The following is a 55,606-nucleotide window of genomic DNA, read 5'->3' on the forward strand; positions in this document are numbered from 1 at the left end:
GCCCTGGAAATTGTCGGTGGTTCGAACTACTGTTCGATATGCAGGCACCGAACACCAGTTCGAGGGGAAGCTCATGACGATCGCACCGTTCCGCCCCGGCGTCGGGGCACCGCCGGTCCAGACCTTGCCGCCAGGGCGCTGGCACGGGCGGATCTGGGTGTCGGAGGAACCGCTCACGCGCCCGCAGCGGTACCTGAGCTGCGTCGCGGAGTTCGAGCGCTCGGGATTGTGGCCCGTGCTCATCCCGCCCGACCAGCGCTTCACCGCCCGCGGCGAAGACTGGCTGGACGACCGCGGCCGGCTAGCTCCCGCAGGCCACCGCGTCGCCAACGCCGACCCCGCCGAAGTACTGTCCCGCTGGTGGGACGGTTCCTGCTGCGACGGAGCCTGCCTGCGCCCGTTCGGCACCCGCTTCCCCGGATTGGCGAAACGCTCGCACCGCCGCTCGGATCCGCTGGCCGAAGCAGGCAACACCGGCTCGATCCTTGCCGCCCGAACCCCACACCGGCTGGGCCTGGTCCAAGCCGACCGTCCGGCTGACGTCCCGGCTCTCATCGGCTGGACGGGAATGATCAAGTCGACAGACCAGGTCGCGGAGCTGTCAGCAGTCCTGCGCAGCTGGGAAGACCGCTTCGGCGCGACCCTGGTGACGCTGGGCTTCGACTCGCTGGAGCTCTCGGTTTCCGCCCCACCCCGCACCCACGCCAGGGCGCTCACGGTGGCAGCCGAGCACCGGGCTTTCAGCCTCCCCACGTACCTCACGCAGCCAGGGAACTTGCGGGAGTACGCGACGTCCTTGGTGCAGTCACGCCGATGGAGGTTCTCGTGGGCCTGAGGAAGTGAGCGATGCGCGGACGGCCGGACAGGCCCGTCGCACGAGGGTGGCCCGCAGGAACCTCAGGTCCGGCGAGCCTGCCAGATGCGGGGATGCGCGGGAAGCAGGCAAGCTCAGCCCGTTCGGCGGGCCAGCAAGGCGGCACGGCTGGCCCGCCGAGCGAGGTGACCACCGCTCGCCGCGCTCCGGCCACCTCGCGCTGCTCCGGCATCGCCACTCGCCTCGGCATCACCGCCCGCTCCCGCATCACCGCACACTCCGGCGTCGCGCCCGCCTCAGCACCACCGCCCGCTCCCGCATCGCCACCCGCCTCAGCACCGCCACCCGCTCCCGCACCACCGCACACTCCGGCATCGCCAGCACCGCCACCCGCTGCCGCACCACCGCACACTCCGGCGTCGCCCCCCGCCTCAGCACCACCGCCCGCTCCCGCATCGCCACCCGCCTCGGCACCACCGCCCGCCTCAGCACTACCGCCCGCTCCCGCACCACCGCCCGCCTCAGCACCGCTGTCGCCATTGGTGCCACCCGTCTCTGTGCCACCGCCAACGACACCGGCACCACCGCACGCGTCGGTGTCAGTGTTGTTGGCGGTGGCAACAACGTCGGCTCTGGTGCCACCTCCCGCTCCGGTGCCGCAATCCCCTCTGCGCGACTGTCGGCGTTGGCGCCGCCGTGCTCCCTCGGTACGACCCTCGACTTCGCTGCCGCCGCACACTCCGGCACCGCTGCCCGCTTCGACACGCCCTCCCCATCGGCGGTGGTGCCACCGCCCACATCAGTGCCCCTGCGTGCTCCGGCACCTCTGCCCGTCCTCGGTGCCGCCGGCGGCATTGGTGCCACCGCCCGCTCCGCCGACCCAGGTCACTCCGCCACCACTGCTCGCGTCGGGACTCCGACTACTCCGACGCCGCCGTTCCCCTCGGTGCCGTCGTCGATATGGCTGCCACCGGCCGCGTCGGTCCCATTCCGTGTCCTCCCCTTCGCCTCTCACCGTCCCCTCCGCGCCCCGTCCCGACGAGCAGGCAACGGAGTCCGCGCCATGAGACCTGCGTCCTTCCGTCCAGGACAGCTGTCCCGATCCTTAGCCCGGCTGTCCCAAAAACAGCCGCGCGGACGCGTTTACCGCAACCGTCCCGGAGGGAATCCTCGGCGGCGAAAGGCGGTGAGCGAGATCGGCCAGATCCGAGTGGGCACGTCCGGCTGGCGTTACCCGCCGTGGCGTGGCGCGTTCTATCCGCCCGGCCTGCCGCAGCGGCGCGAACTCGAGTACCTCTCCCGCCAGATGAATGCCGTCGAAATCAACGGGTCCTTCTACTCGCTGCAACGCCCGGAGCGATACCTCGGCTGGCACGCCGAAACTCCCGCCGGATTCCTGTTCGCGGTCAAGGGCGGCCGGTTCATCACGCACCTCAAACAGCTCCGCGACGTCGAAACCGCGCTTGCCAACTTCTACGCGTCCGGCGTCCTCGCACTCGCCGACAAGCTGGGGCCGTTTCTCTGGCAGCTCCCGCCGCGCCTGGTCTTCGACCCCGATCGAGTCTCGACGTTCCTGGGCCAACTCCCCCGCACCACCGGCGAGGCAGCCAAGCTCGCGAAGAAGCACGACGACAAACTCAAGTCCTCGCCGTTCCTGAAGCCGGGACCCGACCGGCCAGTGCGGCACGCGCTCGAAGTGCGCCACCCGAGCTTCACCACGCCCGAAGCGCTGGAGTTGCTCAAGAAACACCGGGTAGCGCTGGTGACCTCCGACGCCGCCGCGCCGTGGCCGTATCAGGAGGACCAGACCACTGACTTCAGTTACGTCCGGTTGCACGGTTCGGAAGAGCTCTACACCAGCGATTACTCCGATTCAGCCCTGCGCGCCTGGGCCGCGAAGATCACCGAATGGCACGACGGCGGCCGCCGCGACGTGCATGTCTACTTCGACAACGACAGCAAAGTCGCGGCCCCGCGCAACGCTGTCACGCTCACCCGGCTGCTCGGCCTCCCCGCCGAAACCGACCCGGCACAGTGAGCGGACAGTGAGCGCACTTCGGTTGGGTGGTGATACGGGCCGCCGGTGGTCTACGTGCTGCCGCTGGGGGTCGGCACGCGGACCACCGCGCCCGGCTGCCCTCAGGCGACCAGCCGCGAGCGTTCCGCCGAACGGCCGGATCGGCCACGCGCCAGCCAACCGCGCCTCGCCCGGAGTGGTCCAACCAATCTCGTGCCGCACGCAGGACAACCGGACCTCGTCCGTTGCAAGCCAACCGACTGCGCTCGCATCCGGCCCCATCAGAGCACTACACGTCGAACCGTGCGGCCCCGCACCCCCACGCCACGGCAACCAGCCAACCCCACCCGATCACGCCGCGGGGCGATGCGGCCGAACTGGCCCTCGCACCGATCCCCATCGCGGACACGCCTGGTCCGAACCGGGATGGTCCAGCCGCGTCAGCAACCGAACCACGCGCAACCAGCCATCCATCGCGGCATCGCGGCATCGCGGCATCGCGGCATCGCGGCATCGCGGCATCGCGGCATCGCGGCATCGCGGCATCGCGGCATCGCGGCGAAAAGCTACCCCCGCACCAACCCAGCCAACTGCGCCCGCACCCGGTCCGCGTCCGGGTGGTCCAATCGGGTCAGCAACCGGACCGCGCGGAGCCAGCAGTCCCGGGCCGCGGCGGTGCGGCCGTAGCGCAGGTGTGCGGCGCCCAGTTCCGACAGCACGTCCGCGGCCTCATACTCCTCGTCCATCGCGAAGAACATGTCGACTGCCTCGGACAGGCACTCGATTCCTTCCACATGCCGTCCCAAGCCGAGCAGGGCGCGGGCCCTCGCGGCCAACGAAAAACGGCCCTGCGGCAAATCGTCCGGCGGGACCAGGGCCAGTGCCTCGTCCGCGAGCGACAGGGCCTGCGGGTAGTCGCCCATCATCGCGCACAGGTCGCCGAGAGCGCGCAACACGTTCGCCTCCACCGAGGTGAATCCCAGTTCCCGCGTGATCTCCAGTGACCGCAGGCCGTGCCGGTAAGCCTCCGGGAAATCCTCGACGCCCTGCGCGGTCATCGCGAGGTTGTAGCGCGCCCGCGCCTCACCCGGCAGCGAGCCCAGTTCCAGTTGCACGGCTAGAGCTTGCTCCAGATATTCGCGCGCCAGCACGTAATTCCGGGCTACTCCTTCGATCACCCCGAGTCCATTGAGGATCGCCGCTTCGCCGTGTCGCTCGCCGGAATTGCGTGCCGCTCGCAGGCCGATCTCGAAGACGTACCGCCATTCGTCGACGCGGGCGCGGCCGGCGAAGTAGGTGAACAGCGACCACGCCAAACGCCAGCATTGCGCGTATCGCCCGATCCGGAAAGACCATTGGATCACCGAGAGCAGGTTCCCGTGTTCCTCGATGAACCACGCCAGCGCTCGATGGTAGTCGGAAAACTCGAGCTCTCCGGCAGGCGGGATCGGGCCGATCTCGTCCATCAGCTGGTGCGGGCGCATCGCCAAACCCGCGTTCCTCGCCGACGCGATGCACCAGTCGAGCAGGCGCGCGCTGGCCGCGGTGCGCTCGGCGGCGTCGTCTTCCTGCTCCGACAGCTCAGTCGCGTAGGCGCGAATCAGGTCGTGGAACTGGTACCGGCCCGGTTTCGGCTGGGTGAGCAAGTGCGTCGAAACGAGCGTGTCGAGAGCGCTACGAGTCTCCTTTTCGGACCGTCCGTTGAGCGCGACTGCCATGCCCAGCGATAAATCAGGACCGACCGACAGCGCCAGCAACCGCAGCAACCGCGCCGCTGCTGGGCACAAAACCCGGTAGGAATAGGAGAAAACTGTGCGGATATTGGTTTCGTCACCGTCGCCGAGGTCGAAGGTGCTCAACCGGCCGGCGTCCGAGGGAAGTGCTGCCACGAACTCGTCCAGCGGCAGTCGCGGGAACTGCGCGGCGCGTACCGCGAGGATTCGGATCGCCAGCGGGAGTCCGCCGCAGTACTGCACGAACTTGCCAGCCGCGATGGGGTCCTCGTGCACTCGTTCGACGCCGATGGCTGACGCCAGCAGTTCCACCGCCTCTTCACTGTCCAGTTCGGACAAAGCGATTCGCCGGGCGCCATGCGTCGCGACGAGTCCGCGCAGCTGCCAGCGGCTCGTCACCACGACCAGACACCCAGGCCCTGGCAACAGATAACGCACTTGTTCGGTGCTATTTGCGTTGTCCAGCACGATAAGCAGCCGCCGACCGGTGGTGTACGTGCGCCAGGTAGCCGCGCGTTCGTCCAAACCGGACGGGATGCGGTCGGCGGGCACGCCCAGCGCGAGGAGCATTGTCTCCAGCGCGGCGATCGGCGACACCGGTGCGCCTGGACCGTAGCCACGGAGGTCCAGGAATACTTGCCCGCCGGTGAAACGGTCGGCGATCTGGTGTGCGAAGTGGACGGACAGGGTCGTTTTTCCTTGTCCGCCCATGCCTTCCACCGAGGCGATCGGCGTGGAGGTGCCGTCGTCGAGAGCCTCCGGCAGTAATGCGCGCAAGGCTTTCAGGTCCGCGGCTCGACCGGCGAAGGCACCCAGATCGGCCGGAAGCTGGTGCGGTATATGGGGTTCCAGCGGAGTCCGGAAGCGCGCGCCTTCGTCGCCGCCCAATACGAGCCGGTGTGCGCGCTGCAGTCCGGCACCAGGGTCCAATCCCAGTTCCTCGGCGAGCAGTCCGCTGATCCGCCGGTGCACCTCCAGCGCCTCGGCCTGCCGTCCGGAGCGGAGCAGCGCGTACATCAGCTGCTCGTGCGGTCGTTCCCGCAGCGGATGTTCACGCGTCAGCCGCTCCAGTTCGGGCACGACAGTGTCGTACTCGCCGACCGTCAGCAGCGTCTCGGCCCACTGCTCGCGGACCCGCGTGCGCTCCTCGGCGAGCTGCCCGACCTCGTCCCGGTGCAGCGCGTCCGACTCCACGTTCTGCAGCGCCGAACCGCGCCATTGCCCGAGCGCGTCCTCGAAATAGCCCGCCGCCCGGCGGTGTTCGCCTCGTTCCGCCGCGCTGCGGCCCCGTGCCGCGAACTGGCGGAATCGACCCAGGTCCACCGCGTTCTCGTCGACTTCCAACCGATAGCCGCCGCGTTCGGTTCGGATCGCCGCGCCGTCGCCGAGCGCCCGGCGCAGCCGCAGCACATACGTCTGCAGCGCACCCTTGGACCGGCGCTGGTCGTCGCCCCACAGCCAGTGGCCGAGCACGTCGACCGAAACGAGCCGGTTGGCCCGCAGCAGCAGTCCGGCGAGCACGATCAGCGGGCGGCTGCCGCCCAGCGGCACCACCTGGTCCCCGGCCAGCACCTCGGCCGGGCCGAGCACCCGGAAGTCGAGGCCGTCCACACGTTCCATTGTGGCGTTCAGACGGCCTCCGCGGCACCTCGGTTCCCGTCGCCGCGGCGATGGCATGATCGGCAGTCATGCAGGTTTACGCGCTCCCGCTGCACACCCGGTTCCGGGATATCACCGTCCGTGAAGGACTGTTGCTCCGCGGCGCCGCCGGCTGGGGCGAGTTCTGCCCGTTCGCGGATTATTCGGACACCGAGAGCGTTCCGTGGCTCGCCGCCGCGCTCGAAGCGAGCGAAGAAGGCTGGCCGGAGCCGGTCCGCGACCGGATTGAGGTGAACACGACAGTCCCCATCGTGTCGCCCGAACGTGCACACGAACTGGTCCGCGCGTCCGGCTGCCGCACGGCGAAGGTCAAGGTCGCCGACAAACGCGCGACGCTGGCCGAGGACTGCGCGCGCATCGAAGCGGTCCGCGACGCGCTGGGCCCGTCCGGTGCGATCCGGGTCGACGCCAACACGGCGTGGGACGTCGACACCGCCGTGCACGCGCTCAGCGAACTCGACCGCGCGGCCGGTGGACTGGAGTATGCCGAGCAACCGTGCCCCACGATCGACGACCTGGCCGCCGTTCGCCGTCGGGTGTCGGTGCGGATCGCGGCCGACGAATCGATCCGCCGCGCGGAAGATCCGCTGAAGGTCGCCGTCGCCGGAGCTGCCGACATCGCCGTGCTCAAGGTCGCCCCGCTCGGCGGAGTGCGGCGTGCGCTGGAGGTCGCGGAGGCGTGCGGGCTGCCGTGTGTGGTCTCGTCAGCCGTGGAGACGAGTGTCGGGCTGGCCGCCGGTCTCGCGCTCGCCGGCGCGTTGCCGGAGCTGGACTTCGCCTGCGGGCTCGGCACGATGTCGTTGCTGCGCGGGGATGTCTGCACCACCACGCTGTCCCCTGTGGACGGTTATCTGCCGGTGCCGCGGCAGGCCCCGGAACCCGACGCCTATGCCGAATTCGCCGCGTCGCCCGAGGTGGCAGCGGCGTGGCTGGACCGGTTCGAGCGGGTCCGGAAGATCAGCGGGTAAGGGAGACTTCAGGGTCGCGGCCCCGGGGCTTTCTCCGGGGCGATCCCGGATGTGCGGCGCACGCCGGTCGCGGAGTATTGCTGGCATGACGGACAACGTGCAGGCCGCACCGGCCAAGAAGATCTTCCGCAGCCGCTCCGACCGCATGCTCACCGGCGTGTGCGGCGGATGGGCCAACTACCTCAACGTCGACCCGTCGATGGTGCGCATCGCCGCGGTCGCCGGCGCCGTGCTCTCGGCCGGGGTGATCCTCCCGGTCTACGCCGCCGCTGCCGTCCTGACTCCCGAAGACTGAGCCAGGAACGGGCGAAGCCCGGCCCACCGCGAGGGTGAACCGGGCTTCGCCGGAAAAGCAGCCGAACTCAGAAGTCCATGCCACCCATGCCGCCGGACGGGTCGGCCGGAGCGGCAGCAGCCTTCTCCGGCTTGTCCGCGACGACAGCCTCGGTGGTCAGGAACAGCGCCGCGATGGAAGCGGCGTTCTGCAGCGCGGAGCGGGTGACCTTCGTCGGGTCCGGAACACCGGCCGCGAGCAGGTCCTCGTACTCGCCGGTGGCGGCGTTCAGGCCGTGGCCCTGCGGCAGGCCCTTGACCTTCTCCGCCACGACGCCGCCCTCGAGACCGGCGTTGATCGCGATCTGCTTGAGCGGAGCCTCGACGGCGACCTTGACGATGTTCGCGCCAGTGGCCTCGTCACCGGTCAGCTTCAGGCCCGCGAAAGCGGCCTCGGCAGCCTGGATCAGGGCCACGCCACCGCCGGCGACGATGCCCTCTTCCACGGCGGCCTTGGCGTTGCGCACCGCGTCCTCGATGCGGTGCTTGCGCTCCTTCAGCTCGACCTCGGTCGCGGCGCCGGCCTTGATGACGGCAACGCCGCCGGCCAGCTTCGCGAGCCGCTCCTGCAGCTTCTCGCGGTCGTAGTCCGAGTCGGAGTTCTCGATCTCCGCACGGATCTGGTTGACGCGACCCTGGATCTGGTCCGCGTCGCCGGCACCCTCGACGATGGTGGTCTCGTCCCGGGTGATGACGGCCTTGCGGGCGCGGCCCAGCAGCGACAGGTCCGCGTTCTCCAGCTTGAGGCCGACGTCCTCGGAGATGACCTGGCCGCCGGTCAGGATCGCGATGTCCTGCAGGATCGCCTTGCGGCGGTCGCCGAAGCCCGGGGCCTTGACGGCGACGGACTTGAAGGTGCCGCGGATCTTGTTGACGACCAGGGTCGCCAGGGCTTCGCCCTCGACGTCCTCGGCGATGATCAGGAGCGGCTTGCCGGACTGGATGACCTTCTCCAGCAGCGGCAGGACGTCCTTGACGTTGGAGATCTTGGAACCGAAGAGCAGGACGTACGGGTCCTCCAGCTCGGCTTCCTGGCGCTCCGGGTCGGTCACGAAGTAACCGGACACGTAGCCCTTGTCGAAGCGCATGCCCTCGGTGAGCTCCAGCTCGAGCCCGAAGGTGTTGCTCTCCTCGACGGTGACGACGCCTTCCTTGCCGACCTTGTCCAGCGCCTCGGCGATCAGCTCGCCGATGGTGCGGTCAGCGGCCGAGATCGAGGCGGTAGCAGCGATCTGCTCCTTGGTCTCGATCTGGACGGCGGCCTTGTGCAGCTGCTCGGTGATGGCCTCGACGGCCGCCTCGATGCCCCGCTTGAGCGAGATCGGGTCGGCGCCGGCCGCGACGTTGCGCAGGCCCTCGCGCACGAGCGCCTGGGCGAGCACGGTGGCGGTGGTGGTGCCGTCGCCCGCGACGTCGTCGGTCTTCTTGGCAACTTCCTTGACGAGCTCGGCCCCGATCTTCTCCCACGGGTCCTCGAGCTCGATCTCCTTGGCGATGGAGACACCGTCGTTGGTGATCGTCGGCGCGCCCCACTTCTTTTCGAGCACGACGTTCCGGCCCCGCGGGCCGAGGGTCACCTTGACGGCTTCGGCGAGGGTGTTCAAGCCGCGCTCAAGACCGCGGCGGGCGTCCTCGTCGAACGCGATCAGTTTGGCCATTGCGGTGTGGTCCTCCGGTATTGGGCGCCACCGCCGCGCTGTCTCCAGCGGCGGCAGCAGGACACGTCCTCGGCCAGGCTCGGTGCCCGCGACGGACGACTGACCGGTGGGTCAGCCTCACCGTCCCGACCTTCAGGCAGGCGGTCGGTGACCGCTCGCCTAGCACTCGACGGCGTCGAGTGCCAATGCCGTGTTTAGCACTCTCCGGGGTCGAGTGCAAGGAGCGCAGGTCAGCGTCGGTGCGCTTCCGCAGCAGGTCGGCCGGGTCAGTGGCTCGGCTGGATGTGGATCGACGACGGCGGCGGGCGCAGCGACGACGGACCGGCCGACTTCGAGCCGCCGGGACCGACCGGGATGTTGGGAGCCGAGGACGCCGGAGCGGTCCCGCCGCTGCCGTTGTCGTCCCCGCCGAAGAGGAAGATCGCGCCGACGACGATCCCGGCCGCGACCAGTACGCCCAGCGCGATCCACAGCCACTTCAGGCCGCCGCTCTTGGGCTGCTTTTCGAACGCGCCCGCGCCGCCCGCCGGGGACGGCGGACGCAGCCGCATCGGGTCGCCGAAGGCCTGGTTCGGATGGCCCTGCTGGTTGGGCTGGGCGGGGTAGCCGGGCTGGTTCGGGTAGCCGCCGTAGCCGGGTGGAGGGCCCTGTTGTGCTTGCTGGCCCAGGCCGGGCTGGCCCGGGTAGCCGTAGCCGGGCGGCGGGCCTGCCGGGGCTTGGCCGGGGTAAGCCTGCTGGCCGGGCTGCGGCTGGCCGGGCTGCGGCTGGCCGGGCTGCGGCTGGCCGGGCTGCGGCTGGCCGGGCTGCGGCTGGCCGGGCTGCGGCTGGCCGGGCTGCGGCTGGCCGGGCTGGCCGGGCTGTGCTGGATAACCGGGCTGGTTGCCGTAACCGGCGGGGCCGCCGTAGCCGCCTTGGGCGGGGTATCCGCCTTGGCCGGGCTGCGGAGCACCCCAGGCGCCGGGGACGCCCTGGCCGCCCGGCGCGCCAACGCCGGGAGCGCCCTGACCCGCGGCTCCGGGACTTCCCGGCTGCGCGCCCGGTCCACCGGGACCAGCGCCAGGGCCAGCGGGTCCACCGGCACCGGGTCCGCCAGCAGCGGGACCAGGACCACCGGGACCACCGGCTCCAGGTCCGCCAGGCCCAGGTGCGCCCGCGCCGCCAGGTCCTTGCTGCATGCCCGCCTCCGGAAGTCCGTTCGGCCGGGCGGGGCCCGGCGGGGTGTCCGACGTCGCGAGCGGGCCGAGCGCGACCCTGGCCGCGGCGATCATCGCGACGCAGTTCGGGTAGCGGTCGTTGGGGTTTTTCGCCATGCCCTTGCGGATGACGTCGTCGACGGCGGCCGGGAGCGCGACCACGCTCGCCACCGACGGCGGTTCCCCGCCGAGGTGGCCCTTGATGACGGTCGGGACGTCGCCGCGGAAGGGCGGGTTGCCGGTCAGGCAGGCGAACAGGACGCAGGTGAGGGCGTACTGGTCGGTGCGGCCGTCGAGCGGTTCGCCGCGCAGGTGTTCCGGGGCGGCGTAGGTGGGCGAGCCGAGGAAGTCGCCGCCGCGGGTGCGGTGGCCGGTGGCTCCGCGGCGGGTGAGGCCGAAGTCGGCGACGTAGACGTGCTCGCGGGAGGTCTCGCGGCTGGTGACGAGGACGTTGGCCGGTTTGACGTCGAGGTGGACGAGGCCGTGGTTGTGCAGCGTGTCGAGGGCGTCGGCGACCTGGTCGAGCAGGCTGAGCGCGCGGGACGGGCTGATCGGGCCCGCGGACATCAGGCCGGCGAGGTCGCCGCCGTCGACCATCCGCATGGCGATGTAGAGCATGCCGTCGAGTTCGCCGAAGTCGTACAGCGGGACGACGTTGGCGTGGTCGATCGCGGAGGTGTTGCGGGCCTCGTCGACGAACCGTTCGCGGAACTCGGCGTCGGCTCCCAGGTGGTCGCCGATGACCTTCAGCGCCACCTTGCGGCCGAGCCGCGTGTCCGTGGCCTGGTAGGTCACGCTCATGCCGCCCTTGCCGAGCACCGAGTCGATGCGGTAGTGGCCCAGCTGGCGACCGGTGAGGTCCCCCGACACGTCGCCTGTCACGCAGCGCAGCTTAACGCGCCGGTATCCGCTGCCACTGGCGGTTCGCCCAACCGGTCAGCGGACCTGCCTCGCTAGACCTTGCGGACGTCCGCGGCCTGGCTTCGGCCGTCGCGGCCGGACTGGACTTCGAACTCCACCCGGTCGCCCTCGTCGAGGGTGCGGAATCCGTCGGCCTGGATGGCCGAATAGTGAACGAAGACGTCCGGACCTTCGGGGGATTCGATGAACCCGTAGCCCTTTTCCGAGTTGAACCACTTGACGGTGCCGACTGCCACGGCGCCCTCCCTCGGGACCAAAATCCGCTGTCCATCAGCGTGCGAAGTGGAGTTCACGCTACCGGAATCAGCGCTCCCGGCAATGGGGTAATCGGCAGAATCCCCTTACGCCTGCGATACTCGCCGGTTGCGCGATTGGACGAGCACGGTTCCCGGTCCGGCGAAATCGAGGACGAGTCCTTCGCCGGTGCGCAGTGATTGCGGGCCGCTCGGGTCGAGTGCGCGCAACCGGCATTGCACCGTGTCGGGATAGGCGAGGAGGTAGTCCGGGCGCACGGTGACGATCTCGCCGCGGCCGAGGTCGAACGAGTCCACCGGGCCGGGTGCGGTGAGCAGCAGCGGACCGCGGCCGCTGTAGTGCTCGAGAAATCCGGAATCGGCGCCGAACAACTGCTGCAGCGGGGCCCAGTTCTGGTCGACGCGGACCGTGCTCGGCCGGGCCAGCACGCCCTCGCGGTGCACCGACCAGCCGGTGGAACCGGTCAATTCGAGCGGATAGACGTCGCCGGGACCGAGCGGGGCCAGGTCGACCCAGCCGCCTTCCTGCGGCGCGGTGAACACCGAACGGCCGCCCTTGCGCCCTCGGTTCTGGTTCGTCTCGGCGACGTTGAAGCTGCTGGCCAGCAACGATTCCGCGGCGGCCTGCACGGCTTCGCCGGGGGCGAGCAGCACGCGGGCGACGCCGAACCCCGGCGTGTGCCTGGTGTGGACGCGCATGTCAGCGGGGCGTCGCGAGCGCGGCGCGCCCGTGCTGGTTGCGGACCCGAAACTGCATCAGAACTCTCCCCGTACTCCCCGGCTTGTGCCGGGAGAGTGTTGCACGACGGGCAGCAAGAGGGAGGATGGTCCGCGTGATCTCCGTCGACGCCTACCGCGAGACCGTGACCGAACTGCTCGGCCGCGCGCCCGTTCGTACTGTTCCCGTCGCCGATGCGGCCGGGCTCGTCCTCGCCCGCGACGTGCTCGCCGGGGTGGCGCTGCCGCCGTTCGACAACTCGGCGATGGACGGGTATGCCGTGCGCGCCGCGGACGTCGCCGAGGTGCCGGTGACGCTCCCCGTGGCCGACGACATCCCGGCCGGCCGGGTCGACGTCAAACCGCTCGAATCGGGTACCGCTCAGCGGATCATGACCGGCGCGCCGCTGCCGCCGAGCGCGGACGCGATCGTGATGGTCGAGGACACCGACCGCGGCACGTCGGAAGTCCGGATCTCCCGCGCGGCTTCTGTCGGCAACCACATCCGCCGGATCGGCGAGGACGTCACCGAGGGGACGATCGCGCTGCACGCGGGCACCGTGCTGAGCCACGCGCACCTCGGCCTCGCCGCGGCGGTCGGCTTGGCGGAACTGGAGGTGTTCCGGCCGCTGTCGGTGCTGGTGGTGTCGACCGGAACGGAGCTGGTGGAGGCCCCGAACCCGTTGCAGCACGGGCAAATCTACGAGTCGAACAGCGTGATGCTGGCGGCGGCGCTGCGGGAGCTCGGCTGCCAGGTCGAGGTCGTGCGCAGCGTGGTGGACGACGTGGAGGAATTCCGCAAGATCATCGAACCGCGCCTGGAGTCGGCGGACCTGCTGATCACGTCCGGTGGGGTGTCGGCGGGCGCCTACGAGGTCGTGAAGGACGCACTGACCGGACAGGGCGTGGAATTCCAGAAAATCGCGATGCAACCGGGCGGACCGCAGGGATGCGGCCGGTGGAACGGCGTGCCGGTGGTGACGCTGCCGGGAAATCCGGTGAGTGTGCTGGTGTCCTTCGAAGCGTTTCTCCGTCCGGCGGTGCTGTCGGCGATGGGCCATTCGGACGTGGACCGCCGGCGGGTGCGGGCTCGGCTGACCGAGGACATGCCTTCCCCGGCTGGTCGGAGGCAGTATCGGCGGGGGTTCTTCACGCCGGTGCTCGGCGAGGTGACCGGGGTGGTCGGGCCGCGCGGCGGGCCGGGATCGCATTTGCTGGCGGCGTTTACCCAGGCGAACTGCTTGATCGTGCTGCCGGAGGAGGTTTCGGCGGCTTCGGAGGGGGATGAGGTTGAGGTGCTGCTGCTTTAGCTCTGGCTGAGCGGGTTGGTGGGCTGCGGGCGGCAGCCCTTTGCCGTTCCTGCGTCAACCGGCCGACCGTCGTCACGCTCGTGACTCGGTGCCGCTTCTCGCCGCGCAGCAGCCGGATTCCGCACGCCAGACGTTCTTCGCCGACGCAGCCCCCGCCGACGCAGCCCCCGCCGACGCAGCCCCCGCCGACGCAGCCCCCGCCGACGCAGCCCCCGCCGACGCAGCCCCCGCCGACGCAGCCCCCGCCGACGCAGCCCCCGCCGACGCAGCCCCCGCCCTCTCCGGGGGACGGCCCTTGTCCAGTCTATCCGCCCCCACCGACAACCCCAGCCCCTTCAGCCGGGTTGTCCACAGCAAGCGCGACTTGGGGAAAGTCCCGCTCCCGCCGCAACGGCCCCATCAGCAGCACCCCCAGCGACACCAGCTGAACACCCACCATCGCGAACATCGCCACCCGCACCCCGGCCGCCTGTCCGAGCGCTCCGCCCGCCAGGGCGCCCAGCGGGATCGTGCCGTAGTTGACCATCGACGAGCTCGCGCTGATCCGGCCGTAGAGATGGCGCGGGCAATACCGCTGCCGAAACGTCGCGCCCAGCACGTTCGACCCCACCACGCCCGCCGCGATGCCCGCTCCCGCAAGGACGAACAGCGTCAAACCCCACCCGGGCCGGGTCAACGGGCCGAGCAGCATCGCGGGGACAACCAGCACCTCGCACCACAGGAAACCCCAAGCCGTACCGGTCCGTCGGGCGAACCGGCTCACCAGCGTCGCGCCTAGCACCCCGCCTGCCTCCGCCAAGGCGAGCACAAGTCCGACGCCACCCGGGCCCTGACCCAAATCGTCGACCAGGAAGACCACTGCCACCGCGTAAAAGCCGTTCAGTGCCAGGTTCGCGACCGCGCCGGAGAGGACCATGACGCGCAGGTAAGGGTCCCGCGCCACGATCCGCATTCCCTCGGCGATTTCGGCGCGCAAGCGTGTTCGCGGGCGCGGGGGTGGCTCGTCGGCGCGCAGGAAACCCAGGCACAGTGCGGAAAACCCGAAGCTCAACGCATCCACGAGCACACCGCTGACCGGTCCGAACGCCGAAGCCAGCAGTCCGGCCAAACCAGGGCCGCCCACTTGCGCGGCGGATTCCGCGCCCTGGAGCCGGACGTTGGCTCCCAACAAGTCAGCATCGTCCACAACGGACGGGAGGAAAGCCCGATAGGCGAGGGAAAAGAAAACCTGGGCGAAGCCGCCAATCAAAGCCGCGGCCAAGAGCATCGCGAAAGAAAGAGAACCCAAAGCCCACGAAATGGGCACCGCGAGGAACGCAGTCATCTGGACAACGTCACAGACCAGCATCACCCGCCGCTTAGGCCACCGGTCGACCCAAGCACCGGCAGGCAGACCCACCACGAGCCAGGGAATCCAAGCGGCCGCGGTCAGCGACGCGACTTCGAAGGTCGAAGCGTGCAGCACCAGCAACGCCACCAACGGAACTGACGCACTCGCGACCGCACTGCCGACCGTGCTGACCGTCTGTCCAGTCCACAAGAGACGGAACGCGGCGCTTCTCACGGCTGCGCTCTGAAACCGCGCCCGAACACGAAAACCGGCTCCCGTTCCGTCGACGGATCCGCCGCCGCCTTGGCGCCGAATTCCTCGAACAGCGCGGAAACCCGATCGTTCAGCTCCGCCAATTCCGCGGGCGTCAACCGCATCCACGCATCGGAAGAGAACCACGCGTCGCGCCACTGCTCCGGGGCCGTTTCCATTTCCGAGAGCCAGCCCCGCGACAACGTCATCTGCCGATCGAGGCTCACCGTCTCCGCGACCTCCGCCACCGGATCCCCCGCGAAGTCCGAAGTGGCCCACGACAACGTGCCGGAAGGACGCCGCCACCACCGCTCCCGCCGGTCTCGCGCCAGCTCCGGCGCCTCGACCACCAACCCGGCCCCGGAGAGCACCTTCAGGTGGTGGCTCACATTGCCCACCGCCTGGCCGGTTTTCTCCGCGAGCACCGACGCGGTGGCCGGACCGTCGAGTTTCAGCATGTCCAGCAGGCGGCGGCGCAGCGGATGCGACATCGCGGCCAGCACCTGGGAATCACGGACCTCCATGATGCACAAGAGTAGTTGTACAAGAACTCTTGTGCAATAGCCCGCAGGTATCCTCGCGGACATGGGCATCATCCTGTGGATCGTCTTCGGCGCGCTGGTCGGCTGGATCGCGAACCTCGTGGTCGGCGGCCGGGAACGGCAGCGGCAGGGCTGTCTCGTGAGCGTGCTCGTCGGCGTGGTCGGGGCGGCCCTCGGCGGCTTCATCTACCGGCTCGCGACCGGTGAGCAGCAACAGTTCGAATTCGATTTCCCGAGCTTCGGCGTCGCCATCCTCGGCGCGATCGTGCTGCTGCTCGTGTTGCGGCTGGTCAGCGCCGCGACCTCGAACCGGCGCGATAGTGACCGTTGGTAACGGTTTCCCGACGATCTGTCAGAACACCTGGGCCGCGGGCTAAACTGATCCGTTCCGCGCCCGGGTGCGTGCTTCGTCGGGGGACGCATGCACCCGGGCCGCGTTCCGCACGAGCCGAGCGGCGTGAACAGGGTCGACAAGCTGGGGAACGGGCACCGAAAGGACATCCCGGCGCCAGTCGCGCAAGAGCCGCGCGAGCAGATCGGGTACCGCCATCGTCTCCCTCGCCAGGTCGGCCCGGGCACCGGTCCCGAGCGGCGTCAACTACCCGGTGTTATCGGATTGTTCGACGCGTCGTTACCGGTTTGTGGTCGCGCCCACCCGCGGCGGGGCAACCCTTACGACCAGGGGCCGCCGGGTCCGCCGCAGGCGGGCGGTAGCGTGGGGAAGCCCAAATCGGACCCTTACACCGACCGAGACGAACAGCGGGGAACTCGACCCATGAGCGGCCAGCCCACCGGTAACCCCCTCGCGCACGCTGTCCAGCTGGCCCGCGAGACGTTCCCGCCGATGCACCCGGCAGGACGGCCGTTCCTTCTCGGCGGCCTCGCCGCGACATTCGTGCTGCGCCGGTTCTCCAGGCCCCTCGGCGTGGTCGGCGCGCTGGCCACCGCGGGCATGACGGCGTTCTTCCGCGAGCCGAAGCGCGTGCCCCCGGTGCGGGACAACGTCGCGATCTCGGCCGCCGACGGCACCGTCTCGCTCATCGAGGAAGCGGTCCCGCCCGCCGAGCTCGGCCTTCCCGCCGAACCGCGGATGCGGGTGAGCGTGTTCCTGTCGGTCTACGACGTGCACGTCCAGCGCACGCCGGCGGCGGGCGTGATCTCGAAGGTGGCGTACAAGCCGGGCAAGTTCCTTTCCGCGGACCTCGACAAGGCGAGCGAGGTCAACGAGCGCAATTCGCTGGTGCTGCACACCGTCGACGGCCACGAGCTCGTCGTCGTGCAGATCGCCGGGCTGGTCGCGCGCCGCATCCGGTGCGACGTCCGCGAGGGCGACAAGGTGTCCGCTGGCGAGACCTACGGCATCATCCGCTTCGGCTCGCGCGTCGACACTTACCTGCCGCCGGGCAGCCGGGTCGTGGTGGCCAAGGGCCAGCGGACCGTCGGCGGCGAAACCGTGCTCGCCGAACTTCCTGCGCAGGGAGAAAGCTGACCATGGTCCGCGTGACCACCCCGGGCGTCCGGCTGCTGCCGAACGCGATCACCGTGCTCGCGCTCTGCGCCGGACTTTCCTCGGTGCAGTTCGCCCTCACCGGCAACTACGCGATGGCGATCGGCTCGATCGGCATCGCCGCCGTCCTCGACAGCCTCGACGGCCGCATCGCCCGCCTGCTCGACGCGACGTCCAAGATGGGCGCCGAACTCGACTCGCTGTCCGACGGCATCTCGTTCGGCGTCGCGCCCGCGCTGGTGCTCTACGTCTGGCAGGCGCACGGCGACCGCATCGGCTGGGTCGCGTCGCTGATCTTCGCGGTCTGCATGATCCTGCGGCTCGCCCGCTTCAACACGCTGCTCGACGACACCGACCAGCCGCCGTACGCCGCCGAATTCTTCGTCGGCGTGCCCGCGCCCGCCGGCGGCCTGGTCGCGATGCTGCCGCTGATCGCCACGCTGCAGTGGGGCGAGGGCTGGTGGTCCGAGCAGTACGTGGTGCTCGTCTGGACCATCGCGGTCGCCGCGCTGCTGATCAGCCGCATCCCGACGCTGTCGCTGAAGACCGTCAAAGCCCCGGCGAAGGCGATCGCGCCGCTGCTGGTGGGAGTCGGCCTGCTGGCCGCCGCGATCATCGTGTTCCCGCTGGCGGCGCTGGCGGTCGCGCTGGTGCTGTACCTGCTGCACATCCCGTACTCGGTCTACCGGCACCGCTGGCTCGCCGCGCACCCGGAAGCCTGGGAAGTTCCGCCGCGCGAACGCCGTGCGATCCGCCGGGCCCGCAGCCACCGACGGTTGCGGTTGCGTCCGGCCTCGGGCCGCGTCGCCGGTGCGGCGATGCGCGCGGTGCGGCGGACGAACTCGGACCTCGTGCGGAGCCGGAATCTGCGCGAACGGGACCACAGCTCGGCCACGTCCGGCCCCACCCAGCGGCGGCGCAGCTGGCGTCGGATCGGCATCCGGCGCCGATAGTCCGGCCTCGTCAAGCGCCAAACACGGCACGAACCACAGATTCGGCACCGTCGATCTCGATCATCCCGAGCGCACGCGCGTCGTCGAGCGCGAGAGCGCCCGCGGCAAGACCGAGGACGCAGGCCGGATCAGCGCGGACGGTGGCGTCGAAATCAAGGCCGTCCTGCGGGCCGACCTCGAAGCCCGACCGCGTGGCGCGGAGCTGGAAAGGCGCACCGCCTACCTCCAGGCCGACCGTCGCCGCGGCCTGGATCTTGACCCGGGCGTCGAGCAGTGCGGGAAGGGCGAGCGCGAGCCATTCGGGACGGAAGGAATCGCCCTGCGGGCCGCGGGTCATCAACGGCGCGGACCAGCGGATCAGGCTCTCGATCGGCTCGCGCAGCTGGGCACCCCACGGCGTGAGTGCGTACTCGACCGCGCTGCCCTTGCCTGCCAGCTGCCGCTCGAGCACGCCCGCGGCCTCAAGATCGCGGAGCCGGTCAGCGAGCAGGTTGGTCGCGATGCCCGGGAGTCCGCCGATCAGGTCCCGGTAGCGCGCCGGGCCGATCAAGAGCTGGCGGACGATGAGCAGATTCCACCGGTCGCCGACGATTTCGAGGGACCGGGCGAGCCCGCAGTACTGGGCGTAACCGCGCATCATGTCCTCTGCTTGACAATCTCAAGTACGCTTGTCTTTCTCAAGCATAGCGTCGAGGGGGCCGAGATGGCTGAGCGCGCACGTCCCGCCTGGGTGGACGACGAGCTGTTCCCGTTCAAGAGCCGCTTCGCCGACATCGACGGGCACACCGTGCATTACGTCGACGAGGGATCCGGTCCGACCCTCCTGCTCCTGCACGGCAATCCGACCTGGTCGTTCCTCTGGCGCGACGTGATCCGCGCCCTGCGCGACGACTTCCGGTGCGTCGCTCTCGACTACCCGGGCTTCGGGCTGTCGACGGCGCGGCCCGGTTACCGCTATCTGCCCGAGGAGCACGCCGACGTGGTCACCGGGTTCGTGGACGCGCTCGGGCTCAGCGCCCTCACCCTGGTCGGGCAAGACTGGGGCGGGCCGATCGGCCTCGCCGCCGCACAGCGTCGTCCCGGTGTCTTCGAGCGACTGGTTCTCGTCAACGCCTGGGCCTGGCCGGTCAACGGCGACCCGTACTTCGAGGCGTTCGGCCGCATCGCAGGCGGACCTCCGATCCGCTTCCTGGCCCGGCAGTTCAACCTTGTCGCCAAGGCGTTCCTCCCGATGGGCCACCGAAAGCGGAAACTGACCGCGGCGGAGACAGCCCACTACCTCCGCGCGATGGACACGCCCGAGCGACGCCAGGCCTCCGGCGTGCTCCCCAGTCGAATCCTCGCCAGCCGGGCGTTTTTCGCCGAGGTGGAGGCGGGCCTTCCCGACCTCGCCAAGCTGCCGACTCTGATCGTGTGGGGCAACGCGCAAATCGGCTTCCGGCCCCGGGAACGCGAACGACTGGAAGCGTCCTTCCCCGACCACAAGACGGTGGCTCTCGACGGCGTCGGGCTTTACGTGGAGTCCGACGCGCCCGAGGAGTTCGTCGCCGCGATCCGCGGCTGGTCCGCGACGCAGTAGGCGCGGTCCTCTCGTTCGCGCATAACCGCCCATCGGTTCATTAGGGTGAGCAGCGTGAGCGATCCGCAGATCACCCTGACCGTCCGGCACACGCCGTCCGCGCTCGACGCGCGGCGGGGGGTTGTCCGGCTGCACCCGGAAGTGCTCGACGCGCTCGGCCTGCGGGCCTGGGACGCCGTGCACCTCACCGGCGCGCGGCGCAGTGCCGCGTTGGCCGCGCCTGCCGAGGAGGAGGCGACGCCGGGGGTCGTGTTGACCGACGACGTCACCATGTCGAACCTCGGCGTCGCGGAGGGCGGCGAGGTCGTGGTCTCGCCGGCGGAGGTGACCGCTGCCCGGACGGTCACCGTGTCCGGGTCCCGGCTGGCGTCGGTTTCGGTGTCGCCGCAGACGTTGCGGCTCGCGCTCACCGGCAAGGTTCTGACCCGCGGCGACGCGGTTTCCCTGTTGCCGCAAGACCTCGCGCCCGCGCCGGGCTCGGACGTCGCCGCCGTGCGCGGGCAGTTGTCCCGCGTGATCGGGGCGACTTGGACGAACGAACTGCTGACCGTCACGGCGACGGAACCGGCTGGTGTCGTCGTGGTTGGACCGTCCACTGTGGTCAGCTGGCGGGACGGGGCCCGCACTGGCACGCCGACCAGCGAACCGCCGGCGCGCTCCGCGACCGCGCTCGTCCGCACCACTGCGGTCACCGCCGCCGAGGATTACCTCGAAGCGGAGATCGTCGAAGAGGTCGTCACCGAGGCCCGCGAGGAAGAGCTGGACGAGCCGGTGCCGGTCGCCGATCTGGTCGGGGCCGAAGGCGCGGCACGCAAACTGGCCGAGTGGTTCGATCTGGCGTTCCACCGGCCGGAACTGCTGGCGAAGCTGGGCACTTCGGCGCATCTGGGCGTGCTGCTGTCGGGCCCGGAGGGCGTCGGCAAGGCGACGCTGGTGCGGTCGGTCGCCGCGGCGGAGAAGGTGCGCGTGGTGTCGGTGACCGCGCCGAATATCTCGGTGCTGGAACCGAATGCGGCCCACCGATCGCTGCGCGAGGCCATCGACCGGGCCGCGGACGGCGACGGTCCCGGCGTGCTGCTGATCAACGACATCGACGCGCTGCTCCCGGCCACCCAGCCGCCGCCAGTGGCCACGGTGGTGCTGGAGGAACTGCGCGCCGCGCTGCGCCGGAACGGACTGGCTGTGGTGGCCACGACCGCGCGGGCCGAGTCGGTGGATCCGCGGCTGCGCGGGGCCGACCTGCTCGACCGCGAACTGGGCTTGCCGCTGCCGGAGGCGAAAACCCGCGTCGAACTGCTGCGGATCCTGCTCCGCGACGTGCCGGTCGAATCCGGTGCCGACCTGGGCGTACTCGCCGAACGCACGCCCGGTTTCGTCGCCGCCGACCTGCTCGCCCTGCGCCGGGACGCGGCGTTGCGGGCCGCGCTGCGGCAGCGGGACGTGGACGAACCCAAGATCTCCCAGCAGGACCTGCTCGACGCGCTGGCCACCGTCCGGCCGATCTCGCTGTCCACTTCGGACAACCTGGCGACCGGCGGCCTGACCCTGGACGACGTCGGCAACATGACGTCGGTCAAGGAAGCGCTCACCGAAACCGTGCTGTGGCCGCTGCGCTACCCGGACTCGTTCGCCCGGCTCGGCATCGAACCGCCGCGCGGCGTGCTGCTGTACGGCCCGCCTGGCGGCGGCAAGACGTTCCTGGTCCGGGCGCTCGCCGGCACCGGCGCGCTGAACGTGTTCGCGATCAAGGGCGCGGAACTGCTGGACAAATGGGTCGGCGAATCGGAACGCGCGGTCCGCGACCTCTTCCGCAGGGCCGCCGACGCCGCCCCATCGCTGATCTTCCTCGACGAGATCGACGCGCTCGCCCCGCGCCGCGGCCAGTCGTCCGACTCCGGCGTTGCCGACCGCGTGGTCGCCGCGCTGCTCACCGAACTGGACGGCGTAGAGCCGATGCGCGAGGTCGTCGTGCTGGGCGCGACGAACCGGCCCGAACTGGTCGACCCGGCCCTGCTGCGTCCCGGACGGCTGGAGCGGCGGATCTACGTCCCGCCGCCGGACGCCGAATCCCGCGCCGCGATCCTCGCCGCGACGGCGAAGCACACCCCGCTGGCGTCCGATGTGGACCTCGCGGCCACCGCGGAGGCACTTGAGGGCTACTCGGCCGCCGACTGCGCCGCACTGATCCGGGAGGCGGCGCTGACCGCGATGCGCGAGTCGTTGGAGGCACGCGAGGTGACCGCGGCGCATCTGGAGAAGGCGCGCGAGGCGGTGCGGCCTTCGCTGGACGCCGCGCAGCTGGCGACGCTGGAGGCTTACGCGCAGGCTCAGCAGGAACGCTGAGGACGCCTCGGCAACCGCCCCAATGTGGCATTGGGTGCATCAGACGCACCGAACGCCACATTGGGTGCGTCGCATGCACCCAATGTGGCATTGGGGCCAGGCGAGGTGCTCGCTACGTGGCGGCAGATGGTCGACGACGGCCGCGCAGGGCCGCAGCCGGGCACCGCAAACATGACAAAGCCCGCGCCGTAGCGCGGGCTGTCATCGGTATCGGAAAAGGTCAGCTGCCCTGGTGGCCGCCGGGCTGGTAGTCCTTCGTGATGATCACTATGACGCCAGGGCTCGAGTTCTGGATGCCGTCGAACCGGGGCTGGGCCTGGAAGCCGAACTCCTTGGCCAGCTGTTTCGCGGCGGCTTCCTCGTCGGTGCCCGGCCGGAAGTAGGCGGTGGTCGCCGGGATGTTGCCCTGCGAGTAGTTGCCGACCTCGGCGACGTTCCAGCCCGACCCGCGGAAGTCGGCGGCGGCCTGTTCGGCGAGGTGCTTGATCAGCGAGTTGTTGTAGACCCGCAGGGTCACCCACTTGTTCGAGGCCTGCTGGTCCGGGCCCGCCTGGCCCGGCTGCCCTGGCTGCTGGCCCGGCTGGCCGCCGGGCTGCCCGGCCTGGCTCGACGCCGGAGCCGAGGACGCGGCGGACGACGAGGCAGGAGCCGACGACGAAGCGGGCGACGACGAAGCGGAGCTGGGCGCCGAGGACGACGACGGCGCGGACGACGATCCGCCGGGCGCGGTGGGCTCGCCGGACGTGCTCGGCCCGGCGTTCTGGTCCCCGCTCGTATTGAGCACGGTGACCCCGCCGATGACGGCGGCGACGACCGCGACCCCGATCAGCGCGACTCCCGCGGCCTTCAACGGCCGGGACAGTCCCGAGAAGACGCTCATGACAGCTCGATCCCCAACCGCCGGGCCCCGCGTTTGCGCTGACGGGCGGCGCGCGTTTTGCGCAGCCGCTTGACCAGCATCGGATCGGCCGCGACGGCCTCCGGCTTGGCCAGCAGCGTGTTCAGCAACTGGTAGTAACGGGTGGAAGACAGTCCGAAGCGCTCCCGGATAGCGTTCTCCTTCGCCCCGGCGTGGCGCCACCACTGCCGCTCGAACGCGAGAATGTCCAGTTCGCGTTCGGTCAGGCCACCGACATTTTCCGGCGGCGACGGCTGGTCTCCAGCCATCGACTCCGCGGCGTCCATGCGGTCCTCGCAATCGGTGTCGGCAGTCCTTCCGCGGGCGCCATTGAACCACGGAACCCATGCTCGACATGGGCATCCGACCCGGCGCGTCACGGTCCGATCCAGGTGTAGCAGAAGGGTCCGACTAAACTCGGCGTCCGTGACCGTCCACCCCATCTGCATCGCCGGCGAACCCGTGCTGCACCAGCCCACGCGCGAGATCACCGAGTTCGACGACAAGCTCGCCACCCTCGTCGAGGACATGTTCGAGACCATGTACGCGGCCGAGGGCGTGGGCCTCGCGGCCAACCAGATCGGACTCGACCTGCGGGTATTCGTATACGACTGCCCGGACGACGAGGGCGTCGAGCACAAGGGCGTGGTGGTCAACCCGAAGCTGGAGACCTCCGAGATCCCGGAGACCATGCCGGACCCGGACGACGACTGGGAGGGCTGCCTGTCCGCCCCCGGCGAGTCGTACCCGACCGGGCGCGCCACGTGGGCCAAGGTGACCGGCTTCGACGTCGAGGGAAATCCGATCGAGGTCGAGGGCACCGGTTACTTCGCGCGCTGCCTCCAGCATGAGACCGATCACCTCGACGGGTTCATTTATCTCGACCGGCTCGTCGGCCGCCACGCGCGCGCGGCGAAGAAGATGCTGAAGAAGAACAAGTGGGGCGTGCCCGGCCTGACCTGGCTGCCGCCCAAGGAACCCGCGGACGCCTGACCCGCGCCGCGCCGCCTGATTTTCCCGAAGGCCTCCCCGGATTTTCCCGGGGAGGCCTTCGTTGTCCTTCGGCCAGACGGGCGGCAGGGTTGTGCCGACCCGACGTCGCATGGCATCGTCGGACGAGCAACCTCAACCGAATGCAACGCGGGAGCTCGCGCCTTGGCGGGCTGAGAGGGTGGCTGGTGTCCATCTCGCGGACACCCGGCGTCACCGACCGCATGAACCTGACCGGGTAATGCCGGCGTAGGGAGTGAACGTCGTTGACGACGCTGGAAAATCAGGGTGCCATCGCCCCGTCCGTCACCACCGGGCCGATCACCGGCTCGCGGAAGGTCTACCACCGCACTGAATCCGGCCTGCGGGTTCCGGCGCGGCGGATCGATCTGTCGAACGGGGAGCATTTCGACGTGTACGACACGTCCGGCCCCTACACCGATCCGGACGCGAACATCGATGTCCACAAAGGACTGCACCCGCTCAGGTCCGGCTGGGCCGACGGGCGGGAACACAACACCCAGCTCGGCTGGGCGAAAGCCGGGGTGATCACCCGGGAAATGGAGTTCATCGCCGCGCGCGAACGCTGTACTCCGGAGTTCGTGCGGGACGAGGTCGCCCGCGGTCGCGCGGTGATTCCGGCCAACCGCAAGCACCCGGAGACCGAGCCGATGATCATCGGCAAGAACTTCCTGGTGAAGATCAACGCCAACATGGGGAACTCGGCCGTCTGGTCCTCTGTGGAGGAAGAGGTCGACAAGATGGTGTGGGCCACCCGCTGGGGAGCCGACACGATCATGGACCTTTCCACCGGCAAGCGAATTCACGAGACGCGCGAGTGGATCGTGCGCAACTCGCCGGTCCCGGTCGGCACCGTGCCGATCTACCAGGCGCTGGAAAAGGTCAACGGGGAGCCGGAAAAGCTCACCTGGGAGATCTACCGCGACACCATCATCGAGCAGTGCGAGCAGGGCGTCGACTACGTGACGGTGCACGCCGGCGTGCTGCTGCGCTACATCCCGCTGACCGCGCGCCGGGTCACCGGCATCGTCAGCCGCGGCGGGTCGATCATGGCCGCCTGGTGCCTCGCGCACCACCAGGAATCCTTCCTGTACACGCATTTCTCCGAGCTGTGCGAGATCCTGCGCGAGTACGACGTCACGTTCTCGCTCGGCGACGGCCTCCGCCCCGGCTCGATCGCGGACGCCAACGACCGCGCCCAGTTCGCCGAGCTGGAAACCCTCGGCGAGCTGACGCACATCGCGCGCGAGCACGACGTGCAGGTGATGATCGAGGGCCCCGGCCACGTGCCGATGCACAAGATCAAGGAAAATGTGGAGCTTGAGGAAAAGCTCACCGGCGAGGCGCCGTTCTACACGCTCGGCCCGCTCGCTACGGACATCGCCCCGGCGTACGACCACATCACCTCGGCGATCGGTGCGGCGCAGATCGGCTGGTACGGCACGGCGATGCTGTGCTACGTCACGCCGAAGGAGCACCTCGGCCTGCCCAACCGCGACGACGTCAAGACCGGCGTGATCACCTACAAGATCGCCGCGCACGCCGCCGACCTCGCCAAGGGCCACCAGTACGCGCAGGACTGGGACGACGAATTGTCCAAGGCCCGCTTCGAATTCCGGTGGAACGACCAGTTCAACCTGTCGCTCGACCCGGACACCGCGCGGTCCTTCCACGACGAGACGCTGCCCGCGGAACCGGCCAAGACCGCGCACTTCTGCTCGATGTGCGGGCCGAAGTTCTGCTCGATGCGGATCACCCAGGACGTGCGCAAGTACGCCGAGGAGCACGGTCTGTCCTCTGTGGAGGCGATCGAGGCGGGCATGGCCGAGAAGTCTGCGGAGTTTTCCGAGCAGGGCAACAAGGTCTACCTGCCCGTGGTCAACCAGTGACAGTCACGCCCTGTACCGCCCTCACCATCGCCGGATCCGATTCCGGCGGTGGTGCGGGCGTGCAGGCGGACCTGCGCACGTTCTTCGCCAACGGAGTGCACGGGCTGGTCGCGCTCACCGCGGTCACCGTGCAGAATTCGCTTGGCGTGCAAGGGTTCTCCGAGATCCCGGTCGACGTCGTCACCGCGCAGATCAAAGCGGTCGCCGAGGACATGGGCGTCAACGCGGCGAAGACCGGCATGCTCGCTACCGCGGAGATCATTCAGGCGGTGGCGAAAACGCTGGACGAAGTCCACATTGGACGCACAACGGACACGCCGTTCGTAGTCGATCCAGTGGCCGCGTCGATGACCGGCCACGCACTGCTCCGCGAAGAAGCGTTGGAAGCGATCCGGACGGAACTGTTCCCCCGCGCCACGCTCATCACGCCGAATCTCGACGAGGTCCGGCTGCTGACCGGCGTGAGCGTCACCGACACGAAGAGCCAGCACGCAGCCGCGGAAGCATTGCTGGAGTTCGGTTCCCAATGGGTTTTGGTGAAGGGCGGACATCTCTACGACGCCGTCGACTGCGTCGATCTGCTCACCGACGGCTCGGCGGTCATCGAACTGAGCGGCCCGCGCATCGACACCGAAAACACCCACGGCGGCGGCGACACCATGGCGTCCGCGATCACGTCCTCGCTCGCGAAGGGCGCGGACGTGCCCACCGCGGTCGCGGAGGCGAAGCGGTTCATCGAACGCTGCGTCCTGGAGGCGTATCCGCTCGGTGCCGGCGTCGGCCCGGTTTCCCCGTTCTGGCGGCTCGCGAACCCGCAGTGAATGCGACACTGACCGGATGAGCGAGACACCGGAAGCGTTGTGGGCGAGGCTGCCGCTTGAGGTGCAGCACGAGGTCGACGGCCTGGTCACCGAGCATCGCACCGCTTCGGCGGTCAAAACGATCCGCAAATCGGGCGTCACGCCCCGGCCGGGGATCGCCGAAGCGCAAGCGGTGTACCAATACCGGATGTCGGTGCTGAAGCCGCCGCCGCGGTTCTAGCCGCGCGAATCCACCGTCGGCAGCACGGTCGTGAGACCGGTCCAGTCGGACGTCACCACGGACGCGTGCTGCCTGGCCAGTTCGGCGACGCGCTGAGCCGCCTGGTCGACGGTCGGGTTGCGGTCGTCGATGGCGGGCGCGACGTTCTGGGCGTCCGTCATCACCACGTAGTAGTGGTTTTCGTCGTACCAGGACATTCCGGCCTTCGCGAGCCATTCGCTCGCGTCCCCGTCGAAAACGACAAACCACGGTTTCTGCTCCGCGGAGTACTTGTCGCGCGGATCGCCGCTCGCGGCACCGTGCACAGTCGGGAAGATCTGCACCGAATTCAGTTTTCCGGCCGCTTTCTGCTCAAGCAGATAACGGGCGTACTCGACATCGGTGTGCAGCGTGTCGGTCGGATTTCCTTCTTCGACGGTGCCGGGGATGATCTCGGTGAGCACTTTGCCCCGCAAGGCGTCCAACGTCGGCCAATTGTCCGCTTTGGACGCTTCATCCAGTGTGGCGTGGCTGCCGAGAAGATCGGCGGGCTTGAACACCGCGTCACCGAGGTGGTCGCGGAACGCCGCGTCCAACTGGGCCGGGCCGAGGCCGGTATTCGCCGAGAAACCGGTCTTCATTTCGATCTTCAGGGTGAGCGGCCCGCGGCCGGGATGGGCGCCGAGCCAGATCCGGATGTCGTCCAGGCACGATTCGAGATCCTTGTTGGCGCCACCCGAGTAAAGGTCGGCCGCCGAATGCGCGTCGACGCAGTTGTTGCCGTTGCCGAGCGGATTGGAGTGGCTGACTTTCCACTCGTGGGTGAAAAAGTCCGGCCAGACGTCGAGTTCGAGCAGGGAGGAGCCGTTGTCCAGCGCCTGCGCGAGGTACGGGTACGCGGCCGGGTCGTAGGTGTTGTGCACGCCGACCGTGGTCACGTGCGAAAGCTGGGGGCTGTCCGCGCTGGCGACCCCCGGTACCGCCAGCGTGGACAAGAGCAGGAGACCGGCCGCGGCGAGCTTCACTGATGTCTCCTTCGTCACGGGGACCAGCACGAACGCTTACTGTGCCATCGTGGTGGACTGTGAATGAAGCACAGTTGCCTCAATGGACCAGACCAGAAGTCGGAACGCGCACATGACTGAGAACCCGAGCCCGCCCTCCGCGCTCACCATCGCCGGATCGGATTCCGGCGGGGCCGCCGGACTGCAGGCGGACCTGCGGACCTTCCTCACCTGCGGGGTGCACGGCCTGGTCGCGGTCACCGCGGTCACCGTCCAGAACACGCTCGGCGTGCACGACCGCGCCGACCTGCCGCCGCACATCGTCGCCGGGCAGATCGAGGCGGTCGCGGCGGACATGGGCGTCGGCGCGGCGAAAACCGGCATGCTCGCGTCCGCGGAGATCATCCTCGCGGTCGCGGCGGCCTGCGACAAGGCCGGGATCGGCCGCGACGGCGCGATCCCGTTCGTGGTCGACCCGGTGGCCGCGGCGATGACCGGACAGTCGCTGTTCGACGACGACGGCCTCGCCGCACTGCGCGACGAACTCCTGCCGCGCGCCACCGTCCTCACCCCGAATCTGGACGAGGTGCGCCTGCTCACCGGCATGACGGTGACCGACCGCGAAGGCATGCACACCGCGGCCGTCGTGCTGCACCAGCTAGGCCCGAAGTACGTGCTGGTGAAGAGCGGCCACCTGCAGTCCGACCCGGAATGCGTCGACCTGCTCTTCGACGGTTCGACCTTCGTGGAACTGCCCGGCCCGCGCTGGCAGACGCCGCACACGCACGGGGCTGGCGACACCATGGCGTCCGCGCTGACCGCTGGACTGGCCAAGGGCATGCCCGTGGTCGAAGCGGCGCGCTACGGCAAATGGTTCGTCTCGCAGGCCGTTGAACACTCCTACCCCATGGGCGCGAAAGTCGGCCCCGTGTCGGCGTTCTGGCGGCTCGCCCCGGAAGAGCGTTAGCCCTCGTCGGAGATCAGGGCTTCCAGCGCGGGCAGCGCGGCGATGATCGACTCGCGGGCCTCGGGCGTGAGGCGGTCGAGGCGGCGGTTGAGTTCCTGCACTCGGGTGGAGCGCACGCCGGAGACGAGGCGTTCGCCTTCCTCGGTGGCGCGGGCGAGCCAGGCGCGGCGGTCGACCGGGTCGGACTCGCGGGTGACGTAACCAGCCTCCACCAGCGTGGCCACGATCCGCGACATCGTGGCCGCCGCGACGCCTTCCTTCGCGGCGAGGTCGCCGAGGCGAAGTTCGCCGAAGTGGACGAGCGTGGCCAGCGCGGAGATCGACCCGTGTCCAGGCCCGGGCGCGCCCGCCTGGCGCAGCGAGCGGGAAAGCCGCCCCACCGCTAGATACAACCGGCCCGTTACGTCCTGGACCGAGGAAAGAGTCACGATCGGCTCCTTCTGACGCTGGTGCCCGCCGCTGGGTGCGCCGGAAAGGGTGCCGTCAACCATACGGCGTACCCGTGCTCAATCCGTGTCAAGCGCGGGCGAAATCACCATTACCCGACTATTTGTGCAGCTTGGCCGCCCATTCAGAGCACAGACACGTCGAGCGGAAGCTCCGCGGGCGGCGGCAGCGGCGCGGCGGCCTCCGCCCGGAACGACTGCAGCAGGTAGCCCGCGAGCCGACGCGACGCCGCCGGTGCCGCGGCTCCCGCGCCCGACCGCAGCCCGCCGTTCGCCAGCAAGATCAAGGACAGGTCGGAAACCGCGAAGTCGGCCCGCAGCGCACCGGCATCTTGCGCCCTGCGGATCAACTCGGTGAACGCCCGCAACGCCTGGTCCCGCAACTCCGCGAACCGCACCTGCTCCGGCAGCGCGGTCACGATCGCCGCGGAGAACCCGTGGTTGCGCGCCTGCATCGCGCACACTTCCTCGATCACCCGGCAGAACCCGCGCCACGGATCGGGGTCGGCGAGCGCCTCGTCGAGCATCCCCGCGCATTCGGCCATCGGCTCGGCGAAGGCATCGGCGACCAGGTCGGCCTTGGTCGGGAAATGTCGGTACACCGTGGCCACGCCGAGGCCCGCGCGGCGCGCCAGCTCGCTCATCGACACGTCCAGGCCTTCGGTCTCGAACGTGCGCTTCGCGACGTCGAGAATCTGCGCGCGATTGTGGGCGGCGTCGGTGCGCAACCGAGTCGGTTTTTCCGGCACTCTCTCACTTTACGCGAATCGGAAGACCCTTTCCACTTTCCGTGCTAGAAGTGGAACATGCCTTCCACTTCGATGCGAGCCATCACCTACGACCGCTACGGACCGCCGGAAGTCCTGCGCGAGGCCACCGTCCCGAGACCAGTGCCCGGCCCTGGCGAAGTCCTCGTCCGGGTGCGCGCGCTGACGGTCAACGGCGGCGAACTCGCGATGCGGTCCGGAAAGCTGCTTCCGTTCAGCGGCAAGCGTATCCCCAAACGGATCGGCGTGGACCTGGTCGGAGAGGTGGTCGAACCGGGCACGAGCCGGTTCTCCGCCGGCAACCTCGTCTGGGGCGGCGGGCGGCGGATGGGCACTGCCGCGGAGTACTACGTGATGGCCGCGGATCAGCTGGACCACGTGCCTGCCGGGCTCGATCCCGTGCAGGCCGCATCGCTGCCGGTGGGCACCACCGCGATTACCGCGCTGCGCGACAAAGCCCATCTGAAACCCGGCGAACGCCTGCTGATCCGCGGCGCGACGGGCGGGGTCGGTTTTGTGGCGACGCAGCTCGGCAAAGCGATGGGCGCACACGTGACCGGGCTGACGAGCGCCAAGAACCTAGAGCTGGCAAGAGAACTCGGCGCGGACGTGGCACTCGACTACCGCGCTCCGGGCAGCCTCGGGAAGTTCGACGTCATCCTCGACACGGTCGGCCGGGACCTCGACACCTTCCGGCGACTACTGACTCCGCGCGGAAGGATGGTCGCGATCGCGTTCGACCTCGACCATCCGGTCCGCGCGCTCGGTTATGTGGCGGCGAATTCGCTGCGTCCCCACCGCTGGGTGCGCGGTTTCAGCGGGAACCCGAAGGCGGACCAGCTCGCTGACCTGAGCCGGTGGGTCGATGCCGGGTTGGTGCGACCGTTGGTGGATCAGGTGTTTCCGTTGGCGGATATCGCCGACGCACACCGCGCGCTGGAAAGCGGCGGTGTGCGCGGCAAGGTGGTGGTAGAGGTCTCGTGAGTGTTTATGCCGGTTAGAACCGGCATAAACACTCACGAGCACGTCAGCGAGGCGGACTGGACGCCTGCGCCCAAAACCGCTGCGGCACCCGCCCAGCGCCCCGCGCCAAGTACCCGGCCTCGACCGCGCTCCGCATCGCCAGCGCCATCCGTTCCGGATCCGCCGCCCGGGTCACCGCGGTCGACAACAGCACCGCAGAGCAGCCGAGTTCCATCGCCAGCGTGGCGTCCGACGCCGTACCGATTCCCGCGTCCAGCACGATCGGCACCGAGGCGCGCGAGACGATCAGCTCGATGTTGTGCGGATTCCGGATCCCCAGCCCGGTACCGATCGGGGCGCCGAGCGGCATCACCGCGGCACAGCCCGCCTCCTCAAGGCGGAGGGCGAGCACCGGGTCGTCGTTGGTATAGGCGAACACCGTGAATCCGTCCGCCACCAGGCGTTCGGCTGCTTCGAGGGTTTCCAGCGGGTCGGGCAGCAGGGTGCGGTCGTCGGCGTGCACCTCAAGTTTGATCAGGTTCGTTTCCAGCGCCTCGCGGGCCAGCTGGGCGGTGAGCACGGCCTCGGCCGCCGTCCGGCAGCCCGCGGTGTTGGGCAGCAGCTCGATGTCCAAGCGCCGCAACAACTCCAGTACCCCGGAGCCGCCCTCGGCGTCGGCGCGGCGCATCGCCACGGTGGTGAGCTGGGTGCCCGACGCGACCAGCGCTCGTTCCAGCACTTCGAGATTCGCCGCGCCACCGGTGCCGATGATCAATCGCGACGACAGCTTGTGTTCGCCGATGATCAGGTCGTCCATGCTCAACCTCCTTGAACCGCGGTCAGCACTTCGAGGCTCGCGCCCTTCGGCACGACCGCTTCTTCCCATTCGCCACGCCGCACGACCTCGCCGTTGACCGCGACGGCCACGCCCCGGCGTTCCGCTCCCAGCGCGTCGAGGACCGCGGAAACGGTGCTGTCGTCGGGGAATTCCCGCCATTCGCCGTTGACCTTGATCTCCATCAGACTCGCTCCTTCTCGAGACGGGCGGGCGTCGCCGCAGCGACCTCCGGCGGCGGGGCTTCGCCGGCCAGCCACGCGACCACAGCGTCCGCAGTCGCGGGCGCCATCAGCAAACCGTTGCGGTGATGTCCTGTCGCCGCGTACACGCCTTCGCTCACTTCGCCGATGTACGGCAAAGCGTCGCGGCTCGCGGCACGCAGTCCGGCGGCGAGTTCCACCAGCTCGTACTCCGTGATGCCGGGCAGAATACGTTCCGCGCCTTCCAGCAGCTCGCGTACGCCGCGCGCGGTGACAGCCTGATCGAAACCGGCTTCGTACTGCGTCGCGCCAAGGACCAGTTCGCCGTCTTCTCGCGGTACCAGATAGATCGGCCGTCCTTCGACCATCGCGCGCACCGTGTACGGCGGAGGCGGCAGACAGCCACGACGCGGACGCAGTCGCAGAATCTCGCCCTTCAGGGGGCGTACGGCGTGCTCCAGCAACGGATGCAGCTGCCCGGTCCACGCACCTGCGGCGAGGATCACCGGACCAGACACTTCGGAGAGGCTCTCGAGCCGCTCGCGGCGGAACTCGACCCCACGCTTCGTAGCCGCTTCGCTCAGCGCGGTAAGCAGTTTCCGGTTGTCCACGGCTAAATCGCCCGGCACATGAAGGCCGCTGCGCACCGAGCCGAGTCCTGGCGCGAGCCGCTTCGCCTCGCGCCCGGTGAGCGTCTCGACGTCGCGGCCGAGCGAGCGCAGGTACCCGACGAGGATGTCGAGGTGCCCGGCGTCGGCGCTGTCGAAGCCGACGACGATCGTGCCGTGCTCGGCCAGCCCGGGATCGGTCCCTTCGGCGACTAGCTCCCGCGCGAAGCTGGGCCAGCGTCGCAGCGACGCCTCCCCCAGGCTGAGCACGGCTTCCTCGCCCGGCCACGCCTCGGTGACCGGCGCGAGCATCCCGCCGGCGAGCCAGGACGCCCCGCCGTGCACGGGATCCGGGTCGACGACCGTGACGCGCCATCCCCGGGCGGCCGCGCGCCAGGCAACGGACAGCCCGATGACGCCGCCGCCGACGACAGTGACGGTTGTGGTGCTGGTGTTCACAGTGGAATCACGCTCCCTGCGCCGGCATGACCCGGATCAGGTTCCACGGTCGGAGCGGCAGCTCCCTCTCAGCCCGTGCCTCGGGCTCCCGTGCGGACTCCCACACCGTAGCGCGCGGGTAACGTCACCGCCATGCCTGCCTTGACCGGAGACCAAATTCGCACCCGGCTAGCCGACGCGCGCCTGTACCTGTGCACCGACGCCCGCACCTCGCGAGGCGACCTCGCCGAGTTCGCCGACGCGGCCTTGGCCGGCGGCGTGGACATCGTCCAGCTACGCGACAAGACCGGCGGCGCTCCCCTGGAAGCGAAGCAGGAAATCGCCGCGCTAGAGGTCCTGGCAGAGGCCTGCGCCCGCCACGGAGCGTTGCTCTCGGTAAACGACCGAGCAGATGTGGCGCTAGCCGTAGGCGCTGACGTCCTGCATCTGGGCCAAGACGACATCCCGGTTTCGCTGGCCCGCCGGGTCCTGGGCGACGACGTCGTGATCGGCCGATCCACCCATTCGGAGGAGCAGGCCAGCGCAGCCGCCACCGAGGCTGGCGTGAACTACTTCTGCACCGGCCCCTGCTGGCCCACTCCGACCAAGCCGGGCAGGTTCGCACCTGGGTTGGAGTTGGTTCGGGCCACTGCGGCAAGTGGCACGCAGCGCCCCTGGTTCGCCATCGGCGGCATCGACGAGACCCGGCTGCCCGAGGTACTGGACGCGGGCGCGACCCGCATCGTCGTTGTCCGGGCTATCACCGAGGCCGAAGACCCGAAAGCCGCCGCGCAGACCCTGCGAGCCCAGCTGCGGTAAAGCCCGCTGGCGCCAGGCGGCGGGCTACTCGTTCGCGTTCGAGGGGACCGCGGGAGCGGTAGGCGTCTGGCTGGTGCTGGGCGCCTGCGAACTAGTCGACGGCTTCGAGGACGAAGACGGAGGCTGAGTCTGCTGAGTCGCCTGCGAAGACGCCGGAGCACTAGGCACCGTGGTCGGCGATGACGTCGGATTACCCGACCGGGACTCCCCGCTCGGCGGCACCTGCGGCTGGGTGCTCGGCGTGTTGTCCGGGTGATCGTCCTGGTGCTGGCTCGTGTCCGGCTGCCGGGGAATCAACCCAGTGGACACATTCCCCTTAGTCGTCCAGTCCAGCCCCAGCAGCACAACCAACGCAACCACGAACGCCACCGCACTGGACGCGATGATCAACGGCCACCGCATCTTCCGAAGCTTCTCGCCCAGGCTGTCGGAAGCATCCGGCCCAGTAGGACGCAACCGAACCGTAGGCATGTTCGCCACATCAGCGTCGACATGCACCGTCGCCCCGTCCCCGGAAGCGGACTCCCGCACCGCCTCCACCGGCACCAGCGCGCCTCGGCTGCGCCGAGCAGCCGTCTCCATAGCCTTCCGGGCGGCATCGCGAGTGCGCTGCAAAGACCGCAGGTACAACTCGCCGCCGACGGTGCTGACCACACTGGCCACCCCGGCGCCGATGACTGTTCCCGCGACCCCCAGCGTCGAACCCAGCAACGCGGCGGTGACCGCCGCGAGCGCCGCGGCGAGCACCGAGGTCATGCGGAGTTTCTTCTTGTCCTCCGCGGTTTCCTTCTGCTCCTCGCTCATGATTCCGATCTGATCGTTTCCCAGCCGTTGTTCCCTGTTTCTTCAACGGTTAAGTCGCCTGAGGTGCTCCCTTCGTTGCCCCGGCGTGAGGGACGCCACGTTGACTGTCCACAATGGATAGACTAAAGCTCACACTTTCCTGACATACTCGTCTCATGCACCTCGTGACGATCTCCGACATCGAAACCGCGGCCGGACGGCTGAAGGGCACCGCGGTGCACACCCCGCTGCTGCGCCAGTTCTGGGTTCCCGGCGAATTCTGGGTGAAACCCGAGAGCCTGCAACCGATCGGCGCGTTCAAGATCCGCGGCGCGTACAACGCGATCGCCGCACTCAGCGACGCCGAACGGGAACGCGGCGTGGTCGCGTATTCGAGCGGCAACCACGCGCAAGCAGTCGCCTACGCCGCACGCGAATTCGGGATCACCGCGGTGATCGTGGTGCCGGACGTCACTCCGCGGCTGAAGGTCGAAGCCACCCGCCGCTGGGGCGCGGAAGTCCGCGAAGTGCCGATCGCGGAACGGGAATCGGCGGCACTCGCTCTCGCCGAAGAACGCGGCCTCACGCTGATCCCGCCGTTCGACCACCCGGACGTCATCGCCGGGCAGGGCACGGCCGGGCTGGAGATCGCCGAGGACCTCCCGGACGTCGAGACCGTGCTGGTCCCGGTCAGCGGCGGCGGATTCGCCTCCGGGGTCGGCACCGCGATCAAGGCGAAGTGCCCGAACGCGAAGGTCTACGGCGTCGAACCGGAACTCGCCGCCGACACCGCGGCCAGCCTCGCCGCGGGCGAGATCGTGAACTGGCCCATCACCGACCGCGCCCGCACCATCGCGGACGGGCTGCGCGCACAACCGTCCGAGCTCACGTTCGCGCACCTGCGGAAGGTCCTGGACGGCGTGATCACCGTGACCGAGGACGAAATCCGCGACACCGTCCGCGCGCTCGCGCACCAGGGCCGCCTGGTGACCGAACCCAGCGGGGCCACCGCACCGGCCGCCTACCTGCACCACGCCGACGAACTCCCCGGCGGACGCACCGTCGCGGTCGTTTCCGGGGGCAACATCGATCCGGCGATGCTGACGGAACTGCTCGCCTAGCCCGAGCGCCCCAATGCCGCATTGGGTGCATCTGACGCACCCAATGCGGCGTTCGGTGCGTTCAACGCACCCAAAGCGGCATTGGGGCGGTCAAGGCCAGTCACCAGTTGACGGTCTGCCCCTGCCGGTCCAGATAGTGCAGCCCGCCCTTGCCCGCCCAAGCCTCGATCGTGTCGGCGACTCCGGGGATGCTCTCGTCGATGGTCAGCCGCGCGCGAGGGCCGCCAAGGTCCGTCTTCACCCAGCCCGGCGCCATGAGCAGCAGGGTTCGCGGGTCGTCGGCATGCCGTGCCGCGAAGCTGCGCATGAGCTGGTTCAGCGCGGATTTACTCGCCCGGTAGACCTCGAAGCCGCCGTTCGTGTTGTCGGCGACGCTGCCTTGCCCCGACGACATCACGCCGATCGTGCCCGTCGCGGGGACCAAGTCTTGCAGAGCCTCGACGACGCGCATCGGGCTCAGCGCGTTGGTCACCATGACCTGGACGAAGTCGTCGGTGGACACGTCGGCGAAGGTCGCCGAGGGGTCGGTCGTGTAGTTGGTTCCGGCGTTGACGAACAGCAGGTCGAACGCCGACCCGGCCAATCGCTCGCGCAGCGCCGCGACTTGTTCGGGCACCGCGATGTCGACGGTCTCCACCGTTACCCCGGCCAGCCCGTGCAGTGCTGACGATGTGCGTTCGGTCGCGGTGACCTGCCAGCCGCGGCCGAGGAACTCAGCGGCAAGCGCGTAGCCCAGCCCCCGCGACGCCCCGATGATCAACGCCTTCATACCAGCTCCTTAGCTATCAATTGATAGCTAACCTACGTCGCCGAGGAGATACCTGTCAAACGATAGGTATTCGGCTACGCTGGCCGGATGAAAGACGAACAACTCTTCGAGGTGGCCGACCTGATCCTCGCGGTGGCCCGGCACATCAATGCCGCCAAGGAAGCCAACGCCGAGTCGGGAACGCCGCTGGAAGGAGCGGTGATGCGGTTCGTCGACCGGCACCCCGGAACGACGGTCAACGCCGCGGCCGAGGCCACCCAGATGATCTCCAGCAACGTCAGCCGAGCCGTCCGGGGCCTGGAGAACAAGGGCCTGCTGCGCCGGGAAGCCGATCCCGAAGACGCCCGCCGAGTGCGTCTCTACCCCACGCCGAAAGCGGCGGAAAACCTGCAGAAGCTGCGTGACACCTGGTCCGCTCTGCTCGACGGGACTTTCACCGGCCCCGCCGAGATCGACGCCTTGATCAAGACGCTGCACGGCATCGAGGCCCGGCTGGTCGCCCAATCCCGCGACGCCCGCTGAACGATCAGCGGTGCCCGCCCGGATGGACGTGTGTGGGCGGCCCTTCCACCCCGCAATGCAAGCAATCCCCGGGATGCGGCGAATCGTCCGCTTCAACGGCGCCGAGCACGCCGTTGTGAATTCCTAACGCGATCAGCCCGCCGACGATCGCGAGCACCGCGCAGATCACCAACGCGGTCTGCCATCCGGCCGTCAGCGCGGTCGGATCGCGGTAAGCCGAACCCGTCAAACCCGCCGCGGCCGGCAACACCGCCACCGCCAGAAGTCCACCCGATCGGGCGATCGCATTGTTGACCCCGGACGCGACCCCGGCGTACCGGTCCGGCGCGGCGGCCAGCACCGTCGCGGTGACCGGAGCGACCACAGTGGCCAGTCCGAGCCCGAACACCACCACCGCGGGCAGCACCGACCCGAGGTACGACGACCCCGGCCCCACCCGCGTCAGCAGCAACATCCCGACGCCGACCACGATCGGCCCGACCACCAGTTGCAGCCGAGGCCCGATCCGCTGCGCGAGCGCACCCGACCGGCCAGACAGCAACAGCATGATCACCGTGATCGGCAATCCGGCGAGCCCGGCCAGCGTCGGCGAATAGCCCAGCGACACCTGAAGCTGCAGAACCAGCAACATCATCACGCCGCCGAGCGCCGCGTAGACCACGAACGTCAGCGCGTTCGACAGCGTGAACGTCCGGTCGCGGAACAACGAAGGCGGCACCAGCGGTTCGGCAGCCCGGTGCTGGAGCCAGAGAAACAGCCCCAGCCCGGCGACCCCGACCACCAGCGCGACCAGCACGATCGGATCGCCGATCCCGCGCACCGGAGCCTCGACCAGCGCGCCGGTCACCCCGGCCAGGCCGAGCGCGCCGACCGCCGCGGCGACGTAGTCCGGATGCCCGGTCGCCGAGGTATCGCGCGATTCGGGCACGAACCGGCGCGCCATCAGCACGACGATCACCGCGAGCGGCAGGTTGATCAGGAACGCCAGCCGCCACGACCACGCCTGTACGAGCAGTCCGCCGAGCAGCGGGCCGACCGCCGCGGCGATCCCGCCGAGGCCGGACCACGAGCCGATCGCGCGGGCCCGGTCGTCGTGCGAGAACGACGACTGCAGGATCGCCAGCGAACCCGGCGTCAGCAACGCCCCGCCGATTCCCTGGAGCACGCGGAACAGCACGAGCAACTCGGTCGACGTCGCCGCCGCGCACAGCCCGGACGCGAGCCCGAACCACACGACGCCGACCAGGTACACCCGTCGCCTGCCGTAGCGGTCGCCGAGCGACCCGGCGACCAGGATCAGCGCGGCCAGCGCCAGCAGGTAGCCGTCGAGAATCCACTGCAGACCGGCGACCGACGCGCCCAGCTCCTCGCCGATCCGGGGCAGCGCGACGTTCACGATCGTGCCGTCGAGCATCGCCATCCCCGAACCGAGGATGGTCGTCCAGAGCACGCCGCGAGCCGCGGGCGTGCCCCAGCGGATGCCGGTCTCCCCCGCGATGCTCACGCGGTCAGGGCAGCAGCGTGGTGACGAACTTGTACCGGTCGCCGCGATAGACCGCGCGGGCGAACTCGACCGGCTTGCCGTCGGTGGCGAACGAATGCCGGGTCAGCATCATCACCGGCATGCCGACGTCCGCGCCGAGGATTTCCGCTTCCTGCGGCCCGGCAAGCGACGTCTCGATCGTCTCCTCCGCGCGCTCCAGCTCGACGCCGTAATGCTCGCGCAGCACCGCATACAGCGAACCGCCCGCGGTGATGTGCTTGCGCAGCCCGCGGAACCGGCCGAGCGGCAGGTGCGTGGTCTCGAGCGCCATCGGCTGGCCGTCGGCGAGCCGGAGCCGGCGCAGCCGCAGGATCTTCGCGCCGTTGCGCAACTGCAGCAGCTTGGTCATCTCGCCTTCGACCGGAAGCTCTTCGAGTTCCAGTAACTGGGACGAGGGCTTCAGGCCCTGCTTGCGCATGTCCTCGGTATAAGAGGACAGCTGCAGCCGCTGCGCGAGCTTCGGCTCGGCGGCGAAGGTGCCCTTGCCCTGGACGCGGTGCAGTCTGCCCTCGGCGGTGAGATCCGCCAGCGCTTGGCGCACGGTGGTGCGCGAAACGGTGAATTCTCCCGCCAGCGCCCGCTCGGTCGGGATCGGCGATCCCGGCGGCAGTGCGTCGAGCAGGTCCAGCAGATGCTGCTTCAGCGCCCAGTACTTGGGTTCGCGCTGCCCTCGCGCAGCAGTCCCCGCCTCGCTCGCGGGGGGTGTCTCCAGCATGCCCGGCTCCCTCAGTCTTCCCACATTAAACGCGCCACTGCCCCGTGAGGAAACGTACCCTTCTCCCGACCCGCTCCGCCCGGCTAGCATTGGTCTAGACCTGACCGGACGCCGCGCAGCACACCGGGACACCCGTCCCGGCGGAGAGGAAAGTGATGACCCAACTACGTCCCGGCGAGCACATGGCCGCGGAAATCTCGGAGCAGCCCAGCGTTCTCGCCGGGCTGGTCGAGCGGCGGTCCGGCATCGCTGAAGTCGCGGAAAAGATTTCACAGAACCCGCCGCGGTTCGCCCTGCTCGCCGCTCGCGGTTCGAGCGACCACGGCGCGCTGTACGCGAAATACCTGATCGAGGTACTCCTCGGCCTGCCGGCCGGCCTCGTGTCGCCGTCCACCGCGACGCTCTACGGCGCCCGTCCGGACCTGCGCGACGTGCTCTTCATCACCGTCAGCCAGAGCGGCGGTTCGCCGGACTTGATCGAGGTCACCGAGGCCGCCCGCCGGCAGGGCGCGCTGACCGTGTCGGTCACCAACACCCCGGACTCGCCGCTGCGCGCGGCTTCGGAGCTGGGCGTGGACATCGGCGCCGGGGTCGAGAAGGCGGTCGCGGCGACCAAGACCTACTCGGCGACACTGATGGCGCTGTACCTCTTCATCGACGCGATCCGCGGCGGCAAGGGAGAGGACGCCGAGAAGATCGGCGAACTGGCCCAGCAGACCCTCGACGGCTCCGTCGAAGGCGTGCAGCGCGCCGTGGACCGTTATCGCTTTGTCGACCGCGTTCTCACCACCGGCCGCGGCTACTCCTATGCCAGCGCGCTCGAAGCGTCGCTGAAGCTGGCCGAGACGAGCTACCTCGCGGCGCGCGCGTACAGCGGCGCGGACCTGCTGCACGGTCCGGTCGCGGCGGTCGACGGCGAGACCGCCGTGCTCGCCGCCACCAGCCTCGGCCGCGGCGGCGAGGCCATGCGCGAGGTCCTCGAAGCGGTCGGCGAGCGCGGCGCGGACGTGCTCGCGGTCGGGTCGGCGGCGAACGACGTGCCCGCCGCACTGCGCATCCCAGTCGCCCCGACCGTCGAGGAATTGGCTCCAGTGCTGGAAATCCTGCCGATCCAGCGGATCGCGCTCGGGCTGTCGCTCGCGCGCGGCGGCAACCCGGACAACCCGCGCGGGCTGCTGAAGGTGACCAAGACCCGGTGAGCCTCGTAGTAGGCGTGGACGCCGGCGGCACCTCGACGCGAGCGATCGCGATCGACGCCGCCGGCGTCGTGCGCGGCACCGGAGCCGCGGAAGGCGCGAATCCGAACTCGCATCCGCCCGCGGTGGCGGCGGCCCGGATCGCCGGGGCCATCGAGTCCGCAGTGGACGGACACACTGACGTGCTCGGCGCCGTGGTCGGCATGGCGGGCGAGAGCAAGCTGTCCGATCCGGCGGTCGCCGCGGAGTTCACCGCGGCATGGGAGCGAATCGGTCTCGCGGGCCGGGTCCGCGTTACCGGCGACGCCGAGGTGGCCTACGCGTCCGCGACGGCCGAACCGGACGGCACCGTGCTCGTCGCGGGCACCGGCTCGATCGCCGGGCGCATCCGCGGCCGGCGGATGGTCGCGACCGCGGGCGGACACGGCTGGCTGCTGGGCGACGAGGGCTCGGGCTTCTGGCTCGGCCGCGAAGCCGTGCGCGCCACGCTCGCCGCGCTCGAAGGCGACGGCCCGCTCGACGGACTGGCCGAGGCGGTCCTCGCCGAAGCGTTCGGACCGTCCGCAGTGGACCTGTCCGATCGCTTCGCGGTCATGTGGGCACTGGTGACCCATGCCAATGCGGAACCGCCGGTCCGACTCGCTCGGTACGCGCCGCTGGTGAGTGCCGCCGCTGCCGCCGGACAGCCCGGCGCGGAGGAGATCGTCGCGCGCGGCGCCCGGCATCTCGTGCGCATCGCGCACGCCACGCGCGAGCCGGGAGAAAAAACTCCGATCGTGCTCGTGGGCAGCGTACTGGCCGAAGACAGCCCGGCCGGGGCTCGCGTACGGGCCGAATTCGCCGGCCTCAACGTTCTGACCAGCTCCGATGGCGTGCTCGGCGCGGCATGGCTCGCGGCGGTGCAAGCGTGGGGCGAGGACACCCCGCGACCATCCCGACGGGTGAATGCCACCAAAACTTGAGCGGAAGAGTCGAAACCGTCGACTCAACCCCTCCGGTCCGGGTACCGTAGGAACCGGCCCCCGGACCCTCCCCCCTCGCCGGGGGCCGCCTTAACTTCCGGGTCCGGTTTCGGATCCGCCCGCACCCGGGTCCTTCGCCAGGCGAAGGCCCGGGTGTTCTGCTGGCAGGCTCCGGTAGAGGACCCAGCCGCTCACCGCCACGGTCGCGGCCACCAGCGGCCAGGAGAGCACCGTGCGCGCCACTCCGAGCGCCACCACCTGCCCGGTCCACCACAACAGGCCGTAAACGACCACTCGCAGCAAGTACTGCAGCACCCACACGCCGCTCGCCCACGAGTACGCGCGCAGCAAAGCCGGGTCGCGCCGCCAGCGGGTCTTCTGCCCGAGGAGCAGTCCCACGATCACGCCGAGCAACGGCCAGCGGACCGCGATGCTCGCCGCGAACAGCAGCGCGCTCGCCGCGTTCGAGAACAGTTGCAGCAGGAAGAAGTCCTCGGCGCGGCCGGTGTGCATCGCGATCAGCGCGGCGATCACCACCGCGGCGAGGCTCACCACCACCGCGCGCGCCTTGTCGCCGCGGATCAGCCGGTACGCGCCCAGCAGCACCGCGACGCCGATCGCGACGCCCGCTCCCCAGGCGATCGACCGGCCGGCGGCGAGCCAGCCGACGACGAACGCGGCGGGCGGGATGCTGGCGTCGATGGCGCCGCGCCGCCCGCCGAGGATCTGCGTGAGCGACTCCCGCGCGGGTCCCTTCGCAGTCTCGTCTGTCACAGTTCCAGCCTGCCGCAACTCCCGGCGGACCCCCAGGTCGGGAGACCTACCCCACATGGCGTCCGGTACGGGTCGGAACGTGAGGTTCGTCCCGGTGAAATTGCCGTAATAGGGAGGCGGAAACCCCCGACAAGGTAAGAGACTGTGACATCCCGCTGAACCAGTCGTGTCCGGCGGGAAGGATACGGGGACGTCCGAATGTTAGTTGGGGTGTACAACTACATCCGGGACTGCACAGGGGTACAGGCGCGCACCAGCGGGAAAGGGGAACCCAGCGTGTACGGGATCAACAGCTACGTAGCCATCGGGGACAGCTTCACCGAGGGCCTCAACGACCATCGGGGCGACGGGACGTTCCGGGGCTGGGCCGACCGGCTCGCCGAGATGCTGGCGGGCGACGAGCCCGGTTTCCAGTACGCGAACCTGTCGCTGCGCGGCAAAATGCTCGACGAGATCATGGACGAGCAGCTCCCGATCGCCCTGGAACTGAAACCCGACCTGGTCACGCTGTGCGCGGGCGGCAACGACGTGATCGTGCCGGGTGCGGATGTCGACGCCATCGCGGCGCGCTTCGAGGCGGGGGTGGCGAAGCTGCGCACGGCCGGGATCCCGGTGGTGATCTTCAACGGGCCGGACACCAAGACGCTGTCGGTGATGAGCGTGCTGCGCGGCAAGGTCGCGATCTACAACACGCATCTCTGGGCGATCGCGGCCCGGCACGGCGCGAAGATGGTCGACCTGTGGACGATGGAGCCGCTGCACGACCGTCGCGCCTGGAGCGACGACCGGCTGCACTTCACGCCGGACGCGCACCGCCGGATCGCGCTGCTCACCGCCGAGGTGCTCGGCGTCCCGGTCACCGAGGACTGGCGCGAGCCGTACCCGGCGAGCACCGAGCCGGCCACCTGGATCACCTCGCGGCGGTCCGACCTCGCGTGGACCAAGGTGCACCTGCTGCCGTGGATCCGCCGCCAGCTGCGCGGCGAGTCCATGGGCGACGGGCTGTCGCCGAAGCGCCCGGAACTGGCTCCGCTCGTCCCGCTCGTGCCGGACAACCCGGCGAGCATCGAACTCGACCTGCGGGGCGACGTGCGGGGCAACGCGACCGCCTCCTGAACGCCGTCCCTCGACAGTGCCGGCACCGGTGACCACCGGTGCCGGCACTGTCGCGAGAGCCACCCGAACGGCGGCCGTTACCAGGTCGCCAAGCCGACCGGCCCGGCATAGGGTCCCTTTATGTCCGGTGCACGAGGGTGGCTTCGCTTGATCCCCGTGGCAGTGGTGGTCACGGCCCTGCTCGCGGGCCTCGTGACTTGGCTGCAGGGCAGCGGAATCCAGGACGACCTCGCCGCGCGATCACGCTCCGCGCTCGACGCGGCGGGCCTGTCCGGCGGCGAAGTGAAGTTCTCCGGACGGCAGGCGACCCTCGAAGGGTTCCCGGCCGAAGAAGCCGGCCGCGCGCTGGGCATCGTGCAGGGCGTCGACGGGGTCGAGTCCGCGCAAGCTTCCGGCGGCGCCGGGCCGGTGCGACCCGCGCCGTCGCCCGAACCGTCGACGACGCCGCCGTCCAGTCCGCCGCCTTCGAGCCCGCCGCCGACTTCGTCCGCGCCGCCGACCGACCGCGACGGAATCCAGGCCGAACTGGACCGCAAGCTCGCGGCCGCGCCGATCACCTTCGAACCGGACACCGCGCAGCTCACCGACCAAGGCGAGCAGGCCGCGCGCGATCTCGCGCCGCTGCTGCGCGACGCCCCGGACAACTTCCGCTACCGCCTCGTCGGCCGGGTCGCCGACGGTCCGGGCGGGCGCAGCGCGGCACTGAAGCTTTCCCGCAACCGGGCGCTGACCGTGATCCGGTTGCTGATCCGCGAGGACGTGCCGCCGGACCGCTTGCTCGCGGTGGCCAGCGCGAGCGGCGCGGACAACGGGGGCGACAGCGACCGACGGGTCGAGATCACAGTGGAACAGAGGTGATGGCGGATGCTCTGGCTCTTCGGGCAGATCTGGCTGTGGCTGCTCGTCTCGTTCCTGCTCGGGGCGGCGGTCATGTGGCTGTTCACGCGGGCCGCCCGGCCTAAGGCCGAGGCCGAGCCGTACCGGCCCGCGGCGGCTTCGGCTCCGGCTCCGGTGGAGGAACCGGCCGAGGAGACCCGGCACATCCCGCAGGCGAACCCGTACGAGGACTACGAGGAACCGGCGTACCCGCACTACGAGGACCAGCCGGAGCGCGTCTACAACGACTATCCGGACGTCGATCCGGACGAGCCGTACAACGGGCAGCACGCGCCGCACGACGCGGCAGGGCATCCGCTGCCCGATCCCGAGCCGCGGCTGTCCGGCGAACTGAGCTGGCCCGAGGACGACCAGCGGAGTCCGCACTGGCCGCACGACGACGAACCCGCGCCCCGGCGACCTGGACGCAGTGGCTGACACCCACCTGGTAGATTCGGCTACGCACGGTAAGCGGGCGCCGAGGGCCCCGGACGACGTCAGGAGGTCCGATGGCGCTTCCGCACTGGACGCCACAGAACCTGCTGCCGCCCGGCCGCCATCACGCCGACCTCGCCGACGTCTACGAGCGACTGGTCTACGACGCGCCGCACCAGAACGAGCGCGAGATCCTCTTCAGCGCGCTCAACAGCTACCTCGGGGTCGCCCAGCGGGTGATCACGTCCGGGCGGGCCTGGCTCGGCGGCGCGTTCGTCACCCGCACGGCGCATCCGCCGCGCGGGCTCGACGTGGTGCTGCTGCCGGACGAGTGGGGCGCGCTCAAGCGGCTTGACGACAGCGGCCGCACCGCGCTGTACGGCCTGCTGACCCTGCGCGGCATCATCGTCGGCCAGCCCGCGATGTACCTCGACCAGATCCAGCCGGTCGGCGGCATGCTCGACGGTTTCCTGTGCCGTCCCGGCGACGAGGACGTGTGGGAATCGGTGTGGGCCGACGGCGGCAGAGGCATTCCGGAGATGGTGTGGTGAGGAACGAGTTCCGGCGGATCGCCGACGAGATCCCCGGCGGCACGTGGCTGGACGACCTCGCGCGCGCCTCGGCGATGGCGGCGAACGCGAAGTTCGAGCGCACCTGCCGCGCACCGCTGCTGCACGTGTCGGTGATCGGCGAAACGCACATCGACGCGTACACCTTTTCCGACATCAGCCGCGCGCTCCAGGACGCGACGGCGAAAATCGGGCACATCATCCGCAATCCGTCGAACGAGGTCACCTTCGTCCAGCAGGCGGACCGGGACAAGGCCCCGCTGATTCAAAAAGGACAGGCGGGCAACGCGATCTTCTTCGGTTTCCCGGAACCGGCGGTCGACGACGCGCTGATCCACGACGGCATCGAAACGCTGTCCGAGCGCGCGGTGAAGGAACTCTGCGATTTCCTGCCCGCCAACGGTTCCGACGACGGCGCGCTCGACGCGGTGCTGCTGCAGCGCGACACGGTGCGCAACGCGGTCAGCGACGTCGTCAACGCGGTCAGCAAGCACGCGGGCATCGGAATGGCGCTCACGCCCACCGCGGGCGAGCAGGTGACCCGGAGCATGACCACCGAACAGGCGCGGGTGCTGCAGGGCAGCCTGCGCGAGTCCCGCGAGGCGGTCGGCTACGAGACGGTGACCGGACGCCTCGACGGCGTGCGCACCCGGCGGCGGATTTTCTACCTGGAGCGGGAATCGGGCGGAACCATTCAGGGCGCGGTCGCCCCGGATCTGCTCGACCAGATCAAAGAAAACCTCGATCGTCCGGTGACCGCGCGGTTGCGCGTAGTGCGCACGACGACCATCGACGGACGGCGCGGCAGGCCGGTGCACGAACTTCTCGAGATCACTCCGGAAGTCAGTCTTTTCGATCAGTGAATGGCGCGCGCAGTGCCGCGTCGCCAGGTCAGGACCGCCGGGTAAGCACGCGGTCGCTCTTCGGAATCACGCTGCCTTTTCCGGGCAGCAAATGGCGCCGCTGCGCGCAATCCGGCGGGAAATGACCCCGACCGCCCGGACGCGGTAAATGGATGACATTGTCAGTCGATAACGATTATTCCAACTTCGCGGGCATCTGCGTTAGCGTCTTCGCCATCCCAGCGGAAGAGGCACGCATGACGACCGAGCAGCCGTATCCGGCCGCACCCGCGCGACACAGCAGGACCACTACTCGCCCTGGTCCGCACCGTCCGCCCCAGCAGGAGCAGTCCCGGAGGCAGGCCAACTGGCCCGGCGGGCTCGCGGTCACGCTCGGACTGGCCGCGGCCGGTGTCGCCTTCCTCCCGGATTGGGGTTTCCTCGCCTGGCCGCTCGCCGGGGTCGGCCTCGCCGGGGGAATTGCGGGAATCGTACTTTCCTCCCAAGGGAAAATGCGCGGACTGGGCGTCGCACTCACCGGAACCACGCTTTCCGCACTGGCCGCCCTGCTGTGCGGCGCGATGCTGCTGTACCCGTCGATGTTCGGCACCGCGCGGGCGGGCGAACTGCACATCCCGCCGCAACCGGGCGAGAAGCATTCGGTCGACTTCGTGGTGTCCTCGGCGAACGGCGCGACGGTCCGCTTCGGCACGCTGAACGACCAGCGCACCGCGACCACCCCGCCGAGCACCGACGACTGGCACGGACACGCTTCCTACGACGGCGGCAGGCCGGTCCTCTCGCTCACCGCGGACACCGCCAACGCGGGCGTGACCAACCAGATCAGCTGCCAGATCCTCGTCGACGGGAAGAAGATCGCCGAGAGCAGCGGCAGTTCGATCGCGCTCTGCACCTCGAACGTCGAATAGAGCCTGGCGGCCGGCCGGCCTACCCCCATCTCGGCCGGCCAACCGCCACCGAACCGCTCCTGGCGGCTCTTCCAGGTCCGCGCGGTATTCGCCGCGGTCCCGTCGCCGGCTTCACAGCCTGCCCCTCCCCTAGGGCTCCGCCAGCGTCGCGGCCGACCCTACGCGCGCTGACCGCCCGATGGCTAAGAATCCGCTAAGCGGACGCGATTATTACCACGGCGACCTGCGAAAACACAGCTGAACGTTGTACAAGAGCCGGGCGTGGGCGACTGCCCGCTCACTCCCGGCCGGATGCTTTCTTGCCCGCTCGGCGGCATTCCGCGGCCGACGTCTTCAGTCCCGGCACGAGCGGAAGGATCCGGCGTTCCGGGAATCAGCCGCTACTGATCTCCCAGATCAGCCGCTTCCTTCCGCAAGTCCTCGACCTGCCGAGGGTTCATCCGCTCGTACAACGCCACCGCCCGCCGGTACTGCTCCCTCGCGAGCTCCAGCCGTTCCTGGCCGCGCAGGATCCGCGCCAGGGTCACCCGCAAGATGCCCTCCTGCAGTTCGAACTGCCGCGCGACCGCCAGCGACACGGCCTCCCTCGCGTAGCGTTCAGCGGCCTCCAGGTCGCCGATGCCCAGATGCAGTTCCGCGAGGTTGTTCAGCGACACCACGGCATAGCTGTCGTCGCCGAGTTCGCGGTCTATCTCCAGCGACGCCAGCTGATGCGTGATCGCTTCGGCCGGACGGCCCGCGCGCTTCTCCGTCTCCGCGCAGTTGTTGAGCGCCTGGCCGCGCAGTTCGAGATCGCCCGTGCGCTCGGTCTCCGCGACCGCCTCCAGCAGCCGTTCGATCGCCTCCGAATAGCGGCCGAGCAGGGTCAGCACGCTGCCGAGGTGGATTTTGGCGACGATGAGCGAGCGGCCGTCGAGCCGGGTGGCCAAGCCGACCGCGCGTTCGGCGTCGGCGATGCTGGCCTGCGAAAGCTCGAAGGTGAGCGCGATGGCGCAGCGGGAGATCAGCATCCAGCACTGCCCGAGCGGTTCGTCCGCGGCTTCGGCGGCGGCGAGGCCGAGGTCGACCAGCCGGATCCATTCCTCGTACAGCGGGCAGACGACCCGGTAGGTGTGCGCGACGCGGGCGAGCCGCCAGACGTCGGCGTAGCGGCCGTCGGCGTGGGCGGCGTCGAGCACGGCCAGCAGGTTCGGCCATTCCGCGGCGAACCAGTCCTGCGCCTGAGCGAAGGTTTCCAGCGGCGGCAGCGCGTCCGGCGGCACGAGGCCGGTGAGGTCGAGCGGGTCGACGATGCGCAGCATCTTCCGCCGCGCGGTGTCCGAGGCGGCCTGGTGGTAGCGGATCGCCCGGTCGAGCACCGCCGCGCGTTCGGCTGGCTCCAGTTCGGTTTCCGCCAGCTCCCGCAGGTACAGCCGGACCAGGTCGTGCGGGGCGAAGGCGTCGCGCGAAGTCTCGGCGATCAGGTTGTGCGCGGCCAGCGTGCGGAGTTCGCGGCGGGCCTGCTGCACCGGGATCTGCGCGATGGCCGCCGTCAGGTGCGGGCCGGTGTGCCGGGCGGGCACGGCGCCCAGGCGCAGCAGGGTCCGGGCCAGTCCGTCCGGCAGGCCGCGGAAGGAGACGTCGAACGCGGCCCGGACGCCGTCGTCGGCTCCGGTGACATCGAGTCCGGCCAGCCGGGTGCGTTCGTTTCCCAGCTCGCCGACGAGATCCTTGAGTGTCCACTGTGGACTCGCGGCGAGCTTGGCCCCGGCGATCCGCAGCGCGAGCGGCAGGTAGCCGCACAGCCGGGCCAGCGCGTGGTTGAGGTCGAAGTCGGCGGGCCCGGCCAATTCCTCGATCACGCTCACCGCGTCTTCCGGCGCGAGCGTGCCGAGCACGCGCAGCTTCGCCGCGTGGGACACCGCCAGCGCCTCCAGTCGCGACCGGCTGGTCACCACCGTCATCGACCGTGCGCCCGGAGGAAGCAACGGACGCACCTGTTCGGCCGAACGCGCGTCGTCGAGCAGCACGAGCATCCGCCGCCCGGCGATCAGCGAGCGGTACAGCGCGACGCGTTCGTGCACCTGCTCCGGCACCTCGTCCGCGGGCACGCCCAGCCCGAGCAGGAACTGCGACAGCAGATCGCCTGGTTCCAGCGGCGGCTGATGCGGATCGAACCCTTGCAGCGCCGCGTACAGCACCCCGTCCGGGAACAGCCGGGCCGCGCGGTGCGCCCACCAGATGACCAGCGCGCTCTTGCCGACCCCGGCGGTGCCCGACACGATGACCGTGCTGTCGCCGCGTTCAGCGAGCCCGTCGAGCCATTCCACCTCCGTCTCGCGCCCGGCCAGCGTCGGCAGCGCGGGCGGCAGCTGAGACGGCGCGACGGCCTGCTCCGGAACCGCGCTCTCGTGCGCGGCGAGATCGTCGTTGAGCACCCGCTCGTGCAGCGAGCGCAGATCCGCGCCGGGTTCGACGCCGAGCGAGCCGAGGGTGGCCCGCGAGACGGTGCGGTACAGCTCGAGCGCTTCCCCGCGCCGCCCGGCGTGGTAGAGCGCGCGCATCAGCTGTCCGGCGATGCGCTCGGCGAGCGGGTCGGCGCGGACGATCGGGCTCAGCTCCACGATCAGCTCGTCGTAGCGGCCGAGGTCGAGATCCGCGTTGATCCGGGCGTAGCGGATCGCGCGCCGCAACTCCTCCAATTCGGGCGCCCGCACCGAATCGGGCACGCCGGACAGCGTGGGCCCCTGCCACAGCGCGAGAGCTTCGGCGAGCAGCTTCGAGGCGCTCTCCGGCGATTCCAGCGCGGCCTGGTCCAGCAACGCCCGCGCCCGGTGCGCGTCGATCCGGTCCGGCGCGAGGGAAAGCTGGTAGCCCGGCGGACGGGTGCTGATCTCGGCGACCGGATCGGCCATCTCCCGCAGCAGCCTGCGCAACTGCGACACGTTGCCGTGCACGATGGTGCGAGCGGTGGCGGGCGGATCGTGGCCCCACAGCGCGTCGATGATCTCCTCGAGCGGCACCACCTTGCCCACGCGCAGCGCGAGCAGCGCCAGCAGTCCCCGCACCCCGGGGCCGCCGACGGGTACCGCACGGCTGCCGTCGAGCAGCCGCACCGGGCCGAGCAGTTCGACCCGCGCGCCGCCACCGGCCATGCTCGCGCGCACCTCCCAGGCTCACCCCCAGCCAGACAGGTCAACTTACCGTCAGCGGCAGCCCGCAGAAACCGCTCTTTCGTGAATTTCGCCCCTGAACAGACGAGTCCGGCCCCGCACCATCAGTCCCGATCTGATGGTGCGGGGCCGGACTCAATGATCGTCGGCCGGGCCGCCAGGGGGCGCGGTCCACCCGTGCATCGCGGCCGTCCGCCCGCGGTTCGGGGGGCTCACCCCGAGCAAGAACCCGGACCGCCGCGGACAACCATGCCTGCGCAGACGAGCTGCGAGGTGGCGACAACGTAACAGGGCGCACATTCTTCGTTACGAGCGACCCGCCGATAGGCAAAGGTAACGCTGGTCACCGCGTGATCGGAGCCGAGTTGCGGCCCGCGATGAACGACGGCCGCGGCGCGCTCGCGGCGAACGGCTCCTGCAACGCGTTCTCCACGCTGTTGAACACCAGGAAGATGTTCGAGCGCGGATACGGCGTGATGTTGTTCGACGATCCGTGCATGATGTTCGAGTCGAACCACAGCGCCGAGCCCGCCGAACCGGTGAACTGCTCGATGCCGCAGTCCGCGGCGAGCTTGGTGATGTCGTCGTTGGTCGGCACCCCCACCCGCTGGTCCTTGAGCGAGCTCTTGTAGTTGGCGTCCGGGGTCTCGCCGACGCACTGCACGAACGTGCGCTGCGAACCCGGCATGACCATGAGCCCGCCGTTGTACGGGTAGTTGTCGGTGAGCGCGATCGAGCAGCTCACCGCCCGCGGCGACGGCATGCCGTCCTCCGCGTGCCAGGTCTCGAAATCGGAATGCCAGTAGAAGCCGGTGCCCTTGAAGCCCGGCATGTAGTTGATCCGGCTCTGGTGGATGTAGACCTCGGAGCCGAGGATCTGCCGCGCCCGGTCGAGCACCCGGGGATCGCGCACCAGCTCGGCGATCAGGCCGGAGATCTCGTGCACGTCGAAGATCGACCGGACCTCGCCGGTCCGCGCCTCGGTGATCACGCGTTCGTCGTCGCGCAGCTTCTCGTCCGACGACAGCCGGACGACCTCCTGCCAGTACGTCTGGACCTCACCGGGCGAGAGCAGCCCCTCGACGACCGTGTAGCCCTTGGCGTCGTGGTTCGCCAGGGTCGCGGCGTCGATCGGGCCGTCAGCCTCGGTACCCCACACCGTGGGGTGCACGCGCGGAAGGTGCTCCGGCGTACCGGTGATCCGGGTCGGGTAACCGTCTTCGACCCGGGTGTCCATGATCGTCACAGTGGCTCGCCTCCAGTTCTTCTGGCGTTTCTTCTTTCTCGGGGTGGTGGTGGGAGCGACGCAGTGTCAGGAGTCTTCGGTGACGAGCGGGTAGACCCCGTTCTCGTCGTGCACCTCGCGGCCGGTGACCGGCGGGTTGAACACGCACACGCACTTGATCTCGGTCTTCGGGCGGACCTGGTGCTTGTCGTGGTCGTTCAGCAGGTACAGCGTGCCCGGCTTGAGCTGGTGCACCTCACCGGTGGCGAGGTCTTCGATCTCGCCCTCGCCGGAGGTGATGAAAACGGCCTCGATGTGGTTGGCGTACCAGAAGTCGTTCACCGTGCCCGCGTACAGCGTCGTCTCGTGCACCGAGAAGCCGACGCCCTCCTTCGCGAGGATGATGCGCTTGCTGCGCCAGTTCGGGGTCTTGATGTCAGCGTCGGTGTCGGTGATCTCGTCGAGCGTGCGGACCAGCAAGTGAAGAGCTCCTTCTTGTTCTTCGGGGTGGTTACTTGAGGACGGCGGCGACGGACTCGGTGATGATCGCGAGACCCTCGCTCAGTTCCTCGTCGGTGAGGGTAAGCGGCGGCAGCAGTTTCATCACTTCGCCGTCCGGACCGGAGGTCTCCATCAGCAGGCCGCGTTCGAAGGCGGCCTTGCAGACCGCGCCCGCCAGCTCGCCGCTGCCGAATTCGAGACCGCGCGCCAGACCGCGGCCCTTCGCGACGAGGTTCGCCTCCGGGTAGCTCTCCACCAGGTCCTTGAAGGTGCTCGCGATGCGCTCGCCCTTGGCCTTGGTCGACTTCTCCAGCTCGTCGTCGCTCCAGTAGACGCGCAGCGCCTCGGTCGCGGTGACGAACGCCGGGCTGATGCCGCGGAAGGTGCCGTTGTGCTCGCCCGGCTCCCAGACGTCCAACTCCGGCTTGATCAGCGTGAGCGCCATCGGGAGGCCGTAGCCGCCGATCGACTTCGACAGGCACACGATGTCCGGCGAGATGCCGGCGTCCTCGAAGCTGAAGAACGGGCCGGTGCGGCCGCAGCCCATCTGCACGTCGTCGAGGATGAGCAGGATGCCGTGCCGCTTGCACAGGTCGTCGAGGCCCTTGAGCCATTCCAGGCGCGCGGCGTTGATGCCGCCCTCGCCCTGCACGCCCTCCACGATCACCGCGGCGGGCTCGTTCAGGCCGCTGCCGGAGTCTTCGAGCAGCTTCTCGAAGTACATGAAGTCCGGCATCGCGCCGTCGAAGTACTTGTCATACGGCATCGGCGTCGCGTGCACCAGCGGGATGCCCGCGGCACCGCGCTTCATCGAGTTGCCGGTGACCGACAGCGCGCCGAGCGTCATGCCGTGGAACGCGTTGGTGAAGTTGATGACCGATTCCTTGCCGGTCACCTTGCGCGCCAGCTTCAGCGCGGCCTCCACGGCGTTCGCGCCGCCGGGCCCGGGGAAGACGATCTTGTAGTCCAGCTCGCGCGGCGCGAGGATCTTCTCCCGGAAGGTCTCCAGGAAGTCCCGCTTCGCGACGGTGTACATGTCGAGCGCGTGCGTGACGCCGTCGCGCTGGATGTAATCGATCAGCGCCTTCTTCAGGTGCGGGTTGTTGTGCCCGTAGTTCAGCGCGCCGGCACCGGCGAAGAAGTCGAGGTAGGCCTTGCCGTCCTCGCTGTAGAGCCTGCTGCCCTGCGCCCGGTCGAAGACGACCGGCCACCCCCGGCTGTAGCTGCGGACTTCTGATTCGAGCTCTTCGAAGATGCTCATAACGATTTCTTTCGCTCCTACTCGGCGAAATTGACGGGTTATTAGCGGCGCAACGGCCCGATGCGGTAAAGATCCTCGGGTTCGTGCGCCTCCCCCTGCGGAAAATCAGCGACCTCGAACAACCGGCGGTGTTCCAGATCCGCGTCCCAGCGCTTCGCGAACGACTCGAAGAGGCGGATCGACGCCGCGTTGTCCGGAGTGATCGTGGTTTCCAGGTACCGCACGCCCTCGCCGACCAGACGCGTGTACAGGCTGTCCAGCAACTGCCCGGCCAGGCCTTTTCCGCGTTGCGACGCGTCGACGGCGACCTGCCACACGAGCGCGACGTCCGGTGCGGACGGCCTTCGGTAAGCGATCACGAATCCGACTGGCTCACCGTCGACGCGGGCGACGACCGAGGTCTCCGCGAAATCCTTGCACCACAACAGGTACGCATACGGCGAGTTGAGATCAAGCTTCTGCGAATCGCGTGCGATTCGCCAGAGAGCGGCACCATCGGCCTTGGTCGGGGATTCGATCAAGTGCTTTCCGGACATACTTTGGAAACGTAACAGAGAATTTTCGCGCCGCCAGCGATCCATGCCACGTCCACCGCCCTCACCAGGGACGACAGGGATACCCCGGTGAGGAGGACCACAAACATGTTTAACGAGGCGAAGTTCTGGGCATGCGTGCGCCTGGGCCGCACACCATCGGTATGCGACCTGTGACCCCAGACCATGGGCCTTCCGGGGCGCTACCGCAACTCCAGCGCCGAAAAATGGGGTGCTACCTGGGGTTCAGCGTCGACTGTCCGCACGCGACCGTCGCCGCTTCCGTCCGCGCCGCCCGAGCCCGGACAGCGGCGTCCAGACCGCGGGCAGCAGGAGCAGCGCGACGACGGCGAGCCACCACAGCGGAGCCTGGCCGCGCCGCCAACCGTCCACAACGGTGCCGAGCCAGCCGAACAACGGCTGCGCGAGGGGCGGCAGGAAGGCCGCGAACAGCAACGCGGCTATCACCAGCACACCCAGCACGGTGAGCACCATTCGCCACGTGCGCCTCAAGGTCAGCAGGCTCACCACGAGGAACACGAGTGCGCCGCCCGCCACCGGCAGGCCGAGCCATTGCAGGACGGACCCGCCTTCGCCGCTGAGCACGAACCCGGCGATCGCGGTGATGGCGGCGGCCAGCAGGTTCCAGGGGCGGCCCAGCCGCGTCGCGCCTTGGGTGACCCACCACGAACTGCGGCTGCTGAGCTGCGCGAATTTCGCCAGCGGCTGGAGGGTTTTCGGGACCCGGGTGGCAGTGGACGCGGCGTTGAGCCCGGCGGCTCCGGCTTTGACAATCGTTTTGGTGAGCAGTGTACTGCCGAGTTCGCCTTCGAAGCGTTCAGCGGAGACTTGGCAGGCTTGGAAAGCGCGCTGAGCCGCGTCCTGCTGACCGGAATTTTCCGGCGGGGCGGCGGCTTTCCGGGATTCTTGTTCGAGCGGCCGGGAAACCATCAGCTTCCGGAAACTCTCCGACGCTTTTCCGTTGCCCTCCTTCGCATCCTGCTCGGCCTGCTGCGCGAGCACTGGCAATTCCTCCCGCGCGATCGTCAGCTGCCGCGACTTGGCCAGCACCATCGACGTCACCGGAAGACTGGTCGGGATGTCCTTGCCGAAGTCGACCGGCGACAGATTCTCGTCCAGGCCGAGGAAAGCCAGTTCGTCGCCCAGCTGGGCGAGCAGCCCGGGCAGGTCCGAGGGCATCCCGTTGTCCGCGGGCGAAGGCGGCTCCCAGCCGATCTCGCGAAACGTCGCCCTTACCTGCTCCCGGAATTCCTCAGGGCCCACGATGTCGCGCAGCACCCGCAGGCGTTTCGGGTCGAGCAGGCACTGCATCAGCCAGCCCGCGCCGTCGATCCGGCCCCACATCCAGTCGTTCGCGCGCCACGACGCTTTGTAGAAGCCGCCGAAGTTGCTCGCCTGCGTACCGGTCAGCTTGTCCCGGCCGCGGGGGCGCGCCAGGTCGAGCAGGGTTCGGCTGTCCGCGCTCATCTGCACCAGGTCGACGCGCTGGTCCACCGCCGGCGCTTCGGCCAGCAGCCCCCGCGTTGCCATGTGCAGCAACAGGAATCGCGCCATCACGAATCCGTCCGCGACGTCCGCGTTGTCAAGGCCGAACCAGTCCAGCAGCGTCGTCACCGTGTCGGCGGCGTCCGCGGACCACTGGTTTTCCTTGCCCGACAACGCTTGCAGCACCGGAGCGGCCGACCGCAGCGCGCCGGTCAGCTCCGGCCACGCCTCGCCGACGGCGTCCGACGCCCCGAGATCCGCCCATTCGGCGGCGAGCTGGCCGATCCAGTCCGGCATCGAGGTGCCTGGCGGCGGCGGTTCGTGC

Annotated in this window: 55 protein-coding genes and 2 riboswitches (1 of these 57 cut by a window edge); of the genes, 27 read left to right on the plus strand and 28 right to left on the minus strand. The window is 69.5% G+C overall.

Features of this window, described 5'->3' with window-relative positions; genetic code table 11:
- Window positions 1-73: 73 nt before the first annotated feature.
- The gene (locus tag L3Q65_RS32070) at window positions 74-835 is read left to right on the plus strand and encodes a DUF4253 domain-containing protein (RefSeq protein ID WP_237597411.1); all 762 of its coding nucleotides are present in this window, start codon (window positions 74-76) and stop codon (window positions 833-835) included.
- A 246-nt stretch (window positions 836-1,081) separates the two neighbouring features.
- Here the strand turns inward: L3Q65_RS32070 and L3Q65_RS32075 are convergent, their stop codons facing one another.
- Window positions 1,082-1,255, minus strand: coding sequence for a hypothetical protein (locus L3Q65_RS32075; protein WP_237597412.1), 174 nt, complete (start codon window positions 1,253-1,255; stop codon window positions 1,082-1,084).
- A 745-nt stretch (window positions 1,256-2,000) separates the two neighbouring features.
- Here L3Q65_RS32075 and L3Q65_RS32080 point away from each other — a divergent pair.
- Window positions 2,001-2,852, plus strand: a complete 852-nt coding sequence (locus L3Q65_RS32080) for a DUF72 domain-containing protein (RefSeq protein WP_182896471.1) — start codon at window positions 2,001-2,003, stop codon at window positions 2,850-2,852.
- Window positions 2,853-3,397: 545 nt separating this feature from the next.
- On the opposite strand, the gene L3Q65_RS32085 is transcribed toward L3Q65_RS32080, so the two are convergent.
- Window positions 3,398-6,184 (minus strand): BTAD domain-containing putative transcriptional regulator, encoded by a 2,787-nt coding sequence (locus L3Q65_RS32085; RefSeq protein WP_237597413.1) that lies wholly within the window; start codon window positions 6,182-6,184, stop codon window positions 3,398-3,400.
- A gap of 68 nt (window positions 6,185-6,252) precedes the next feature.
- Between L3Q65_RS32085 and L3Q65_RS32090 the strand changes: the two genes are divergently transcribed.
- On the plus strand, window positions 6,253-7,191 hold the full coding sequence (locus L3Q65_RS32090; protein WP_182896469.1) for an o-succinylbenzoate synthase: 939 nt from the start codon (window positions 6,253-6,255) through the stop codon (window positions 7,189-7,191).
- A gap of 85 nt (window positions 7,192-7,276) precedes the next feature.
- The gene (locus tag L3Q65_RS32095) at window positions 7,277-7,486 is read left to right on the plus strand and encodes a PspC domain-containing protein (RefSeq protein WP_037807882.1); all 210 of its coding nucleotides are present in this window, start codon (window positions 7,277-7,279) and stop codon (window positions 7,484-7,486) included.
- A 67-nt stretch (window positions 7,487-7,553) separates the two neighbouring features.
- On the opposite strand, the gene groL is transcribed toward L3Q65_RS32095, so the two are convergent.
- From groL to L3Q65_RS32115, 4 genes are all read right to left on the minus strand, one after another.
- Window positions 7,554-9,182, minus strand: coding sequence for a chaperonin GroEL (groL, locus tag L3Q65_RS32100; protein WP_043827278.1), 1,629 nt, complete (start codon window positions 9,180-9,182; stop codon window positions 7,554-7,556).
- A gap of 266 nt (window positions 9,183-9,448) precedes the next feature.
- A complete protein-coding gene (locus L3Q65_RS32105) occupies window positions 9,449-11,257 on the minus strand; it encodes a serine/threonine-protein kinase (protein WP_237597414.1) in 1,809 nt (602 codons plus the stop codon).
- 71 nt (window positions 11,258-11,328) lie between these two features.
- Window positions 11,329-11,532 carry a cold-shock protein gene (locus L3Q65_RS32110; RefSeq protein ID WP_009083993.1) on the minus strand — a complete coding sequence of 68 codons (204 nt, stop codon included), beginning with the start codon at window positions 11,530-11,532 and terminating at the stop codon, window positions 11,329-11,331.
- 105 nt (window positions 11,533-11,637) lie between these two features.
- On the minus strand, window positions 11,638-12,249 hold the full coding sequence (locus L3Q65_RS32115) for an AIM24 family protein (RefSeq protein WP_182896468.1): 612 nt from the start codon (window positions 12,247-12,249) through the stop codon (window positions 11,638-11,640).
- 134 nt (window positions 12,250-12,383) lie between these two features.
- Between L3Q65_RS32115 and glp the strand changes: the two genes are divergently transcribed.
- Complete coding sequence (gene glp / locus L3Q65_RS32120) at window positions 12,384-13,577, plus strand: gephyrin-like molybdotransferase Glp (protein ID WP_182896467.1); 1,194 nt, start codon at window positions 12,384-12,386, stop codon at window positions 13,575-13,577.
- Window positions 13,578-13,881: 304 nt separating this feature from the next.
- Here glp and L3Q65_RS32125 read toward each other — a convergent pair whose 3' ends face one another.
- Both L3Q65_RS32125 and L3Q65_RS32130 read right to left on the minus strand, forming a co-directional pair.
- Window positions 13,882-15,141, minus strand: a complete 1,260-nt coding sequence (locus L3Q65_RS32125; RefSeq protein ID WP_237597415.1) for an MFS transporter — start codon at window positions 15,139-15,141, stop codon at window positions 13,882-13,884.
- Entirely contained in the window at window positions 15,138-15,683 is a 546-nt protein-coding gene (locus L3Q65_RS32130) for a helix-turn-helix transcriptional regulator (protein ID WP_237597416.1), read from the minus strand. Before L3Q65_RS32130 ends, L3Q65_RS32125 begins: the two co-directional genes overlap by 4 nt.
- Before the next feature lie 61 nt (window positions 15,684-15,744).
- Here L3Q65_RS32130 and L3Q65_RS32135 point away from each other — a divergent pair, with 61 nt between their 5' ends.
- The 3 genes from L3Q65_RS32135 to pssA all read left to right on the plus strand — a co-directional run bounded on the left by L3Q65_RS32135 (window position 15,745) and on the right by pssA (window position 18,161).
- Window positions 15,745-16,035 (plus strand): GlsB/YeaQ/YmgE family stress response membrane protein, encoded by a 291-nt coding sequence (locus tag L3Q65_RS32135; RefSeq protein ID WP_237597417.1) that lies wholly within the window; start codon window positions 15,745-15,747, stop codon window positions 16,033-16,035.
- Window positions 16,036-16,476: 441 nt separating this feature from the next.
- Window positions 16,477-17,190, plus strand: a complete 714-nt coding sequence (locus L3Q65_RS32140) for a phosphatidylserine decarboxylase (protein WP_237597418.1) — start codon at window positions 16,477-16,479, stop codon at window positions 17,188-17,190.
- Window positions 17,191-17,192: 2 nt separating this feature from the next.
- On the plus strand, window positions 17,193-18,161 hold the full coding sequence (gene pssA, locus L3Q65_RS32145) for a CDP-diacylglycerol--serine O-phosphatidyltransferase (protein ID WP_182896462.1): 969 nt from the start codon (window positions 17,193-17,195) through the stop codon (window positions 18,159-18,161).
- 10 nt (window positions 18,162-18,171) lie between these two features.
- Here pssA and L3Q65_RS32150 read toward each other — a convergent pair whose 3' ends face one another.
- The gene (locus L3Q65_RS32150) at window positions 18,172-18,801 is read right to left on the minus strand and encodes a helix-turn-helix domain-containing protein (protein ID WP_237597419.1); all 630 of its coding nucleotides are present in this window, start codon (window positions 18,799-18,801) and stop codon (window positions 18,172-18,174) included.
- Between the two features lie 63 nt (window positions 18,802-18,864).
- On the opposite strand from L3Q65_RS32150, the gene L3Q65_RS32155 reads away from it, so the two are divergent.
- Window positions 18,865-19,740 carry an alpha/beta fold hydrolase gene (locus tag L3Q65_RS32155; RefSeq protein ID WP_237597420.1) on the plus strand — a complete coding sequence of 292 codons (876 nt, stop codon included), beginning with the start codon at window positions 18,865-18,867 and terminating at the stop codon, window positions 19,738-19,740.
- 54 nt (window positions 19,741-19,794) lie between these two features.
- Window positions 19,795-22,083: an AAA family ATPase gene (locus L3Q65_RS32160; protein ID WP_237597421.1), complete on the plus strand. Its 2,289-nt coding sequence runs from the start codon at window positions 19,795-19,797 to the stop codon at window positions 22,081-22,083.
- A gap of 220 nt (window positions 22,084-22,303) precedes the next feature.
- Here the strand turns inward: L3Q65_RS32160 and L3Q65_RS32165 are convergent, their stop codons facing one another.
- Together L3Q65_RS32165 and L3Q65_RS32170 are read right to left on the minus strand one after the other, a co-directional pair.
- Window positions 22,304-22,963: a LytR C-terminal domain-containing protein gene (locus L3Q65_RS32165; protein WP_237597422.1), complete on the minus strand. Its 660-nt coding sequence runs from the start codon at window positions 22,961-22,963 to the stop codon at window positions 22,304-22,306.
- Window positions 22,960-23,268, minus strand: coding sequence for a DUF3263 domain-containing protein (locus L3Q65_RS32170; RefSeq protein WP_067579729.1), 309 nt, complete (start codon window positions 23,266-23,268; stop codon window positions 22,960-22,962). Before L3Q65_RS32170 ends, L3Q65_RS32165 begins: the two co-directional genes overlap by 4 nt.
- 139 nt (window positions 23,269-23,407) lie before the next feature.
- On the opposite strand from L3Q65_RS32170, the gene L3Q65_RS32175 reads away from it, so the two are divergent.
- The 4 genes from L3Q65_RS32175 to L3Q65_RS32190 all read left to right on the plus strand — a co-directional run bounded on the left by L3Q65_RS32175 (window position 23,408) and on the right by L3Q65_RS32190 (window position 26,922).
- Window positions 23,408-23,974, plus strand: coding sequence for a peptide deformylase (locus L3Q65_RS32175; protein ID WP_182896458.1), 567 nt, complete (start codon window positions 23,408-23,410; stop codon window positions 23,972-23,974).
- A 137-nt stretch (window positions 23,975-24,111) separates the two neighbouring features.
- Window positions 24,112-24,244: riboswitch (TPP riboswitch) on the plus strand.
- Complete coding sequence (gene thiC / locus L3Q65_RS32180; RefSeq protein ID WP_281390799.1) at window positions 24,238-25,881, plus strand: phosphomethylpyrimidine synthase ThiC; 1,644 nt, start codon at window positions 24,238-24,240, stop codon at window positions 25,879-25,881. It overlaps the preceding riboswitch by 7 nt.
- Window positions 25,878-26,702, plus strand: coding sequence for a bifunctional hydroxymethylpyrimidine kinase/phosphomethylpyrimidine kinase (gene thiD / locus L3Q65_RS32185; protein ID WP_182896457.1), 825 nt, complete (start codon window positions 25,878-25,880; stop codon window positions 26,700-26,702). The genes thiC and thiD (L3Q65_RS32185) overlap by 4 nt, the downstream gene beginning before the upstream one ends.
- A 16-nt stretch (window positions 26,703-26,718) precedes the next feature.
- Window positions 26,719-26,922 carry a hypothetical protein gene (locus tag L3Q65_RS32190; RefSeq protein ID WP_116200384.1) on the plus strand — a complete coding sequence of 68 codons (204 nt, stop codon included), beginning with the start codon at window positions 26,719-26,721 and terminating at the stop codon, window positions 26,920-26,922.
- Here L3Q65_RS32190 and L3Q65_RS32195 read toward each other — a convergent pair.
- Window positions 26,919-27,926 (minus strand): phosphatidylinositol-specific phospholipase C domain-containing protein, encoded by a 1,008-nt coding sequence (locus L3Q65_RS32195; protein ID WP_237597423.1) that lies wholly within the window; start codon window positions 27,924-27,926, stop codon window positions 26,919-26,921. The two genes, L3Q65_RS32190 and L3Q65_RS32195, sit on opposite strands and share 4 nt — an antisense overlap.
- A 112-nt stretch (window positions 27,927-28,038) precedes the next feature.
- Here L3Q65_RS32195 and thiD (L3Q65_RS32200) point away from each other — a divergent pair, with 112 nt between their 5' ends.
- Window positions 28,039-28,872 (plus strand): bifunctional hydroxymethylpyrimidine kinase/phosphomethylpyrimidine kinase, encoded by an 834-nt coding sequence (gene thiD / locus L3Q65_RS32200; protein ID WP_237597424.1) that lies wholly within the window; start codon window positions 28,039-28,041, stop codon window positions 28,870-28,872.
- Here the strand turns inward: thiD (L3Q65_RS32200) and L3Q65_RS32205 are convergent.
- Together L3Q65_RS32205 and L3Q65_RS32210 are read right to left on the minus strand one after the other, a co-directional pair.
- On the minus strand, window positions 28,869-29,300 hold the full coding sequence (locus L3Q65_RS32205; RefSeq protein ID WP_037718524.1) for a MarR family winged helix-turn-helix transcriptional regulator: 432 nt from the start codon (window positions 29,298-29,300) through the stop codon (window positions 28,869-28,871). The two genes, thiD (L3Q65_RS32200) and L3Q65_RS32205, sit on opposite strands and share 4 nt — an antisense overlap.
- 143 nt (window positions 29,301-29,443) lie before the next feature.
- On the minus strand, window positions 29,444-30,067 hold the full coding sequence (locus L3Q65_RS32210) for a TetR/AcrR family transcriptional regulator (RefSeq protein WP_237597425.1): 624 nt from the start codon (window positions 30,065-30,067) through the stop codon (window positions 29,444-29,446).
- A gap of 57 nt (window positions 30,068-30,124) precedes the next feature.
- On the opposite strand from L3Q65_RS32210, the gene L3Q65_RS32215 reads away from it, so the two are divergent.
- Complete coding sequence (locus tag L3Q65_RS32215; RefSeq protein ID WP_237597426.1) at window positions 30,125-31,069, plus strand: NAD(P)-dependent alcohol dehydrogenase; 945 nt, start codon at window positions 30,125-30,127, stop codon at window positions 31,067-31,069.
- A 43-nt stretch (window positions 31,070-31,112) separates the two neighbouring features.
- On the opposite strand, the gene L3Q65_RS32220 is transcribed toward L3Q65_RS32215, so the two are convergent.
- The 3 genes from L3Q65_RS32220 to thiO all read right to left on the minus strand — a co-directional run bounded on the left by L3Q65_RS32220 (window position 31,113) and on the right by thiO (window position 33,153).
- Window positions 31,113-31,865: a thiazole synthase gene (locus tag L3Q65_RS32220; RefSeq protein ID WP_037807946.1), complete on the minus strand. Its 753-nt coding sequence runs from the start codon at window positions 31,863-31,865 to the stop codon at window positions 31,113-31,115.
- Window positions 31,866-31,867: 2 nt separating this feature from the next.
- Window positions 31,868-32,068: a sulfur carrier protein ThiS gene (thiS, locus tag L3Q65_RS32225; protein WP_182896453.1), complete on the minus strand. Its 201-nt coding sequence runs from the start codon at window positions 32,066-32,068 to the stop codon at window positions 31,868-31,870.
- Window positions 32,068-33,153, minus strand: coding sequence for a glycine oxidase ThiO (gene thiO / locus L3Q65_RS32230; RefSeq protein ID WP_237597427.1), 1,086 nt, complete (start codon window positions 33,151-33,153; stop codon window positions 32,068-32,070). Before thiO ends, thiS begins: the two co-directional genes overlap by 1 nt.
- Window positions 33,150-33,255, minus strand: a riboswitch (TPP riboswitch). Its footprint overlaps the gene before it by 4 nt.
- Before the next feature lie 30 nt (window positions 33,256-33,285).
- On the opposite strand from thiO, the gene thiE reads away from it, so the two are divergent.
- On the plus strand, window positions 33,286-33,951 hold the full coding sequence (thiE, locus tag L3Q65_RS32235; protein ID WP_182896451.1) for a thiamine phosphate synthase: 666 nt from the start codon (window positions 33,286-33,288) through the stop codon (window positions 33,949-33,951).
- A gap of 24 nt (window positions 33,952-33,975) precedes the next feature.
- Here thiE and L3Q65_RS32240 read toward each other — a convergent pair whose 3' ends face one another.
- Window positions 33,976-34,755, minus strand: a complete 780-nt coding sequence (locus tag L3Q65_RS32240) for a hypothetical protein (protein ID WP_237597428.1) — start codon at window positions 34,753-34,755, stop codon at window positions 33,976-33,978.
- A 155-nt stretch (window positions 34,756-34,910) separates the two neighbouring features.
- Between L3Q65_RS32240 and L3Q65_RS32245 the strand changes: the two genes are divergently transcribed.
- Window positions 34,911-35,855, plus strand: a complete 945-nt coding sequence (locus tag L3Q65_RS32245; protein WP_237597429.1) for a threonine/serine dehydratase — start codon at window positions 34,911-34,913, stop codon at window positions 35,853-35,855.
- Window positions 35,856-35,955: 100 nt separating this feature from the next.
- On the opposite strand, the gene L3Q65_RS32250 is transcribed toward L3Q65_RS32245, so the two are convergent.
- Complete coding sequence (locus L3Q65_RS32250; protein WP_237597430.1) at window positions 35,956-36,624, minus strand: SDR family NAD(P)-dependent oxidoreductase; 669 nt, start codon at window positions 36,622-36,624, stop codon at window positions 35,956-35,958.
- Window positions 36,625-36,711: 87 nt separating this feature from the next.
- On the opposite strand from L3Q65_RS32250, the gene L3Q65_RS32255 reads away from it, so the two are divergent.
- The gene (locus L3Q65_RS32255) at window positions 36,712-37,146 is read left to right on the plus strand and encodes a MarR family winged helix-turn-helix transcriptional regulator (protein ID WP_182896447.1); all 435 of its coding nucleotides are present in this window, start codon (window positions 36,712-36,714) and stop codon (window positions 37,144-37,146) included.
- A 4-nt stretch (window positions 37,147-37,150) separates the two neighbouring features.
- Here L3Q65_RS32255 and L3Q65_RS32260 read toward each other — a convergent pair whose 3' ends face one another.
- Window positions 37,151-38,566 (minus strand): MFS transporter, encoded by a 1,416-nt coding sequence (locus L3Q65_RS32260; RefSeq protein WP_370648231.1) that lies wholly within the window; start codon window positions 38,564-38,566, stop codon window positions 37,151-37,153.
- Window positions 38,567-38,654: 88 nt separating this feature from the next.
- Window positions 38,655-39,404: a GntR family transcriptional regulator gene (locus L3Q65_RS32265; protein ID WP_009084055.1), complete on the minus strand. Its 750-nt coding sequence runs from the start codon at window positions 39,402-39,404 to the stop codon at window positions 38,655-38,657.
- A gap of 155 nt (window positions 39,405-39,559) precedes the next feature.
- Between L3Q65_RS32265 and L3Q65_RS32270 the strand changes: the two genes are divergently transcribed.
- Together L3Q65_RS32270 and L3Q65_RS32275 are read left to right on the plus strand one after the other, a co-directional pair.
- Entirely contained in the window at window positions 39,560-40,603 is a 1,044-nt protein-coding gene (locus L3Q65_RS32270; RefSeq protein ID WP_182896445.1) for an SIS domain-containing protein, read from the plus strand.
- The gene (locus tag L3Q65_RS32275; RefSeq protein ID WP_182896444.1) at window positions 40,600-41,562 is read left to right on the plus strand and encodes an N-acetylglucosamine kinase; all 963 of its coding nucleotides are present in this window, start codon (window positions 40,600-40,602) and stop codon (window positions 41,560-41,562) included. Before L3Q65_RS32270 ends, L3Q65_RS32275 begins: the two co-directional genes overlap by 4 nt.
- A gap of 90 nt (window positions 41,563-41,652) precedes the next feature.
- Here L3Q65_RS32275 and L3Q65_RS32280 read toward each other — a convergent pair whose 3' ends face one another.
- Window positions 41,653-42,336: a DUF3159 domain-containing protein gene (locus L3Q65_RS32280; protein ID WP_182896443.1), complete on the minus strand. Its 684-nt coding sequence runs from the start codon at window positions 42,334-42,336 to the stop codon at window positions 41,653-41,655.
- 276 nt (window positions 42,337-42,612) lie between these two features.
- On the opposite strand from L3Q65_RS32280, the gene L3Q65_RS32285 reads away from it, so the two are divergent.
- From L3Q65_RS32285 to L3Q65_RS32310, 6 genes are all read left to right on the plus strand, one after another.
- A complete protein-coding gene (locus tag L3Q65_RS32285; RefSeq protein ID WP_237600968.1) occupies window positions 42,613-43,452 on the plus strand; it encodes an SGNH/GDSL hydrolase family protein in 840 nt (279 codons plus the stop codon).
- 156 nt (window positions 43,453-43,608) lie between these two features.
- Window positions 43,609-44,310 carry an OmpA family protein gene (locus tag L3Q65_RS32290; RefSeq protein ID WP_237600969.1) on the plus strand — a complete coding sequence of 234 codons (702 nt, stop codon included), beginning with the start codon at window positions 43,609-43,611 and terminating at the stop codon, window positions 44,308-44,310.
- Between the two features lie 6 nt (window positions 44,311-44,316).
- Entirely contained in the window at window positions 44,317-44,766 is a 450-nt protein-coding gene (locus tag L3Q65_RS32295) for a LapA family protein (RefSeq protein WP_182896441.1), read from the plus strand.
- A 71-nt stretch (window positions 44,767-44,837) separates the two neighbouring features.
- Complete coding sequence (locus L3Q65_RS32300; RefSeq protein ID WP_182896440.1) at window positions 44,838-45,314, plus strand: hypothetical protein; 477 nt, start codon at window positions 44,838-44,840, stop codon at window positions 45,312-45,314.
- Window positions 45,311-46,195 (plus strand): hypothetical protein, encoded by an 885-nt coding sequence (locus L3Q65_RS32305; protein WP_067580198.1) that lies wholly within the window; start codon window positions 45,311-45,313, stop codon window positions 46,193-46,195. Before L3Q65_RS32300 ends, L3Q65_RS32305 begins: the two co-directional genes overlap by 4 nt.
- A 236-nt stretch (window positions 46,196-46,431) precedes the next feature.
- On the plus strand, window positions 46,432-47,103 hold the full coding sequence (locus L3Q65_RS32310; protein WP_182896439.1) for a hypothetical protein: 672 nt from the start codon (window positions 46,432-46,434) through the stop codon (window positions 47,101-47,103).
- 380 nt (window positions 47,104-47,483) lie between these two features.
- Here L3Q65_RS32310 and L3Q65_RS32315 read toward each other — a convergent pair whose 3' ends face one another.
- The 6 genes from L3Q65_RS32315 to L3Q65_RS32340 form a co-directional block, all read right to left on the minus strand.
- A complete protein-coding gene (locus L3Q65_RS32315) occupies window positions 47,484-50,237 on the minus strand; it encodes an AfsR/SARP family transcriptional regulator (protein ID WP_237597432.1) in 2,754 nt (917 codons plus the stop codon).
- A 361-nt stretch (window positions 50,238-50,598) separates the two neighbouring features.
- Window positions 50,599-51,501, minus strand: a complete 903-nt coding sequence (gene thpD / locus L3Q65_RS32320; protein ID WP_182896437.1) for an ectoine hydroxylase — start codon at window positions 51,499-51,501, stop codon at window positions 50,599-50,601.
- Between the two features lie 66 nt (window positions 51,502-51,567).
- A complete protein-coding gene (locus L3Q65_RS32325; protein WP_037807993.1) occupies window positions 51,568-51,960 on the minus strand; it encodes an ectoine synthase in 393 nt (130 codons plus the stop codon).
- A gap of 31 nt (window positions 51,961-51,991) precedes the next feature.
- Window positions 51,992-53,242 carry a diaminobutyrate--2-oxoglutarate transaminase gene (ectB, locus tag L3Q65_RS32330; protein ID WP_182896436.1) on the minus strand — a complete coding sequence of 417 codons (1,251 nt, stop codon included), beginning with the start codon at window positions 53,240-53,242 and terminating at the stop codon, window positions 51,992-51,994.
- A 41-nt stretch (window positions 53,243-53,283) separates the two neighbouring features.
- Window positions 53,284-53,778 carry a diaminobutyrate acetyltransferase gene (gene ectA / locus L3Q65_RS32335; RefSeq protein ID WP_182896435.1) on the minus strand — a complete coding sequence of 165 codons (495 nt, stop codon included), beginning with the start codon at window positions 53,776-53,778 and terminating at the stop codon, window positions 53,284-53,286.
- A 243-nt stretch (window positions 53,779-54,021) separates the two neighbouring features.
- Window positions 54,022-55,606 carry the 3' portion of a patatin-like protein gene (locus L3Q65_RS32340; protein ID WP_237597433.1) on the minus strand. The gene runs 1,439 nt beyond the window's last position, so only the last 1,585 of its 3,024 coding nucleotides appear in the window; its start codon lies beyond the right edge, outside the window; it ends in the stop codon at window positions 54,022-54,024.

Origin of the sequence: Amycolatopsis sp. FU40 (genome assembly GCF_021903635.1) — a bacterium.
GTDB lineage: Bacteria > Actinomycetota > Actinomycetes > Mycobacteriales > Pseudonocardiaceae > Amycolatopsis > Amycolatopsis dendrobii.

What these genes read in the sequence shown, in the direction of transcription:
- L3Q65_RS32070 (WP_237597411.1), top strand. Translation starts at nt 74, where the DNA reads ATGACGATCGCACCGTTCCGCCCCGGCGTCGGGGCACCGCCGGTCCAG.
- L3Q65_RS32085 (WP_237597413.1), bottom strand. Translation starts at nt 6,184, where the DNA reads ATGGAACGTGTGGACGGCCTCGACTTCCGGGTGCTCGGCCCGGCCGAG.
- L3Q65_RS32090 (WP_182896469.1), top strand. Translation starts at nt 6,253, where the DNA reads ATGCAGGTTTACGCGCTCCCGCTGCACACCCGGTTCCGGGATATCACC.
- L3Q65_RS32095 (WP_037807882.1), top strand. Translation starts at nt 7,277, where the DNA reads ATGACGGACAACGTGCAGGCCGCACCGGCCAAGAAGATCTTCCGCAGC.
- groL (WP_043827278.1), bottom strand. Translation starts at nt 9,182, where the DNA reads ATGGCCAAACTGATCGCGTTCGACGAGGACGCCCGCCGCGGTCTTGAG.
- L3Q65_RS32115 (WP_182896468.1), bottom strand. Translation starts at nt 12,249, where the DNA reads ATGCGCGTCCACACCAGGCACACGCCGGGGTTCGGCGTCGCCCGCGTG.
- L3Q65_RS32130 (WP_237597416.1), bottom strand. Translation starts at nt 15,683, where the DNA reads ATGGAGGTCCGTGATTCCCAGGTGCTGGCCGCGATGTCGCATCCGCTG.
- L3Q65_RS32135 (WP_237597417.1), top strand. Translation starts at nt 15,745, where the DNA reads ATGGGCATCATCCTGTGGATCGTCTTCGGCGCGCTGGTCGGCTGGATC.
- L3Q65_RS32140 (WP_237597418.1), top strand. Translation starts at nt 16,477, where the DNA reads ATGAGCGGCCAGCCCACCGGTAACCCCCTCGCGCACGCTGTCCAGCTG.
- pssA (WP_182896462.1), top strand. Translation starts at nt 17,193, where the DNA reads ATGGTCCGCGTGACCACCCCGGGCGTCCGGCTGCTGCCGAACGCGATC.
- L3Q65_RS32150 (WP_237597419.1), bottom strand. Translation starts at nt 18,801, where the DNA reads ATGATGCGCGGTTACGCCCAGTACTGCGGGCTCGCCCGGTCCCTCGAA.
- L3Q65_RS32155 (WP_237597420.1), top strand. Translation starts at nt 18,865, where the DNA reads ATGGCTGAGCGCGCACGTCCCGCCTGGGTGGACGACGAGCTGTTCCCG.
- L3Q65_RS32165 (WP_237597422.1), bottom strand. Translation starts at nt 22,963, where the DNA reads ATGAGCGTCTTCTCGGGACTGTCCCGGCCGTTGAAGGCCGCGGGAGTC.
- L3Q65_RS32170 (WP_067579729.1), bottom strand. Translation starts at nt 23,268, where the DNA reads ATGGACGCCGCGGAGTCGATGGCTGGAGACCAGCCGTCGCCGCCGGAA.
- L3Q65_RS32190 (WP_116200384.1), top strand. Translation starts at nt 26,719, where the DNA reads ATGAGCGAGACACCGGAAGCGTTGTGGGCGAGGCTGCCGCTTGAGGTG.
- thiD (WP_237597424.1), top strand. Translation starts at nt 28,039, where the DNA reads ATGACTGAGAACCCGAGCCCGCCCTCCGCGCTCACCATCGCCGGATCG.
- L3Q65_RS32215 (WP_237597426.1), top strand. Translation starts at nt 30,125, where the DNA reads ATGCCTTCCACTTCGATGCGAGCCATCACCTACGACCGCTACGGACCG.
- L3Q65_RS32220 (WP_037807946.1), bottom strand. Translation starts at nt 31,865, where the DNA reads ATGGACGACCTGATCATCGGCGAACACAAGCTGTCGTCGCGATTGATC.
- thiS (WP_182896453.1), bottom strand. Translation starts at nt 32,068, where the DNA reads ATGGAGATCAAGGTCAACGGCGAATGGCGGGAATTCCCCGACGACAGC.
- thiE (WP_182896451.1), top strand. Translation starts at nt 33,286, where the DNA reads ATGCCTGCCTTGACCGGAGACCAAATTCGCACCCGGCTAGCCGACGCG.
- L3Q65_RS32240 (WP_237597428.1), bottom strand. Translation starts at nt 34,755, where the DNA reads ATGAGCGAGGAGCAGAAGGAAACCGCGGAGGACAAGAAGAAACTCCGC.
- L3Q65_RS32245 (WP_237597429.1), top strand. Translation starts at nt 34,911, where the DNA reads ATGCACCTCGTGACGATCTCCGACATCGAAACCGCGGCCGGACGGCTG.
- L3Q65_RS32250 (WP_237597430.1), bottom strand. Translation starts at nt 36,624, where the DNA reads ATGAAGGCGTTGATCATCGGGGCGTCGCGGGGGCTGGGCTACGCGCTT.
- L3Q65_RS32255 (WP_182896447.1), top strand. Translation starts at nt 36,712, where the DNA reads ATGAAAGACGAACAACTCTTCGAGGTGGCCGACCTGATCCTCGCGGTG.
- L3Q65_RS32260 (WP_370648231.1), bottom strand. Translation starts at nt 38,566, where the DNA reads ATGGCGATGCTCGACGGCACGATCGTGAACGTCGCGCTGCCCCGGATC.
- L3Q65_RS32265 (WP_009084055.1), bottom strand. Translation starts at nt 39,404, where the DNA reads ATGCTGGAGACACCCCCCGCGAGCGAGGCGGGGACTGCTGCGCGAGGG.
- L3Q65_RS32270 (WP_182896445.1), top strand. Translation starts at nt 39,560, where the DNA reads ATGACCCAACTACGTCCCGGCGAGCACATGGCCGCGGAAATCTCGGAG.
- L3Q65_RS32295 (WP_182896441.1), top strand. Translation starts at nt 44,317, where the DNA reads ATGCTCTGGCTCTTCGGGCAGATCTGGCTGTGGCTGCTCGTCTCGTTC.
- L3Q65_RS32300 (WP_182896440.1), top strand. Translation starts at nt 44,838, where the DNA reads ATGGCGCTTCCGCACTGGACGCCACAGAACCTGCTGCCGCCCGGCCGC.
- L3Q65_RS32310 (WP_182896439.1), top strand. Translation starts at nt 46,432, where the DNA reads ATGACGACCGAGCAGCCGTATCCGGCCGCACCCGCGCGACACAGCAGG.
- L3Q65_RS32315 (WP_237597432.1), bottom strand. Translation starts at nt 50,237, where the DNA reads ATGGCCGGTGGCGGCGCGCGGGTCGAACTGCTCGGCCCGGTGCGGCTG.
- ectB (WP_182896436.1), bottom strand. Translation starts at nt 53,242, where the DNA reads ATGAGCATCTTCGAAGAGCTCGAATCAGAAGTCCGCAGCTACAGCCGG.
- ectA (WP_182896435.1), bottom strand. Translation starts at nt 53,778, where the DNA reads ATGTCCGGAAAGCACTTGATCGAATCCCCGACCAAGGCCGATGGTGCC.